This window comes from Leptolyngbya sp. AN02str (assembly GCF_050565595.1).
In the GTDB taxonomy this organism is placed as follows: Bacteria; Cyanobacteriota; Cyanobacteriia; order Elainellales; family Elainellaceae; genus Kaiparowitsia.
In genome coordinates this window covers 1-57,534 of sequence record NZ_JBNXVR010000045.1, presented here as the reverse complement: position 1 = coordinate 57,534, position 57,534 = coordinate 1, and the positions used below count along the sequence as shown (strand labels likewise).

The 57,534-nt window shown below is 51.6% G+C and carries 44 protein-coding genes, 1 pseudogene and 1 riboswitch; of the genes and pseudogenes, 20 read left to right on the top strand and 25 right to left on the bottom strand.

The genetic code is table 11. From position 1 onward, the window contains the following. Positions 1-110 (top strand): annotated as a pseudogene (locus ACQ4M4_RS24115) (IS982 family transposase); the annotation flags it as partial. Positions 111-363: 253 nt separating this feature from the next. On the opposite strand, the gene ACQ4M4_RS24110 reads toward ACQ4M4_RS24115, so the two are convergent. Further along, positions 364-1,857 carry a sodium:solute symporter family transporter gene (locus ACQ4M4_RS24110; protein WP_430687027.1) on the bottom strand — a complete coding sequence of 498 codons (1,494 nt, stop codon included), beginning with the start codon at positions 1,855-1,857 and terminating at the stop codon, positions 364-366. Between the two features lie 332 nt (positions 1,858-2,189). Next, positions 2,190-2,286: riboswitch (TPP riboswitch) on the bottom strand. Positions 2,287-2,445: 159 nt separating this feature from the next. On the opposite strand from ACQ4M4_RS24110, the gene ACQ4M4_RS24105 reads away from it, so the two are divergent. Next, positions 2,446-2,850, top strand: coding sequence for a hypothetical protein (locus ACQ4M4_RS24105; protein WP_430687026.1), 405 nt, complete (start codon positions 2,446-2,448; stop codon positions 2,848-2,850). A 534-nt stretch (positions 2,851-3,384) separates the two neighbouring features. Beyond that, positions 3,385-5,166: an ABC transporter ATP-binding protein gene (locus tag ACQ4M4_RS24100; protein WP_430687025.1), complete on the top strand. Its 1,782-nt coding sequence runs from the start codon at positions 3,385-3,387 to the stop codon at positions 5,164-5,166. Between the two features lie 276 nt (positions 5,167-5,442). Here ACQ4M4_RS24100 and ACQ4M4_RS24095 read toward each other — a convergent pair whose 3' ends face one another. The 10 genes from ACQ4M4_RS24095 to ACQ4M4_RS24050 all read right to left on the bottom strand — a co-directional run bounded on the left by ACQ4M4_RS24095 (position 5,443) and on the right by ACQ4M4_RS24050 (position 15,376). Continuing rightward, complete coding sequence (locus tag ACQ4M4_RS24095; protein ID WP_430687024.1) at positions 5,443-5,781, bottom strand: hypothetical protein; 339 nt, start codon at positions 5,779-5,781, stop codon at positions 5,443-5,445. A gap of 27 nt (positions 5,782-5,808) precedes the next feature. Next, entirely contained in the window at positions 5,809-6,486 is a 678-nt protein-coding gene (locus ACQ4M4_RS24090; protein ID WP_430687023.1) for a glutathione S-transferase family protein, read from the bottom strand. A 232-nt stretch (positions 6,487-6,718) separates the two neighbouring features. Further along, on the bottom strand, positions 6,719-6,850 hold the full coding sequence (locus tag ACQ4M4_RS24085) for a hypothetical protein (protein ID WP_430687022.1): 132 nt from the start codon (positions 6,848-6,850) through the stop codon (positions 6,719-6,721). A gap of 1,158 nt (positions 6,851-8,008) precedes the next feature. Continuing rightward, complete coding sequence (gene proB, locus ACQ4M4_RS24080; RefSeq protein ID WP_430687021.1) at positions 8,009-9,121, bottom strand: glutamate 5-kinase; 1,113 nt, start codon at positions 9,119-9,121, stop codon at positions 8,009-8,011. 344 nt (positions 9,122-9,465) lie between these two features. Continuing rightward, positions 9,466-10,011, bottom strand: coding sequence for a YqeG family HAD IIIA-type phosphatase (locus ACQ4M4_RS24075; protein ID WP_430687020.1), 546 nt, complete (start codon positions 10,009-10,011; stop codon positions 9,466-9,468). Positions 10,012-10,032: 21 nt separating this feature from the next. Continuing rightward, a complete protein-coding gene (mltG, locus tag ACQ4M4_RS24070) occupies positions 10,033-11,178 on the bottom strand; it encodes an endolytic transglycosylase MltG (protein WP_430687019.1) in 1,146 nt (381 codons plus the stop codon). Positions 11,179-11,239: 61 nt separating this feature from the next. Next, positions 11,240-11,842, bottom strand: coding sequence for a DUF3727 domain-containing protein (locus ACQ4M4_RS24065; RefSeq protein WP_430687018.1), 603 nt, complete (start codon positions 11,840-11,842; stop codon positions 11,240-11,242). A 333-nt stretch (positions 11,843-12,175) separates the two neighbouring features. Then, entirely contained in the window at positions 12,176-12,628 is a 453-nt protein-coding gene (ruvX, locus tag ACQ4M4_RS24060; protein ID WP_430687017.1) for a Holliday junction resolvase RuvX, read from the bottom strand. Positions 12,629-12,653: 25 nt separating this feature from the next. Further along, positions 12,654-13,916 carry a GNAT family N-acetyltransferase gene (locus ACQ4M4_RS24055; RefSeq protein ID WP_430687016.1) on the bottom strand — a complete coding sequence of 421 codons (1,263 nt, stop codon included), beginning with the start codon at positions 13,914-13,916 and terminating at the stop codon, positions 12,654-12,656. 245 nt (positions 13,917-14,161) lie between these two features. Then, on the bottom strand, positions 14,162-15,376 hold the full coding sequence (locus tag ACQ4M4_RS24050; RefSeq protein WP_430687015.1) for a F420-0:Gamma-glutamyl ligase: 1,215 nt from the start codon (positions 15,374-15,376) through the stop codon (positions 14,162-14,164). Between the two features lie 543 nt (positions 15,377-15,919). Here ACQ4M4_RS24050 and cruF point away from each other — a divergent pair. The 3 genes from cruF (at position 15,920) to ACQ4M4_RS24035 (ending at position 19,068) form a co-directional block, all read left to right on the top strand. After that, a complete protein-coding gene (gene cruF / locus ACQ4M4_RS24045) occupies positions 15,920-16,825 on the top strand; it encodes a gamma-carotene 1'-hydroxylase CruF (protein WP_430687014.1) in 906 nt (301 codons plus the stop codon). Between the two features lie 253 nt (positions 16,826-17,078). Next, positions 17,079-18,293: a 2'-O-glycosyltransferase CruG gene (gene cruG / locus ACQ4M4_RS24040; RefSeq protein WP_430687013.1), complete on the top strand. Its 1,215-nt coding sequence runs from the start codon at positions 17,079-17,081 to the stop codon at positions 18,291-18,293. Beyond that, complete coding sequence (locus tag ACQ4M4_RS24035) at positions 18,283-19,068, top strand: ZIP family metal transporter (RefSeq protein ID WP_430687012.1); 786 nt, start codon at positions 18,283-18,285, stop codon at positions 19,066-19,068. The genes cruG and ACQ4M4_RS24035 overlap by 11 nt, the downstream gene beginning before the upstream one ends. Here the strand turns inward: ACQ4M4_RS24035 and ACQ4M4_RS24030 are convergent. The 7 genes from ACQ4M4_RS24030 to ACQ4M4_RS24000 all read right to left on the bottom strand — a co-directional run bounded on the left by ACQ4M4_RS24030 (position 19,065) and on the right by ACQ4M4_RS24000 (position 31,094). Continuing rightward, complete coding sequence (locus tag ACQ4M4_RS24030) at positions 19,065-21,530, bottom strand: ATP-binding protein (RefSeq protein ID WP_430687011.1); 2,466 nt, start codon at positions 21,528-21,530, stop codon at positions 19,065-19,067. The two genes, ACQ4M4_RS24035 and ACQ4M4_RS24030, sit on opposite strands and share 4 nt — an antisense overlap. Positions 21,531-21,600: 70 nt before the next feature. Further along, a complete protein-coding gene (locus tag ACQ4M4_RS24025; protein ID WP_430687010.1) occupies positions 21,601-21,723 on the bottom strand; it encodes a hypothetical protein in 123 nt (40 codons plus the stop codon). Positions 21,724-22,203: 480 nt separating this feature from the next. After that, entirely contained in the window at positions 22,204-23,340 is a 1,137-nt protein-coding gene (gene gshA, locus ACQ4M4_RS24020; protein WP_430687009.1) for a glutamate--cysteine ligase, read from the bottom strand. A gap of 198 nt (positions 23,341-23,538) precedes the next feature. Further along, complete coding sequence (locus ACQ4M4_RS24015; RefSeq protein WP_430687008.1) at positions 23,539-24,423, bottom strand: LmeA family phospholipid-binding protein; 885 nt, start codon at positions 24,421-24,423, stop codon at positions 23,539-23,541. An 86-nt stretch (positions 24,424-24,509) separates the two neighbouring features. After that, positions 24,510-25,910 (bottom strand): sensor histidine kinase, encoded by a 1,401-nt coding sequence (locus ACQ4M4_RS24010; protein ID WP_430687007.1) that lies wholly within the window; start codon positions 25,908-25,910, stop codon positions 24,510-24,512. 18 nt (positions 25,911-25,928) lie between these two features. After that, complete coding sequence (locus tag ACQ4M4_RS24005; RefSeq protein ID WP_430687006.1) at positions 25,929-27,770, bottom strand: two-component system response regulator; 1,842 nt, start codon at positions 27,768-27,770, stop codon at positions 25,929-25,931. A gap of 27 nt (positions 27,771-27,797) precedes the next feature. Next, positions 27,798-31,094: an MHYT domain-containing protein gene (locus ACQ4M4_RS24000; protein ID WP_430687005.1), complete on the bottom strand. Its 3,297-nt coding sequence runs from the start codon at positions 31,092-31,094 to the stop codon at positions 27,798-27,800. A gap of 541 nt (positions 31,095-31,635) precedes the next feature. On the opposite strand from ACQ4M4_RS24000, the gene ACQ4M4_RS23995 reads away from it, so the two are divergent. Together ACQ4M4_RS23995 and ACQ4M4_RS23990 are read left to right on the top strand one after the other, a co-directional pair. After that, positions 31,636-32,526: an ABC transporter permease gene (locus ACQ4M4_RS23995; RefSeq protein ID WP_430687004.1), complete on the top strand. Its 891-nt coding sequence runs from the start codon at positions 31,636-31,638 to the stop codon at positions 32,524-32,526. A gap of 116 nt (positions 32,527-32,642) precedes the next feature. Beyond that, positions 32,643-34,391, top strand: coding sequence for an ROK family protein (locus ACQ4M4_RS23990; RefSeq protein WP_430687003.1), 1,749 nt, complete (start codon positions 32,643-32,645; stop codon positions 34,389-34,391). A 61-nt stretch (positions 34,392-34,452) separates the two neighbouring features. On the opposite strand, the gene ACQ4M4_RS23985 is transcribed toward ACQ4M4_RS23990, so the two are convergent. Next, positions 34,453-35,040, bottom strand: coding sequence for a hypothetical protein (locus tag ACQ4M4_RS23985; protein ID WP_430687002.1), 588 nt, complete (start codon positions 35,038-35,040; stop codon positions 34,453-34,455). 706 nt (positions 35,041-35,746) lie between these two features. Between ACQ4M4_RS23985 and ACQ4M4_RS23980 the strand changes: the two genes are divergently transcribed. From ACQ4M4_RS23980 to ACQ4M4_RS23965, 4 genes are read left to right on the top strand one after another with little or no spacing between them, the layout of a single operon-like run. Beyond that, complete coding sequence (locus ACQ4M4_RS23980) at positions 35,747-36,109, top strand: DUF565 domain-containing protein (protein WP_430687001.1); 363 nt, start codon at positions 35,747-35,749, stop codon at positions 36,107-36,109. Between the two features lie 8 nt (positions 36,110-36,117). Further along, positions 36,118-37,206, top strand: coding sequence for a glycerate kinase (locus tag ACQ4M4_RS23975; RefSeq protein ID WP_430687000.1), 1,089 nt, complete (start codon positions 36,118-36,120; stop codon positions 37,204-37,206). Positions 37,207-37,242: 36 nt separating this feature from the next. Then, the gene (pyrR, locus tag ACQ4M4_RS23970; protein ID WP_430686999.1) at positions 37,243-37,782 is read left to right on the top strand and encodes a bifunctional pyr operon transcriptional regulator/uracil phosphoribosyltransferase PyrR; all 540 of its coding nucleotides are present in this window, start codon (positions 37,243-37,245) and stop codon (positions 37,780-37,782) included. A gap of 7 nt (positions 37,783-37,789) precedes the next feature. Further along, a complete protein-coding gene (locus ACQ4M4_RS23965) occupies positions 37,790-39,133 on the top strand; it encodes a bifunctional folylpolyglutamate synthase/dihydrofolate synthase (RefSeq protein WP_430686998.1) in 1,344 nt (447 codons plus the stop codon). Here ACQ4M4_RS23965 and ACQ4M4_RS23960 read toward each other — a convergent pair. The 3 genes from ACQ4M4_RS23960 to ACQ4M4_RS23950 all read right to left on the bottom strand — a co-directional run bounded on the left by ACQ4M4_RS23960 (position 39,113) and on the right by ACQ4M4_RS23950 (position 43,408). Next, entirely contained in the window at positions 39,113-39,589 is a 477-nt protein-coding gene (locus ACQ4M4_RS23960) for a TspO/MBR family protein (protein ID WP_430686997.1), read from the bottom strand. The genes ACQ4M4_RS23965 and ACQ4M4_RS23960 overlap by 21 nt on opposite strands. 266 nt (positions 39,590-39,855) lie before the next feature. Then, positions 39,856-42,315: a bifunctional metallophosphatase/5'-nucleotidase gene (locus tag ACQ4M4_RS23955; RefSeq protein WP_430686996.1), complete on the bottom strand. Its 2,460-nt coding sequence runs from the start codon at positions 42,313-42,315 to the stop codon at positions 39,856-39,858. Positions 42,316-42,868: 553 nt separating this feature from the next. Then, positions 42,869-43,408 (bottom strand): Dps family protein, encoded by a 540-nt coding sequence (locus ACQ4M4_RS23950; RefSeq protein ID WP_430686995.1) that lies wholly within the window; start codon positions 43,406-43,408, stop codon positions 42,869-42,871. A gap of 394 nt (positions 43,409-43,802) precedes the next feature. On the opposite strand from ACQ4M4_RS23950, the gene radC reads away from it, so the two are divergent. From radC to ACQ4M4_RS23925, 5 genes are all read left to right on the top strand, one after another. Beyond that, positions 43,803-44,531 carry a RadC family protein gene (gene radC / locus ACQ4M4_RS23945; protein ID WP_430687028.1) on the top strand — a complete coding sequence of 243 codons (729 nt, stop codon included), beginning with the start codon at positions 43,803-43,805 and terminating at the stop codon, positions 44,529-44,531. Positions 44,532-44,753: 222 nt separating this feature from the next. Next, positions 44,754-45,128 carry an STAS domain-containing protein gene (locus ACQ4M4_RS23940; RefSeq protein ID WP_430686994.1) on the top strand — a complete coding sequence of 125 codons (375 nt, stop codon included), beginning with the start codon at positions 44,754-44,756 and terminating at the stop codon, positions 45,126-45,128. After that, positions 45,112-45,558 (top strand): Mini-ribonuclease 3, encoded by a 447-nt coding sequence (locus ACQ4M4_RS23935; protein ID WP_430686993.1) that lies wholly within the window; start codon positions 45,112-45,114, stop codon positions 45,556-45,558. The genes ACQ4M4_RS23940 and ACQ4M4_RS23935 overlap by 17 nt, the downstream gene beginning before the upstream one ends. A 301-nt stretch (positions 45,559-45,859) precedes the next feature. Next, positions 45,860-47,269, top strand: coding sequence for a 23S rRNA (guanosine(2251)-2'-O)-methyltransferase RlmB (gene rlmB, locus ACQ4M4_RS23930; protein WP_430686992.1), 1,410 nt, complete (start codon positions 45,860-45,862; stop codon positions 47,267-47,269). A 377-nt stretch (positions 47,270-47,646) separates the two neighbouring features. Further along, positions 47,647-47,925, top strand: a complete 279-nt coding sequence (locus ACQ4M4_RS23925) for a DUF1816 domain-containing protein (RefSeq protein ID WP_430686991.1) — start codon at positions 47,647-47,649, stop codon at positions 47,923-47,925. 22 nt (positions 47,926-47,947) lie between these two features. Here ACQ4M4_RS23925 and ACQ4M4_RS23920 read toward each other — a convergent pair whose 3' ends face one another. Together ACQ4M4_RS23920 and ACQ4M4_RS23915 are read right to left on the bottom strand one after the other, a co-directional pair. Continuing rightward, positions 47,948-48,793 (bottom strand): alpha/beta fold hydrolase, encoded by an 846-nt coding sequence (locus ACQ4M4_RS23920; RefSeq protein ID WP_430686990.1) that lies wholly within the window; start codon positions 48,791-48,793, stop codon positions 47,948-47,950. Between the two features lie 81 nt (positions 48,794-48,874). Next, positions 48,875-50,179: a serine hydrolase gene (locus ACQ4M4_RS23915; protein ID WP_430686989.1), complete on the bottom strand. Its 1,305-nt coding sequence runs from the start codon at positions 50,177-50,179 to the stop codon at positions 48,875-48,877. 521 nt (positions 50,180-50,700) lie between these two features. Here ACQ4M4_RS23915 and gatA point away from each other — a divergent pair. Beyond that, positions 50,701-52,167, top strand: a complete 1,467-nt coding sequence (gene gatA, locus ACQ4M4_RS23910) for an Asp-tRNA(Asn)/Glu-tRNA(Gln) amidotransferase subunit GatA (RefSeq protein WP_430686988.1) — start codon at positions 50,701-50,703, stop codon at positions 52,165-52,167. 253 nt (positions 52,168-52,420) lie between these two features. On the opposite strand, the gene ACQ4M4_RS23905 is transcribed toward gatA, so the two are convergent. Further along, positions 52,421-54,550, bottom strand: coding sequence for a GAF domain-containing protein (locus ACQ4M4_RS23905; RefSeq protein WP_430686987.1), 2,130 nt, complete (start codon positions 54,548-54,550; stop codon positions 52,421-52,423). 480 nt (positions 54,551-55,030) lie between these two features. On the opposite strand from ACQ4M4_RS23905, the gene ACQ4M4_RS23900 reads away from it, so the two are divergent. Together ACQ4M4_RS23900 and codA are read left to right on the top strand one after the other, a co-directional pair. Then, positions 55,031-55,234 carry a hypothetical protein gene (locus ACQ4M4_RS23900; protein ID WP_430686986.1) on the top strand — a complete coding sequence of 68 codons (204 nt, stop codon included), beginning with the start codon at positions 55,031-55,033 and terminating at the stop codon, positions 55,232-55,234. Between the two features lie 410 nt (positions 55,235-55,644). After that, the gene (gene codA, locus ACQ4M4_RS23895) at positions 55,645-56,961 is read left to right on the top strand and encodes a cytosine deaminase (RefSeq protein ID WP_430686985.1); all 1,317 of its coding nucleotides are present in this window, start codon (positions 55,645-55,647) and stop codon (positions 56,959-56,961) included. The last annotated feature ends 573 nt before the right edge of the window (positions 56,962-57,534 follow it).

Here is a 57,534-nt window from a genome sequence, read left to right as displayed (position 1 = left end):
GCAGTCCGGTCAATTGCTTCGCCAACATCCTGTGTGGGCTGATTGCCTATTGCCACCAGCCGAAGAAGCCTGCTCTGAGATTAGATTGGGCTTTGTCTCCTGCGGCTTAACCATAACTGAGGTTAAAAAATGGGTATGGAGATACGGAATTAATTGTCGATGGAATGAAGAGCGGGTACTCGAAAATAAGGCTTTTTTGAATAAATTGATGTTTGTGTGTAGGTGAATGACAGTTGTGGTTTTGAGCAGGCTGTGCTGTAACGGCGATCGCCAATCTGGATAGAATCGCTAGCAAAAGATTGCCTGCCCAAAACCAGTTCATTCATGTCAATTCATCAAAGAAGAGCGATCGCCCGTTGCCCGCTACTCGTCGGACAATGAATCAACGAGCGACATGTAAGGGTGAACCTGCTCTTTCATTTGCTCAAAGTTGAAGCGATCGCCTTTTGCTGTATAAGCGGCATAAACCTGCCAAGTTAGCGCAATTATCGTTGAAACAACAAGCGAGGCCACAAAGCTCACCAGCAAATCCCCTCCAAATGGAATTGGCAACCAAGGGGAATAGTCGGGTTTGGGGAAGAATAATGCCCCAGCCGCAATTCCAGCAAGGCAACTAACCAGCGCAACCGTGCCTGTGATCTGGCGAGAGTATAGCCCAAGCAAAATGGGTATGAACGCTCCAGCACAAACCAAGTCGGCTAGTAGGAAGAGATACAAAACGTTGTACCCTTGAGCGGCGATCGCCACCGCAACAGAGCCGATCACAACCGTAAGCACTCGAGTAGCGCGCAAATGCCCAGCCGTTTGCATATGCGGCCACAACCTCACCAAATCGAGCGTAAACACACTGGTGATGCCGTTGAGCAACGTATCAACACTGCTCATGACCAACGCCAACGCCAAAATAAGAATTGCGATAAAGAACCAAAATGGAAGCTGGAGTTGTTGAATCAGCGAAAAGAATGTTTGATCGCTGTTAAAACCAAAATGCATTCCCAAAATGCCCAAACTACCTGCAACAAACAGCATGGGTAGAATAATCAGCGATGAAGCCAGAAACGCAGTGCGAACAGTTTGGTTATTGCGTGCAGCATAGATGCGTTGCCAGTTGCCTTGATTAAAAATTTCAGCAACCAGAACTGCAATAAATAACGTGGCTCCAAACTTGAGTCCGGGAAGATTGCTGAATGATAAAAGCTCGGGTGCATTTTGCTGAATAGGCTGCAATGCAGGGCCCAAGCCCCCAAGCGCCAAAATCGTAACCGTCAGGCTAATCAGCAGTAACGGCACAATCACCACAAACTGCACCATATCCGTGAAGATAGTGGTTGCTAAGCCGCCATAGGTTGTGTACACAAATGTCGCTGCCATAACGAGCAGGGCTGTCCATCCCAACGGCACGTCGGCCAAAATTTGCACAGCTTTGGCAATGCCCGTTAGCTCCGCTGTTAAATACACGAACATGTAGAACACAATAATGGCCAGCGTGAGCCCGTACATTTGCTGGCCAAATCGATACAAAACGAATTCGTTCAACGAGTGGCCATTGGGCATGAGTTGGCGAATGCGAGGCCCAATTTGAATAAACAGGGCGATCGGTGCTGCGGAACCAAGACAGTAGCCCAAAATGCCGGCAACTCCGCTGGTGGCACCAACCTCGGGAGGACTAAACAAGATCCAAACGCCCATGGCCGATGCTACCAGCGTGGCAAACGTCATCCAGTTCCCAAACTGGTTTCGGCTAGAAACAAACTCCTCCAGCGTGATGATGCGCTTGCTGGCATGTAAAAAACCAATGAGCGCAAAGGCTCCAGCCGTAACCAGGGTAATTAATAGAGCAACGGCTCCAATCGGCATAGCTTCCCTTCCTCAAAGCAAAATTAGAACGAGCGCAGTATCAAGGCTGCAGCTAAGGCTGCAATTAAGGCCGCAATCAAGCCTGTAGTGAAACTGCATGTGTTCTAGAAACGTTGGCCAGAGGTGGCGAGTGGTGTGTTGATGAGAGTCAATGGAATCTGATAGGTGAGGCGATCGCGCCAACAGCAAAAAAGCCAGAGCAGCACAAACCCGTGCAATATGCATAGGTTCTCTTACCTTTTGCTGAAATGAGAAGCCGCAACCAATCGTTCACTCCTCAACGAAAGAGTGCGGTTGCTTGCTACATGATGCGGACACCATTGCTTTAGAGTTAGCTCTAATCAATGCTTCCCTCCGCTGGTACTAACCAGACTCAGGTTCCAAGGGTATAATCTCAGCCCGATCGCTCAGGCACCCCTAGCTTGATGAATAGAATATCACTTTCGGTACAAGATTTTTGGCGATCGCCCTCAATCCACAATTCAAGTAAAAATTCGTAGCAACTCGTCGTATTTGTAACACCAAAACACGCTTCAAAAGACTTAACATAAAGGTTAATGAATGTAAAAGACACACCCAGCAAGATTTATGGCAGGATTTTTTGGCTTTCTCGGAAAGAAAAATGACCAGGCAGCTCCCACTGCCAAAGGTGAAAAAGTCCGCGCCTATTTCTTAGACGCAGACGATGCAAAAACCTACGGCAACATCGATTACATGAGAACGGCAAAAGCCGTCCGCCGCACATTTCCCAAAACCATTGGTAACGGCGGAGAGTTTGAGCAAACTGTTCAAGTCTCTTCTATGGGGGTTGTGAAGCCGGGCACCCCATCTATGAATGGATCTGCTCCTAGTGCGCCCACTTTCATCAATAGCACCACCAGCCAGCCGAGTGCTCCTGCCACTCAGTCTCAAGATCAAACCGCTGAGCGCCGTCGTACCGATACCAGCATGGACATGTTCCGCAACATGGCAAAAGATATTCGGAAGCGATAAATCGGCGTTTTAGCCAACAAATAACTGGTCTTAGGCCATCTAGCCAGCTCAAATTTGCAAAACTGGACCTCGTGGGCCTTTTCATCATGTGAAAAATCATGTGGGAAGGCTCACGAGGTCCCATTTATTGAGGAGAGCTTTTAGAGATCGAGCATAGAGATCAAACTCGGTTTATCAAGATGAAGCACAGGCCTGTTCCAATCTCTTCTGGGTGTGGGGTTGGGTTGTGAAATGATTGGTCGTGGTCTACCTGCAACCTACGTCCAAACCCGTTAAATGCTGTCCAGACTGACCAATCCTGGCTGGGAGGTTAAAGAGGCTGAGGCTTGATTCATTGCAACCTAAGACCTCCTGTATGAATCATTGCGTGGCGGAGGTGCGCAATGCTCCCTGCTTCAAACAGCCATTCGTGCAGGATGCCTCGGTGAACTGGGCGAGCGGCATAACTTTTTGGTGCTCAGGGATACATACGCCGATATGCATAAGTTTTGACTTAGTTGCAGAATAGTGAAAGTCCTTTTTTCGAAACAAGCCTTGAAATCTCAGCATCCTCTTCTTCGACTTCTGCACTATGGTCAGGTGTATCGCGTGCAAATGTGGCAGGCAATTACCTGCTCTATTTTGAATAAGATTTTTGACCTGGCTCCACCTTTGTTGATTGGTGCGGCTGTGGATGTAGTTGTGCAGCAGGAAAACTCTTGGCTAGCACAATTTGGTATTGAAGGTGTGACGCAGCAGCTTGGGGTCATCATCGCCGCGAGCATGGTGATTTGGAGTTTAGAGTCTTTGTTTGAATATGCCTATGCGCGGTTGTGGCGCAGCTTGGCGCAGCGTGTGCAGCACGACCTCCGGCTTGATGCCTACAGCCATATTCAAGAGCTGGAAATGGAATATTTTGAGAGCCAAAGCACGGGGCGGTTGATGTCGATTTTGAATGATGACATTAACCAACTGGAGCGCTTTTTAGACTTTGGCGCGAATGAGGTGCTGCAAGTTGCTGCTACGGTTGTGCTCATTGGTGGCATTTTCTTCTATCTAGCACCTGGTGTGGCGTGGTTGGCCATGTTGCCCATGCCGTTTATTTTGTGGGGATCGGTGGCATTTCAAAAACTGTTGGCTCCGCGTTATGCCGATGTGCGAGAAAAGGCCAGTTTGCTGAATGGCCGCTTGTCGAATAACTTTGGCGGCATTATGACGATTAAAAGCTTTGCCACCGAAGCTTATGAGATTGAGAGAATTCGGCATGAAAGTCAGGCCTATAGCCGCAGCAATGAACGGGCGATCGCGCTAAGTGCTGCGTTTGTGCCGCTTATCCGCATTTTGATTTTGTTGGGATTTGTTGCGACGCTATTTCTGGGTGGGTTGGCGGTAGTCAACGGCACTCTATCCGTGGGTAACTACAGTGTGCTGGTGTATTTGATTCAGCGATTGCTATGGCCGTTGACTCGGTTGGGCGAAACATTGGATCAGTATCAGCGGGCGATGGCTTCTACCAACCGTGTGCTGGATGTGTTGAATACGCCGCTCACGATTCACTCTGGTCGCGCTCCGTTGCCTGCGAATCGGGTAAGTGGCGAAATCGATCTTCAGAATATTCGCTTTGCTTACCGCGATCGCCAATCGGTAATTCATGACTTGTCGCTGCATATTCCTGCCGGAAAAACAATTGCGATTGTTGGCTCCACCGGATCTGGCAAAAGTACATTGGTGAAACTGCTGCTGCGACTGTATGAGGTTTCTGAAGGGCGCATCACGCTGGATGGGCAAGATATTCGCGAGATTCAGCTGCGGGATTTGCGGCGAGCAATTGGCTTGGTGAGCCAGGATGTGTTTCTGTTCCACGGTACGGTGTGGGAAAACATTACCTACGGCACCCCCGATGCCACGTTTAAGGAAGTGGTGGAAGCCGCAAAAATTGCTGAGGCTCATGAGTTTATTGAGCAGCTGCCCGATGGATACGATACGGTGGTGGGCGAGCGAGGCCAAAAACTATCAGGTGGGCAACGGCAGCGCCTGGCGATCGCCCGTGCTGTCCTCAAAAATCCACCGATCCTCATTCTGGATGAGGCTACTTCTGCCGTGGACAACGAGACGGAAGCGGCGATTCAGCGATCGCTGGAGCGCATTACCCAAAACCGCACTACCATTGCGATCGCCCATCGACTATCCACGATTCGTAATGCCGATCGCATTTACGTCATGGAGTACGGCAGGCTGATTGAGCAGGGTCGCCACGAAGACTTGCTTGCTGCAGACGGGGTATATGCTGGCCTATGGAAGGTGCAAATGGGGTTGAGAACTAAGCCCCATCCGTAGATAGTTGAGATGATTGGCCCTAGAGGTATTGCGGGCAGCCAACAACCTCAAACCTCTAGGACTCTGCCAAAGATGGCTAAGAGGATGTCTAGGAAGTCAAAAAATAGTCACCCTTTGGGAAGCGCAAAGCGCTACATCCCCTATCCCCTGCTCCCAGTTTTGGGAGCAGGGGAGATGCAAACCCTTTCCCTTCGCAAGTTTGGGAGGGGAGAATAACCAATGGTGGGACAATACCCGAAGCTTGAGGCACTTTTCAGACGTTCTCTAAGCCTGAACTTAAGGGATAAAGGGAAAGAAAATGCGTAAACCCTTGCGCAAAGACAACAGAAAAATGACCTCACGCACCTCAGGTGAGAGTTCTCCTGGGGCATTGAGGACGACCTGAATGGCTGCCTGCTGCTCAGCATACTCCTGAGCGGTAAGAGCCTCCCCATCAATTGGCGATCGCCCTTCCAAAATAATTTGAGTTCGCAGAACCTCTTCGGGGATGTCTTCTGGAGGGGGCAATGCGTGGCTGGGGGCGATCGCACCTAGGGCCGCCAAGCTGCTCAATCCCGCTAGCGCTGCTTGCTGCCACAACAGCCATCGGCTCTGAGTGAAAAGCCAGTCGTTCACTGCAATTTCTCCTGCGTGCTGCTTCTATCATGCCTTGTCAGCAAGCCCAGGGGGTAACGGTTCGCCACATAGATGATGAATATCGCGAATACGCTCAAACAACCAGGGGTGCTCGGTGCGGTAGTGGGGCAACAGGGCAAGTGGGCTAAGTAATGCAGCCGCAGTCAGATCAGCTACCGAAGGGCGATCGCCGACTAAATACCGATCAGACCAACGTTCCTGCAAAAATACCAAGGCATCGGCTAAGCGCTCTTTTGCCAAACGAACTCGCGCTTCTGTCATGCCGTATTGTCGGCGCACAACTTGAATAATGACTTGGCTGGTGAAGGAGGGATCGATCGCTTTGCCCTCTTTGGCTCGGTAGTCGTAATACACAAATCGGGTTGCGACACCGATGCTTTCATCTAGCCAATCTTCTAGCATTTTGACTTCATGCTTGAGCAAGTCGGTTGCTGGAAATAAAGGTGGATCTGGAAAGGTTTGTTCCAAATACTCAAAGATGTGGGTCGAGTCTGCGATCGCCTTGGAAGACTTTGAATGATTCAATAACAAAACAGGCACCGTAGTTGTGCCCGCTAGTGCTTTGATCTTTGGAATATGTAGTCCAGGAGTTAAATTTTCAATCTGAAATTCAGCGTTTTTATAATTCAGCGCTAGCCTAACTTTTCGACAGTAATGCGAGGTGCTGAACTGCAGTAATAACATGAATAGAGATGAAATGGAAAAAAAGTGAGTAGGCTAATTTCCCAAGCACAAAATTCAATCGTGTCTCAGGCGATCGCTCAAGATCAAATGCTTTAATAGCAAACGTCAACACGATAGCAATCGCTTGTAGAAACTAGCCTACAGATGAATGAATGCTAGGAAGCCATCAAAGAAAATGGACCCCAGACTCTAAATTCATGAGCAGAATCTATATTCTGGAGAATCATCAAAATTAAGGCGAAGGAGAAGCAGCGGGAGACTCAGCAGGAGCTTCAGCCGGAGGTGCTTCACCGCCACCACCTGCACAAGCACCCAACACGGTAACCAAACCCAAAGCCAACAACAAACCGATGGTTTTCTTCATAAGAGGTCTCCTTGTACAAATTGAAGCAAACTTTGAACGCAAGCTTCATCGTAAATTGCTTACTGAGTCTATAACAAAGACCCAATAGACTAACAAATATAATCTTCTTTTCATGAGAAGATTGTCAACTGTTTTATGTTTTTATGCAAAAACTCGGAGAATGATAAAAATATCCTTTGATTTAATTCCAAAGCAAGAAAAACGATCTCAATTTTAAGCTTGAGATAGTCTGGAATTTGAGTAAATTATGGATTTTATAGATTGAATCTAACTTGCTTCTCTGGGAAAAATGATTGAAAGGCGCTGTTAAAAATTTGCCGAAGCTCTATCTATTCAAGCACATACCTGGAATTATAAACGCGTAAAGTAAGAACTCTGTAAGTTATCTAGTTTTAAACCCTACTATTTCTACTTCAATAGTGCTCTCAAAATCATCTATTCTCGTATCCGATTGGTATGTGCCGCCTAGTCAGGAAAGACTTGTGTGGTTAAACGATGGCAGTCGCTTGAACTGTGAGAAATATAAAATTTGAAATAGCGTTCTTCTGTGTCGTTTTTGTGTCGTTTTTGTGTCAACTATCCTTTGGCAGGAGTTGAGAAGCGTAGAATTTCGGTCTGAGATGGGAGTTGGTAAGGTGTTCGCTTCCCTGCCATAGGTTCGCCAGTATGCTTTTGGAAAATACACTTTTGAGAGATATGAGTAGCGTGTGTCCCCATATCTCTCAAAAGTGTATGTAGCAGATGGGTTGTAGCGGGAGTAGCTCTACTGTGCGGGGGGCTACTCTGCAGGGGCTTCTGCGGGTGGTGGAGCATCAGTAGGCTGGGGGCCGCAGGCGCCTAAGAGTGCTGTGACGCTGAGCAGAACACATAGACTCATGAACTTGCGCATTTTTTTCCTCGTGATGAGGTGAAGGGATGGAGAACAGATGAGTCGCCGACGGGCTAAGTACAGTCGAGTGCGAGTGCGAGGTGAACTCTCGTTCAACCACAGTTCGTCGATCTGTGACTTCTTTGAGAAGAATACCGCTCTCTTTTTTCAGAAACCTCTGAAAAAAGAGAGGGATCCGAGGACCAATTTGCTCGTGAAGCTTGAATAAAATCTTCCTTTTGTTAGAGATTGGGGTATGCGATCGCCCATTTGTGCCCAAAAGTGATGCGCTATACCAACACTAGATTATCTCGATGTACAACGGTGGCCTCGCCTTCGTAGCCCAAAATTTGGGGAATTGCCTCGGAATGGTGTCCCCGAATTTGTTGCAGTTCGGTGCTGTTGTAGTTCACAATGCCTCGGGCAATTTCATTGCCATGCTGGTCGCAAATTTGCACGGCATCGCGACTTTGAAATTCACCCTCAACCTCTTTAATTCCTGCGGCTAAGAGCGACTTTCCGGCATCTCGAATGGCGGCCACGGCTCCTGAGTCAAGATAGAGTTTGCCAGCGGGAAGTAGACCGTGGGCAATCCATCGTTTACGTGCATTTTGAGGTTCGACCTCGGGAGCAAATTGAGTGCCAATCGGTTCGCCCATCAGGGCTTTTTCAATATTTTGGGGCGATCGCCCTTCGGTAATTACTGTGCGAACTCCAGCGACGGTGGCAATGCGAGCCGCTGCAATTTTGGTGACCATGCCCCCCGTGCCCCAACTGGTTCCGCGATCGCCCACATCCACATTCAGCGCCGTTAGCTTATCAATATCATCTACCAAGTTAATGGGTTGGGCGGTGGGATCGTAGCGCGGGTCGGCAGAATAGAGGCGATCCACATCCGTCAGCAAAAACAGCCAATCGGCCTCTACTAAACTGGCAACCTGGGCGGATAGGGTATCGTTATCGCCAAACTTCAGCTCTTCCACAGCCAGCGTGTCATTTTCGTTGACGATGGGAACCACGCCCAGCTTTAACAGTTGGCGAAATGTGCGATAGGCATTGACATAGCGACTGCGCTGCACCAAGTCGCTGCGCGTAATCAATACCTGGGCAATTGGCTGGTTCAGCGACGTAAAAAAGTCGTCGTAAACGCGCATGAGCCGACCTTGCCCCACCGCTGCTACGGCTTGTTTCATCGCGATTGTCCGAGGCCGCTCCTTAATGCCTAAGCGGGCACAGCCAATGCCGACCGCTCCAGATGACACCAAAACCACATCATGCCCCTGGCGGCGTAGCCCACACAGAGCTTCGACTAAGGCTGCAATCGTCGATAGGGCGAGGTACCCCGTTTGGGGATTGGTCAGACTCGATGTTCCAATTTTGACAACAATAGTTTGCGGCTTCATGCGCGACTTTAGCAAAGATGTAGCAGAACAGAAACGTGCCACACTCCAACATACCTCAATGCGAAAGCGCCAACCCTATATAAGTAAAGGTTGACGCTTCGCGAGTAATTCACCGGGATTTATGAGCTAGGGTCTTTATATTGGGTGACCCCATCTAACACTTACAAGGATGCCAGGAAATTTACGGATGCCAAATGTTTTTAATTTTTTCTTTAGATTTCGAAAGAGCAAGGAATATAACGGCTTTGTTGCATTTCGATACATTCATTTTTAGATACAGGATGCAGTGGGGGCGATCGCCCCCACTGCATCCTTGGCATACTCGTCAGCTAATCTCGCGACGTTTAAGAGAGTGAGTCTGTATCCACGCTTTGAAAGGGAGCGAGTGAGGCCCCCAAAGCTTTGGAGATGCGCACTTCGAGCGATCGCACGGGATATTTACGGTTGAGTTGGTTAGGATTGACCATCGGCTCTACCAAAATGGTAAACATGCCCAGTCGATTGCCTGCCAACACATCGGTAAACAGGCGATCGCCCACCATCGCAATGTGTTCAATCGGCAAATTCATGGAACTGGCGGCTTCCCGCAGTTTCTTGCGAGACGGTTTGCGAGCCCCTAGTAAATACGGCAACTGTAGGGCATTGGCAATTGAGCTAATGCGCGTACGACTGAGATTGTTGCTAACCAACCAAATCGAGGCGATCGGGCGAATCTCCTCCACCCATCCCTTCAATTCTTCCGACGCTTGGCTGATCGACATCGGAACTAACGTCTCATCAACATCCAAAATCAACCCTGCGAGACCATGTTGTTGAACGAGCTCCGGAGATAGGCTCAGAATCGGGCCACCCAAGACTAAATCCGGCTGTAACAATTTTCCCCAGGACATAATTTGCTGATGTGTATGTGTTTAGTTTTGCGAGTTTGCCGCTCCCTGCTGATTCGAGAGGTCAGCATCAACACGTCGCTTGGCCGATTCGTGCTCGGCTAGCGTGCGGCTAAAGATGTGAGTACCGTCGTAGCGTGCCATAAAGTAAAGGTAATCCGTATCGTCGGGATTGATAGATACCTCTAGGCTGGCAATTCCCGGTGCGGCAATTGGCGTTGGCGTCAAACCCGGGTTGATGTAGGTATTGTAAGGGGTTGGGGTTTCCACCTGGGCATAGGTTAGAGGTTTATCTACCGTTTGGCGCACGCCTAAACCGTACTCAACGGTTGGGTCTGCTCCCAAGGGCATACCCATTTCTAGCCGCTTAGCAAATACTGAAGCAATGGTGGGGCGCTCTTCATCGACAACAGCCTCTTTTTCCACAATGCTGGCCAATGTTACCCATTCCAGTAGGGAGTAGGGAGACTGATCCTGATTTTGCTGGTAGACCGGCAAAGCCACTTGCTCAAACTGAAGCAGCATTTGATCAACGATCGCCTGTGGAGAGATTTCACCCGATACTTGATACGTATCGGGAAATAGAAACCCCTCTAGCATCGGAATATTTTCTGGAAGCCAGGGAAAGCGATCGCGCGGAACGGTATTCGCCGCTGCCAAAAACTCCTCCGCTGTAAAGAACCCTTCTTCCTCGAAATAATCTCCCATTTGCTTGAGCGTCCATCCTTCGGGGATGGTAAAGCTCATTTCCACCACATCGCCCGACCAAATGCGATTGGCAATTTCTGGAAGAGATTCGCTGGGCGAAATTTCGTAAGTACCAGCTTGGTAGCTGCCGTTCCGCTGTTGCAAAGACTGCCAGCGAGTCCACACATCCCATGCGCGGTCAGAGCGAATTAACCCTGCAGATTCCAGGATTGCTCCAATTTCATCGGCTGTGCTGCCCTCAGGAATTGCAACCTGAATGGTTGAGTCGGAAGCAGAGGAGTCAGTCCCGATCGCACCCGGCGGTTCGGTTTCTGTAGGGGTGTTACTTGGAGCCGGAGCCGCCGCAACGGGGGCACTAGCCCAACTCCACCACCGCCAGCCCTGCCAACCAAACACCCCAATCACGAGGGGCAGCAACAACAGGTAGAAGAACCATTTTGAGAGTCTTTGTTTTGCAGTCATAGTTGATGGGGGAGATCTCGTAATGATGCGCGACAGCTACTCAAGTATCGTTGCAAGCCGCCTATTCGTCCAATGCGTCGAATAATTGCTCCTCAAGCTGCGATCGCACAGCCATAAATTCCTCAGGAGAGAGCAAATCGGCTCCACCCTGAGCATTGCGACGAGCAAAGAACAGTAGCGGGTCGAGCGGGGTGCAAATATCGTAAGCTTGCTCTTCGTGATAGAAGAACGTGATCCGCTGGAATTGTTCCGACTCAGCGCCATCTTCTTCTTCAGAAAGGTCAAGTGTGATCACCTCTTCTTCATCAATTTCGGGCAGGTCTCCTGCTGCGGTGAGGGTGAACGCAGTGCGCTTGAGGGTTAGGTCTTGCTCAGCTAGTACGGCCTTTGCTGTTTCAAACACCGAGTCAACCTCATCGTCGGCCAGGTCAACCAAGGTTTCCACTTCTTCGTCTTCGTCATCTACTGCCCAAGCAAAAATCTCAATGGGAGAATCCACTGGCAACAGCAGCATATATTCAGTGCCGTCCACTTCGAGGGCATGCTCAACATAGCAGAGCAGCGATCGCCCCTGTTCATCGGTTAGGGTTACTGTTGGGGCTTCCTCACCCATTCCCATATCGTTCATGTCTGAAAAATCTCTTCCTTTTCCTGCTTTGGTCATGCGCTTAACCTAATGAACAGCACTGCCGATGCCAGTACATCTTATGCAAATACAACAGGGGCAGATCGAGCCGAATGGCTACAAACCTATGAGTATAACTAAGACTAGTCATACTAGACAAAGTCTGTATCGTCTTTTAGAAATAAAAGCGAACGACTCACCCCAGAAGCGAAGCACCCTTGGATGGAGGTAAGGGCTTCAAGGCTGGATGACTCATCCGGTAGAAACCCAGCATTTAGACCTTTGACTACCTTGCAACGCAGAGGGCACGAAACAGAAGGCCAAGGCCGCATACAAAAATTTACAGCATTCCTGCCCCGTTCGGGAGCTTTGTCAGCTGTGCGATCGCTCTAACTGACAAGATTTTTCTTGCTGGCGTCGAGTATCTAGCCACTCTTGCAAAATCAGAGCAGCAGCCTTGCGATCAATCACGGCCTTTTGCCGAGAGGGCGATTGTCCTTCCTCAATCATCATTTGCTCCGCTTGAAAGGAGGTCAGCCGCTCATCCAAATATTCCACAGGCAGATCCAGCGCAGTCGATAGGCGCTTGGCCAGCTTTTGGGTTTGTTTGGCCTGGGCTCCAAGTCCCCCATCCGCGTTGTAGGGCATGCCAATTACCAGCAATTGCACCTGCCTCGCCGCTACCAGCTTCCGCAGCTGAGCCACATCCTGCTCAAACGAGCCGCGCTCAATTGTCATTAGCCCGGTTGCAATCAGGCCCGTGCCATCGCAGCCCGCAACCCCAATCCGCTTTCTGCCTATATCCAACCCCAAAACCGAAACCATGCCTAACTCGTGCTGATCGCTGATATTAGACCGTTGGTTCTGCATCGGGAGGCGAGCCCGCTGGCTTTTGGCGGGCTTCGTCAGCGTTCAGCCGCGGACCTGGGCGCGATCCAGAACTTCCTTCGCCTGGCTGAGCGTCGGTTTTACTCTGGAATGGCGACATGCGCAGTGGATCAATCATGGAAAAGCGGCTGGGCACAGGCTTGCGGTTGGTTTGCAAGCCTTGCAGCATTTCGGTAAGTTGTAACCCTTCGAGCGGACGAGTTTCCCGTACCTTGTGCCAGACTGAGCGAGAGAGCAACAGGCTGTGCTCGATGGGTTCTGCCCCCATGCTGTTGAGGTATTCTTCACGCTCTGGCTGATAATCTGTCGAGGTCACATGCAGAGCTTGGTCAGGATAGGCTTGCGCGGCGCGAGCCATCTGGCACACCAGCTCAGGATATAGCCAGGTGTACTCTGGATGCACGGTCAGATCCGCTGTATGGGGCTCGGAGCCGTTGCGGCAGAGCTGAAGGTGAAAGTGGCCAATGGCTGCTTTGCGCTGAGGCTCGAAGATATAGCCTCGCACCACTTCGGTACGCTCAAACCAGTGCTTGACACCCTTGGCAAATGAGGTGGTCATGCCAACCCGAAAATCGGGAACCGAGCGATCGAAGACCTGACGCACCGTTGGAGGCATGGAGAAGGTATCCAACTGGTGTAGCAGCACTGCATCTGAGTTACGCACAGGCAGTAGATTCGGCAGGTCGGGCTCATCGCTGGCTAAATGCTTTAAGGCTTCTGCCGAAATTGACCAGTAGGTCATTTGGGCGAGTGGCTGAAACCCATTTTGCCGGGATAGGCTAATGAGTTTGCTGTCGTTGACGTTAAGCTCAATGAGCCACGTGCGCGCTTCCAAAACATGCTGCAGACAGTAGCGAATGAGGTGAGAGCCTAAATCGACTGGCAACGCTTGCCCATTGGCGGCAGATTCGGGCGACCCCAGCACAATGCGATCGATGCGCCATGTACTGCCCGTACGGTTGAATGGCGAAACCTGAATGGCTCCACGGATGCGATCGCCTTTTTCGGCGACATAGGTGCAAAACATGTGCTGGAGCGGGTTGGGAAACCAGCTTAAACCCTTTACCAGGCCATACCAACGGCGGACATGGCGAAGGGGATGGGCCTGTCCATCGGATTCTTCTGCTCTTGCCGCTTGCAACAGCAGTTGCTCAATTTGCTCCAAATCACGACGTAGATAAGGGCGAATGTGGAGCTCTGACGTGTCGGGAGAAGTAGAAGTCATGATGGTTTGGCTACGGGGTAGCCAGCTAGGCTCAGTATCGTCTGCGCAGTACCAGACATATCCTACCAATCTAGCCCAATCTCTGCCATGATTCTGTCGTTCTATTGGTTAAAACTATGAAGATATTGGGAGACAGCTAGAACAGCGATAGAGTCCATGCTGGCTAGCTACCAACCCTAGGGAAGTTGAGTTGGTAGTGTTTCACCCATCATCCACAGGTCTAGACATTACCGCTGAGTTGGAGGCTAGGGAGACGGAATGGGCTGAGCCGTGCTTTGTGGCGATCGCGCCGTTGTGGCCGTTGGACGAATTAACACCACGGGGGTTTGCTCGTCAGCATTGCCCGCAGGGTTAGAAATCAGAGCCTGTTGCAGCAAATCTGGAGAGACATCGGCTGTAGCCGCCAATACCTTGACGGCTCGCAAATCGTTCACATCCACAATCGCCGCCGAAATACCCGTCTCACGTTTGATCTCATCCACCACCCGTTGCGGATCGTCTGGCCCCAGCACAATGAACTGATCGTAGGGAGGTAAAGTTCCGGTCACATCATCAATCAGTCGAGCTTGTTCTCCCGCCAGCTGATAGAACATGCCAGGTTGTCCCAAAAACTTTTTGGCAAATGCCCCAGCCACAAATGCTCCCAACACGCGCCATGGACCAACTAAGTCCACCAACGTTTGCATGCCGCAGGCGGTAGCCAAGCTAGAGGTGGGCAAAAAGTAGTAGCAAATGCGCTTGGCCAGCCAGCCTGGTTTCACCTCCGATGGGTGGCGGAACCGCTCTTGCATAATGGCGACTGGGGTTTCAGCGATCGCCACAATATCTCCTGGTTGAGCATGGGGGGCCACGTAGCGCTTGACCACCCCAGCGGGGGTATCCAAATGGGTGAGCAAGTGAGTCTTTACCGGCAAGAGATCCGCATTTGGAGTCGGTCTCCAACGGTTAGAATCCTCCGCCGAGGGAAACCGCAGAGGCACAACGACATGCCGGGTCTTTGGAACTCGGCCTTCGGGGCCGTAGGTCATGTAGGTAATTCGCACCCATGCAGCTTGCAACCCAGCTAATTCTCTGCCATAGATGTCGAGTGCAAGCTCCAAATTGGTCTTTTTGCCCACCTTGACAATGTAGCCAAACCAATATCCATCAGGGCGAGCGGGTGCATCGGCATGGCGAGGCGTAATTTGAATGTGGTGCGTAATGTCTTCCAAACTATCCTTCGACAGCAGCGTGACCTCTGCGGAAATCTCAGGCACCATAATTTCTAGCCGCTGCGTCTTGTTTTGCAGCTCAAGCTCGCCCACCAACCGATAGTGCTGTGGTTCGTAAGTTTCTAAATTCCAAGTTCCGGCGGTTAGCTGTAGTGCATTTCCGGGGCGACGACGATATTGATACTCAACAGCGCCGAGGCCTGCCAGGATCAGCACGCTCAGCCCTGTGACAAGTGTTCCAACAACCACGGCAACTCCAGCATAAATGAGATAATTCGGTGCTCAACATCGCAACCAGGCTCGTCAGATGTGGCCAGCCTTTCAGTTCTATGCGACCCCATCGGAATTGATCGCTCCGATTGCAAGGGGTAAGCAACTTAATAGAAACAGGGGATGGCGTTCTCTGCAACCCTGAAAGGAGATCTAAATCGGCAACGTACCCTCAATTTACAAACCTTATCAGTCTGAGATAGGATGCAGACACGATTGGTTGAAGTTTTATTAAGCGAACCTATCTGTCTTTCGGATGATTGAAGGATGTTCCAAGCTGTTTTGTTGAGAGTCCAGTTGTAGGAAGAGCAGTGTGTCGGCTTAGGAAGCGTTTCTCTAGGAGACAGCCGTATCCACCGTTAGACTCCAAATAGACTTGAGAGTTGGCTTCGCAGAGGAGATTTCCTGGCAGGCAGGCGGTATGGTTGGCACAATGACCAATCATCTCCGGTTAGGAGATTGCGATTTAGGTCGCAAGGATAGGTAGATAGATAGTCCTAAATTTTGAGTGGCGGGCTGGTTATGAGTCGATTGGCAAAAATTGAACAGGCGTGTGTGATTGGGCATTTAGTCGCTATGGCCTTTGGGTTGGCAGGGCTATTGTTGGTCATGCCCCATCCAGAATTTTTGGCGCATGTGCCTGGTGGGCAAACAATGTTCGCCTGGAGTATGGCGGGCGGCGGTGTTGTCTATATCCTGTTTGGGGCGATCGCTGTGGCGATGTATGCCTATCGCACCTTGGGCCTGGCCGGATTGATCAGCTTTGCGGTTGCGGCGATCGCCATCTCACTCACGAGTGAGCTGTTGGGTACCAGCACGGGCTTTCCCTTTGGAAATTATTCTTACCTCAGCGGGTTAGGCTACAAAATTGCGGGATTGGTGCCCTTCACAATTCCCCTGTCGTGGTTTTACTTGGGGTTGTGCTCCTTTGTGCTAGCCCGTGAGGGATTGCGCCGAGGTGGCCAAGCGCTCACGTTGGGGCAAAATTTGGGGGCGATCGCCCTGGGTGCGGTGCTGCTCACCTCGTGGGACTTTGTGCTAGACCCGGCCATGAGCCAAACTGCCATGCCCTTTTGGTACTGGCACGAGCCGGGTGCTTTCTTTGGGATGCCGTATCAAAACTTTGCCGGATGGTTTGGAACAGGGGTTGTATTTATGGCGATCGCCGCTGGGTTTTGGCGTCGTCGGGTGCCTGTGGTGCGCGGATCTCAGCTGAACTTGCCCATTGTGGTTTACCTCGGCAATATCGTATTTGCTACGGTGATGAGCTTGGGGGCTGGGTTTTGGGTGCCCGTTCTGCTGGGTATGGTGACGGGAGTATTTCCGGCAGTGGTGTGCTGGTGGGCCGCTCAAACCCCTGTCGCGCCGCCTCAAATCTCGTCCGAGACGGTTCTTGAGGCACCATTGCCGACTTCTGCTTCGATGTAGGCCCTCATGCAGCGTCACCACGATGGTTTGGGCTGAGTTCTGTAGCGATTGACCCTAAGCCGCAAAAGTGACTGCGCGCTAGGCAGCGCTTCACGCTTCTGAACTTGTGCATGTCTGAACTTGTAAATGATTGGGCGATTTTGTATGGGCGTTTCTGTACAAAATCGCCTAATCTGCCTGAAGAGGGCAGTGGTCCCTCTCCTTCAGGTTTTGATTTGCCCTATCATGCCAACTATCGCCAGGTTTGTTTACCGTGACCAGTGTTTCTGTGGAATTATGGCTGAGTGCGATCGCGCTGGTGCTTTTTGTTGGGCAGATTCCAGCGATCGCGCTTTGGCTAGCCCGACTGATGCAAGGCCCAACGCGTATGGCTCCGTTGCGGCCCAAGTATGCCAAGCCGCAGCACCTTGGCTCGGTGAGCGTGGTTGTGCCCACATTAAACGAAGCTCATCGCATTCAGCCCTGCTTGGATGGCTTAACTCGCCAGGGTAGTGAGTTGCGCGAAGTCCTGGTGGTGGATAGCAACTCGACCGATGGAACCGCAGATGTGGTGAAGGCGATGCAGCCCACAGATCCACGCTTTCGGGTGCTGACCGATGATCCCCTCCCTGCGGGCTGGGTGGGGCGGCCCTGGGCGCTACACTACGGCTTCTGCCACAGCGCCGAGGCTGGCCAATGGGTACTTGGCATTGATGCCGATACCCATCCTCAGCCGGGGCTGATTGCTAGCCTGCTGCATACGGCTGAGCAAGAGGGGTATGACCTGATTACTCTGGCTCCTCGCTTCATGCTAAAGGGCGCGGCAGAATGGTGGCTGCAACCCGCTCTGCTGATGACGCTGCTGTTTCGGTTTGGCCCTGCCGGAATTGCCTCTGACCAACCGGAGCGTGTCATGGCCAATGGGCAGTGTATGTTGATTCGGCGATCGCTGCTGGTGGATTTGGGTGGATATTCCCTAGCACGGCGCTCCTTTTGTGACGATGTCACCTTGGCGCGATGTGCCGCAAGCCAGGGGGCAAAAGTTGGCTTTTTGGATGGCTCACGTTTGTTGTCGGTGCGGATGTATGAGGGCGCAGCTGAAGTGTGGAAAGAGTGGGGGCGATCGCTCGATCTGAAGGATGCGTGCACCCCGGCGCAGACCTGGGGCGATTTTGGGTACCTGTTGGCGGTGCAAGCGTTGCCCTGGCTTATGACAATTTTGGGGGCGATCGCGCTGGGGTTGGGGTATCATAACCCGGTTGTATATGCTGCTACGGCAACCAATGGTGGGCTGATTCTGATCCGATTTGCGCTGTTGATTGCCATTCTGCCGTCCTATCATGTGGGGACAAGATCTGGCTTTTGGGCATTTTGGTTATCGCCACTGGCCGATGTTGCAGCGGTGTGGCGCATTTTTCTATCCTCGGTGCGTACCCCCACCCAATGGCGAGGACGCACCTATTCCCCCTCAATAGTGCATGGTGAGTAACATTCCGTCCGTATGGTTAGGGCTGATTGGCAGCACCATTGCTGGTTTGGGAACCGGCTTAGGCGCATTACCCATCTTCCTGGTCAATCGAATTTCGCCCAACTCACAAGGAGTGATGTTGGGGTTTGGAGCGGGAGTGATGCTGGCCGCGACGGCCTTTTCGCTCGTCATTCCAGGGCTAGATGCCGTGACAGAGCAGGGTGGTGGCAATGTAGCGGCGGCGTTTTTGGTGTCGCTCGGCATTATGTTGGGTGGCGTGTTTTTGTGGTTGAGCCATCGCTACTTTCCCCATGAGCATTTTTTCAAGGGACGCGAGGGCCAGCATACGGCAAGGCTAAAGCAGGTTTGGCTATTCATCATGGCGATCGCCATTCACAACTTTCCTGAAGGGCTGGCCGTTGGCGTTGGGTTTGGGGGGGATGATATTGGTAATGCTGTATCGTTAGCGGCAGGAATCGGCCTGCAAAATATGCCCGAAGGTCTGGTAGTGGCGCTGTCGCTGCGGGCCGAAAAGTACAGCAAACGCGATGCTTTTTTGATTAGCTTAGTAACGGGGTTGGTGGAGCCGATTGGCGGCGTGTTGGGATCGGTTGCTGTATCGCTGTTTCGCCCGATTTTGCCGATTGCCATGGGGTTTGCCGCTGGAGCAATGTTGTTTGTGATCAGCGATGAAATTATTCCTGAATCGCATCGCCTGGGTTACGAAAAAGCGGCTACTGCGGGGGTGATGGTGGGCTTTGTGCTCATGATGATTTTGGACGTGACAATTGGTTAGGAGGAGGGGTGCGGTGGGCGATCGCCCTCGGTGGGGCTAGCCTGTTGGGGCAACTGTACGACAAACGTAGTTTCTCCGGGGCTACTTTCCACCCAAATGCGACCCTGAAGTTGCTCTACCATTTTTTTCACCAGAGCCAACCCCAGGCCAGTGCCCTCATGTTTCCAGGGATCGCTGCTGGGAATGCGGTAGAACTTTTCAAAAATGCGATCGCGCTCGGTGGCAGGCACTTCGCTGCCGGTATTGCTAATCCGAATTTCGATGCCTGAGGGTAACGCATGAGCCGCAATAGTAATATCGCCCTGGCTAGGAGTGTATTTGCTGGCATTGGTCAGCAGTTCGCTCAGGATGCGTTCCAAATAGGAGAGATCGGTGGTGAGCAGGGGGAGAACCGGGGGCACCACCAAATGAAGCTGCTGTTGGCGGCTTTGTAGGCGATCGCCAAAGACTTCGGCGATCGCTGGAATCCAATCGCTGAGCTGAAGCGAGGTTAGCCATAGCGGCTCCACATCCGCATCCAGCCGCGAGAGATCCAGCAGATCGTTAATCAGCGTAATTTCGCGCTGGCCCTCATCTCGCAAAATTCGTAGATACCGCTTGATATCGAGGCGAATGGCTGGCAACTGGGTACTGGTTTGCAGTTGTTCGAAGGCCATTTCCAGCATTTGAGTTGCAATTTTAATATTGGACATGGGGGTGCGTAGCTCGTGCGACACCGTACTCAAAAAGTCGTCTTTGAGCTGGTTGAGGCGCGCGAGTTCCTGCACTTGGGCTTGGGCTGCCTCGTAGAGACGAGCCTGCCGTAGCGCGATCGCACATTGGTTGGCCACTTGTTGCACTAACCGAATATCTTGATGGTTGAATGCATGGAAGCTGGGGCTAATGAGCCACAAATCGCCCATCACCCCCTGGTCATCGCGAATAGGACAGACCAGCATGGCGACGCGATCGCGCTGGGGATGGTACAGCGTAGAGCAAAACTGAAAATACTCTCCTCGCATCAGCGGCGCGTAAATTTCGGGAAAGGCCGACATAGACGAGACCCGCCCCTTTGACGGAGCCAGCTCTGTGGTGTACTCGTAGCAAATGGTAGAAATGTCTCGTTCTAGATCAAACAGGGCCGCATTGCAGCACAGTACGCCCATTCCTAACGCCAGTTCCTGCACCGCCGTTTGCAAAATTTGGTGCTCATCCAGGCTGTCGCGCACTCGATCGGTAATGCGCTTGAGAGTTGCTTCAAAGTCGTAGGCAAGCTGTAGTTCGGCGGTTCTGGCTCGCACTTGGCGCTCCAGGTTGATGTTGAGATGCTGTACCTGGGCATATAGCTCCGATCGCTGGATGGCGATCGCCAGCTGGTTTGCCAAAATGGAACCTAGTTCTATCTCGGTCGATTGCCAAAGATAGGGCCGCCCGGCATGGCGCAGTCCTAAAATACCCCACAGCCCATCATCCACCCATAGGGGAATCATCAGCCATGCCCCAGAATAGCGCTTTAAGAAGGCACAAATTTCATTATGGTCTACGGCGTCTACATCGGTAAGGGCATAGGTATTGCCTTGTTGCAACTGCTCAGCCATGGGACTGTGGCAATCACGGATTTCGACCCCCAAAATGCTGCGCAGCCCTGGCTTGCGGCGATAGTCGGCCATGCCTTGCCAGCGCTCTTGTAAGGGCAACCGCTGAAAGATCATGACTTGATCAACTTGCAGCAGGGATGAAATTTCCTGCGTCGCACGGGAAAAGATGGTGTTCAGTTCCAGTGGCTCTCGAATCATTTGAATCACGCGGTTGAGCGCTTGTTCGCGCTTGGCCCACTGGCGTAATCGATCTTCAAGATGCTTGCGCCCAGTGGTATCGCTAACAATGACAAGCATGCCAACGATGGTGTTGGCGGCGTCGCGCAGCGGATTGAACTGAAGGCCCAACCAGCCAGCCTTTTGAGTTTCGGGCAGGTGAAAAGCGCGATCGGCGGCGTGAATGGTTTCGCCTGCAAGAACGCGATTGAGGATTTCTTCGCCGGTTTCGTCGTACAAAAAGGGGAATCGATCTTGCAGCGTTTTGCCCAGCACTTCGTTTGCAGGAATGCCCAGCATCTGCTCCATAAAGCTGTTCCACAGGCGGCAGCAAAACTGGCGATCGTATACGATGATGCCCTGAGTAATGCTGGACAGGATGGTTTGTCCGAGCTGGGTGCGATCGCTCAACAAATCAGGGAAGGGTGGATGTCGCTCGGTTGCCTCTGAAATGTGAGTGCTTTCGCAGTTGTGAGGAGATGGGGAACCGTCGAGGGAGCTGAGGCGACTGAGTTGTAGCGTTGCCTCCGCCAGTGCCTGGTATAAAGCCGAGGTTTGGTTGGAGTAGGGAACGATCGCTTCGGCATGTCGCACAAGCGCGTGCAGCTGCTGTTGCAGAGCGTCAATTCTGCACGCCAGCACCTGATGTTCCGCTAACTGCTCATCCATACCCATATCTTCTACCCATTTGCGCTGCAATGGAGTTCATTGCGCAGAAAGGTAATGCGTTCAGTTTGCCCTAACCAGAGAGTGAAGCGCGATCGCTTAACATTCCTGTTGCAAATGGGCCTAACCGAGGATTGGCTGTATCAATCTCATGCGATCTCATGCGATCGCGACGGTCACTCGGGTTTTGCATCATCTTAGAAGCTCCTCAAATGTATCGAATAGCGCTAGGCTTGCTGATTTGGGATGGGATTTTGAGAGAACCCCGGCTCAGCAAGAATCCTCAAAAAATACGTGTCCCTACGAACTTGGCAATTGCGATATCTCCAGAATGCCCCGAATGTCAAGCGAGCAATGACCTGAACGAGTCAAGCTTCCTTCAGAACCTCTTACCATGCCGCAACAGAGGCATCAGGGCGATTGTGACCTGTTGTGATGAAGGCGGGCTGCACCCTGAAGTGAGGGCCAACCAACGACTGCTGGTTCGCATAACCCAAAAACGGTGCGCAAAAGAACGGTTTCCGCCACCCTTCTACCCCATCTACAGGTCTAAATCAGCCAGGACTTACGCAGTTGAATGATGTTTGGGGCGCTCTTTTTGCAGGATCTCTTGGCAGGACATCACACCCGCTTTGGGCTGCGGTACTGTCAACAGGTCAGCTAAGGTCAGGCTTCACTACGCTACTTGAGGCTCACAAATGTCACCAGCCAGGGCAAGTTCTTGAGCTTCTGTTTCGCGAATGGCTTGCATTATCACAGCTTGACTGTCGAGACCCTGCTCATAGAGCTTAAGCCATCGTTGTGCTTCGTTGCCTTCCCTCAAGATTTTTTTAACTGGTTGCAAAAAGCAGCCAAACCCAGCCTGTTTTACCGTAGGGCTCACTTCCTGCAAAAGCGATTCTATCCAGGTGCGAGCGGTTATTGATTCGCCAGTTTGCCAGTGGGTTAGCTCGGCATCGAGGCTATGGTGGGCGGCGGCGGCTTCGTTGCGATCGGTCAGTTCCACCAAGGCATCGGCAGCAATCTTGCTGGTGAGGAGAGGATCGAGGGTTGGATCCTGCAAGATTTGCAGGACTCGGGCTTCTAGCAATGCGCAAATGGCTAGTAGGGCAATGGGATCAGACACTAAATCACAAATGCGAAGCTCTAGCCGATTCAAATTATAGGGACGGCGATCGCCATTGGGACGGACGGAACTCCATAAATGGCGAACATTTTGCATCGTGCCCTTGACGAGTTGCTCTTCGGTCCACGCAATGTAGTGGGCATGGCTGGTAAACAGGGGCACATGGGCCGGAGTTTTGGGAAAAACGCTCCAACGGGTAGAATGTTTGCCTGTTGGCTGACCATCCAAAAAGGGAGAAGCTGCACTTAAGGCGAGGTAAAGCGGGGCTTCGAGCCGAACCAGCCGACAGGCCCGCATCAAGGCTTCGGGCTCTTCAATCCCAATGTTGATGTGAACGCTGGCCGTGACGACTGTAGTGCCATAGGTGCGCTCAATGTAGCTGTGGTAGGGATTTTCGGGATCGGAGCGATAGAAGCGATCGCTTCCACTCAGGGCCAGCGTACTGCCCGGAATCAAGGTGTAATCCCCCAGTTGTTTCAGGTATTGGCGGAGCCGAGTTCGTGGGCGGACTAGCTCACACAACAGACGCTCATACCGATAGAGCGGAGGCGTCGTGTATTCTACGTTGCGTGTGTCAGGCTCCCGCACAAAGCCATCCAGGTTTTTCACAATCTGATCCGAAAAGCCAACAATCTCCCCCTGGGAGGTGCCGGTGTAGATCTCGATTTCAAACCCTTTCGACAGCATTGCCTACGTCCTCAATAATCGTGAGCGATGGGGGATAAAACTGCGGATGAAGCAGCGATCGCCACTTCTATTCAACTCAATTCACCCAAGCGGTTGATCACAGCTCTGTAAGCGGCTGTGAGTCGGGTAAGCGATCGCCATGAAAGCCCATTGAGTTTGCGATCGAGCTAATCGATCACGCTGCAATTCAAACAGCAATTAGCGATCGGGATCGGGCTCTTCAGGCACAATTCGAATTTGGCCACGGCAGGTAAGCCCGCCATCATGAAGCACCAGCTCTCGAATATCGACATCGGTGCCCAACTCCAGCGGAAACCCATCCAGGTCATCCAGCGAAAAGCCACGTTTTGCCGTGGGTGTAGGCAGCCATTCGGGCTTATCGAGGCGCAACTCCTGTCCGTTATAGACCCGCAGCCCGGTGCGAATGGCAAAGGGAGTTGCGGTTCCCTGAGTGGCCGAAATGATATCTGCAACGAGCGTGATGCGGCCTGCATCAATCCGAGCTTGAAAGTTGTCGAGAATGATGGGCTTTTTCGCCGTGGGGTCCACTAGCTCGGGAGCAGCCCCTTCACGCAACAAGCTCACCAAAAAATCGCTAATGGCATTGGCCAACAGAGGAGACTGAAGTGAATCGTTGAGATCATCTTCCGTGAGTGCAACGTCGCCCTGTACGGTCACGGCTTGCGCCAACCGCAGCGGTTTGCCCCGCAAAATTTGTCGAAAGTTTACCTGAATGCCTCGTCCTACCAATCGCACTTGATTTAGGTAGAGACCTTGATACACGACGTTGCGAGCGGCGATGGTGACCCGAGGCACTAACCCAGCCAACAGTTGGCGATCGCCCCCCTCAATCAACACATCCAGGGTTTCTACATGCTCTGTCTGCGATCGCAGCCACAACCGCACCGCTGGCGACAGAATGCTGCTAATAATATGGCTCTGGCGAGGAACGGGCAAATTGCGATCGGGATCGGGCAGCACCGTACCCATTTGCGGTTCGGCAACAGGCGACTGATACTCCGGATATTCTGAGTAGTCGGAGTCAGATGGTTGAGGTGAAAATTGCGAAGGCTGATGGGTCATGAAAACGTCAGCACGGAAGGGCAGTCAGTATACAAGTGATTGCAATACCAATGGTTGCAAAAAAAGGTTGTGAATCTAACGTTACTCTAGCAGCGATCGTCCCGGTTCTGCCGAAGCATAGCCCGTGGCTCTGGTCGAATCGGCAGTTCCACCGTAAATGTGGTTCCTTCTCCCAAGGTTGAACTGCAGGTCAGTTGTCCCTGGTGTTTTTCTACCACCGTTTGGTAGCTCTGGGTTAACCCTAAGCCTTTGCCCTGCCCAACGGGCTTGGTGGTGTAAAACGGGTCAAACATTTTTGCCTGCACGGTGGGTTCTATGCCGTGCCCGTTGTCGCGAATGTGTACGCGGGCAACGGTGCGATCGCCCTCTCTGCAGCACTCTGTCACCACCCAAATCGTCGGAACCCAATCGATGGGTTTCGCGGCCCCTGGAACTAGCGCATGGGCATCGGAGCTTGAAGCTGCGAGCTGAGGCGTAGAGGCAGAAGGGGGCTCACAGGCCGAAATGGCCTCCACCGCATTTGTCAGCAAATTCAAAAAAGCCTGGTTGAGTTCGCGCGAATGGCAAATAATGGGTGGCAAGTCGCAGTACTGCTTTTCCACCTGAATGTGAAAGGCCGAGTCTTCGGGCTCAAGCTGATGCTGTAGCAGCAGAAGTGCACTCTCAATGCCAGCGTGCAGATCGACGGGTTTTACATCCGATTCATCCAGCCGAGAAAACACACGCAGCGCCAAAATGATGGACTGCACGCGCTCTACGCCGATACGCATAGAGCGCAGCATTTTGTCCAAATCCGATTTCAAAAAATCAAGATCCAATTCACTCAACATCTCTTGAATGAGCGGCGTTGGTGTTGGATATTCCTGCTGATAGAGCCGAATCACGCTCAACAAATCTTGCAAATAGCGCTCTGTTGGATTGATATTGCCAGAAATAAAATTGATTGGATTATTGATTTCATGACAGAAGCCAGCTGCAAGTTGTGCTAAGCCAACCATTTTCTCTTTTTGAACCAAGCTGGCTTGAGCCAGCTTCAAGTCGTTCAAAGCAGATTGGAGCTGGTCATTTTTGAGCTGAAGTTCTACTCGCAAATTCCGCAGGGAAAGTTGAGTTTGGATGCGAGCTAAAATTTCTTCGAATTGGAATGGTTTGGTAATGTAGTCAACCCCACCTTCCCGAAAGGCTTTGACTTTGCCATCCACATCATCAACCGCACTCAAAAAGATGACTGGAATTTGAGCGGTTGTCGGATTTTCTTTTAAGCGACGGCAGACATCGTAGCCATTTAGTCCTGGCATGTTGATATCTAACAAAATGAGGTCGGGGGGCATTGCATGAATTGCCTGCAATGCCATTTCTCCATTGACAGCTTTCCGTACGTTGAAGTGATGCTCGGCCAGTAAGGTGGCTAAAAAACGGATATTTTCTAACCGATCATCCACGATGAGAATGTCATGTTCTTCGGTCAAGATAGACGGTAAAGCCATAGAAAATTATCGTTGGTTTTAAAGTGAAACGGAAGCATGAAGTTCTTGAATCAATAGGCCAGCTTGTCCAGCATCAACTGGTCTAGAAAATAGATATCCCTGTACAAGTTCGCAGTTTAAATGGCGCAGTTTATTGAGTTGTTCTTGGGTTTCAACTCCTTCGGCAACAACGTCCATACCCATCGTATGAGCGAGCTGGATCATGATTGAAACCATTTCTTTTTGGTCTCCATGGGAGTACATGGATTGAATAAATGAACGCTCAATCTTTAAGGTGTTAATTGGCAAAGAATGCAAGTAGCTTAGAGATGAATATCCGGTGCCAAAATCATCAATGCAAATGCAGATATGGCGCTTTTGCAGCTGTAGCAAAATGTCGGCTGCGGCTTGCGCGCTTTCAATAATGACGCTCTCCGTAATTTCTAATTTAAGGTGCTGCGGATCGAGTTGAGTTTCGGTCAGGATGAGATCGACTTGTTCAATAAAGTTGGGTTGGGCTAGCTGCCGAGCTGATAAGTTGACGCTAATGCTGATGGGGCGATCGCCTCTGGTTCGATTCCATAAGCTGGCCTGCTGGCAGGCTTCGCGCAGAACCCACTGGCCAATTGGCGTAATCAACCCGGTTTCTTCCGCGATCGCTACAAATTCGCCGGGGAAAACGATACCCCGCTCTGGATGTTGCCACCGCAGCAGCGCTTCGAACCCCGTGATTTGGTTATCGCGCAGATCGACAATTGGCTGGTAGTGAAGGATGAACTCCTGTTGCTGAACTGCCCGACGTAAATCGGTTTCAAGCCGCAAAATTTGCATCACACTTTGGTGCATTGCCGGATCAAAGACTTTGGATTGTCCCCGGCCTGAAGCTTTGGCGCGGTACATGGCTGTGTCGGCATCTCGCAAAATATGATCGGGTGCGTTGTAGTGGCGATCGCCAAGCACAATGCCGATGCTAGCGTTGATAAAGACTTCGTAGCGATTGAGGTGAAACGGAGTGGTGAGAGCTTCGAGAATGCGATCGGCTAGCTGTGTGATATGGGCCAGAGTGGTAGAGCGGTTGACCAGGATGGCAAACTCATCGCCGCCAAACCGCGCTAACAAATCTTCGGGTTCCAGCAAATTATGCAGGCAGCGTGCGATCGCCATGAGCAGCTCATCCCCCACTAGATGCCCCAACGAATCGTTGACTAACTTGAAGCGATCGCAATCTAAAAACAGCACCGCAAAAGTTTCGTGAACGTGGGTATGAACCCGATCCAAAGCCTGCTGAAGGCGTTCCAAAAACAAGCGCCGATTGGGCAAGCCCGTCAGCCCATCATGCAGAGCCATGCGCAGCAGTTGTGTTTCGAGCTGTCGTCGCTCTTGAATTTCGTTTTGTAATTCCACGTTGGCCGCTTCTAGCTGCTGGGTACGCACCCGCACCCGCTCTTCTAGCTGATTTTGCAGCTCTAGGTTTCGTAGCTCAGCATGGCGCAATGCTAGCTGGTTATGTACCCGTGCCAGCACTTCTTCCAAGTAAAACGGCTTGGTAATATAGTCGGCTCCGCCCACATGAAAGGCTCTTGCCTTATTGATGCCTTCATCGAGAGCGCTAAGAAAGATGATGGGAATGTCGGCCGTTTGGGGATTTTGCTTGAGAATTTGGCAGACTTCGTACCCATCCATGTCTGGCATCATAATGTCTAGCAGAATGAGATTGGGCAGCATGGCAGCGACGGCATTGAGAGCAACGGTGCCACTAATGGCTTGCCGTACACTGTAGCCCTCCTTTTGTAGGAGGCTGGACAAAATCCGCAAATTGGCGGGCGTGTCGTCCACAATCAAAATGTCGATCGATTTAGATTCGGTCAAATGCGGTGTCACACAAAGTCTCGCAGGTAGAACAAGCGGTCAAGAAAGCGTTGAGGATTGGCGCGACTGTGGCAGAGACAAGGAGGCAATGACATCGAAGCGAAAATTGTGGGTCAGCGTTTTTAGGCTGGTGGCTAGCTCAACATGCTCGGATGGAACTTGTTGAATTAAGTGCAAAATTTGGCGATCGCTGCATTGAGTAGCGGCAAGATGGAGATTGGCGATCCAATCCGGAGGCATGGCCAGCAGATGTTCAGGATTTAGGTCTGCAGGTTTGGACATGGAGCTAGGGGCCTCAAAGATAGTTTCGTATTGGTAGCGCACGCCTAGATAGTGGCTGAGTTTAGCCAGTAGCTCGTCTTTTTGAAATGGTTTATGAATCAGATCATCGCATCCACTGAGAAGAATTGCCTGACGCTGCTCTTCAAAGGCGGTGGCCGTAAGGGCAATGACGACGGTAGATTGTCCTTGTGGGGTTGACTTAATTGCTCGGGTGGCCGCATATCCATCCATAACTGGCATTTGCATATCCATCCAAATGAGGTGCGGTTGCCAGTCTTGCCAAAGCGCGATCGCCTGCTGTCCATTTTCGGCAGTTTGCACGTCAAACCCCAAAGACTGCATCATCTTCAGCATGAGTGTGCGATTGGTTGAGCTATCCTCAACCACCAAAATGCGATACGTTGGCTGATTAGGTTCCAGTCCCACAACACGACCAGATGTGCTAGCTGTGCGATCTAGAATTGGCTGCTCGGATAGAACCGCCTGAATGGAAAAGGTAAAGCAACTGCCTTGGTTGAGTTCGCTTTCCACAGCAATATTGCCGCCCAACAGTTCCACAAACTTCCGGCTGATGGCCAACCCTAGGCCCGTACCCTCAACCTGTAACCCATTTTGCGCTCGCTCAAAGGGTTGGAAGATGGTTTCTAGCTCTGTTGCAGAAATGCCTGACCCCGTATCTTGTATTTCAAAGTACAGGATGCAAGTTTGGGGATCTTCCGCTGAATGACTGATTTTGCCGTTGGGTGCGGCTAAGCTCACCGACAGCGTAACAGAACCCGCCTCGGTAAACTTGATGGCATTACCCGTCAGGTTAATCAAAATTTGGCGGAGTTTGCCCAAATCGGTTCGGATGAAGCGGGGCATATCCGACGCATATCGCACGCTGAGCTTTAATCCTTTGGACTGTGCTCGAAGCCGGAACATTTCCTCCAGTTCGTCCAGCAATGCAATTAAATCGCACTCGCTGACGTTGGCCTGAATGCGGCCTGCCTCAATTTTGGACATTTCCAACACGCCGTTAATCAGATCTAGAAGATGCTCACCGCTACGGCTAATAATGTTGATGTAGTCCTGAAATTCGGGCTTGATACTGGGGTCACGGTGCATGAGCTGGGTGAATCCCAAAATGGCATTGAGCGGGGTGCGAAGTTCGTGGCTCATGCTGGCCAAAAATTCGCTCTTGGCCCGGTTGGCTGCATCGGCTGCGCGCTTGGCCTGCTGTAGCTCGGTGGCCTGTCGTTGGGTTTGGGCTAAAAGCTCAGCCTGCTGAATGGCCACTCCCAGCTGAGCTCCAATTTGCGTGGCGAGTTTAATTTCGGAGCTGGTCCACTGTCGTGCGGCTGTGTTTTGATAGCTGGCTAATAGGCCCCACAGTTGGGTGCCGCAGTAAATGGGAACAATGAGGTAGGCTTTTACCTGAAATGATTCCAACAGGTTGACATAGCATGGCTCAAAGTTGGGAGTATAAATATCGGTAACGGCTAGGTAGCGTAACCCCTGGCTATAGGCTCCTCCCTGGGTTTCTTGTAGGTAGGTGTCTTGAACGAGGGATTCCGTTTCATTAAAGGTTTTGACAATGCAGCGATCGCTTTCCAGGGTAGTAGAGGTTTCGATTTCTCCTGCGTTTTGCTGAATGAGCGATCGCCAACCGGCTGCCACCGCCTCAGCAACAAAGGCACCGCTCCAGTCAGGATTAAAACGATATATTGCCACGCGATCGCACCCTAGGGTCAGTCGCAACTCTTCAGTTGTGGCTCTAAAAATGGTATCCAGGTCAAGACTTTGGCGCATGCGCTGAATAATGCGAGCGATCGCAATCTCGCGATTGGCCGTTTGCTGTAGGGTAGAAGCCAGATTCTCTTGATCGGTAATATCGCTCAGCGTACAAACAACTCGCTCCACCTGAGCATCGGCATCTAACTGGGGCTCAGCATTGACCAGCAGCCAACGGTAGGTTGCATCCGAATCTTGGTTGGCGGGTATTTGAAGTCCTAAAACAGCTCCCCGAATGGGTTGCCGTAGGGCGATCGCCTGCTGTACCGGCAAATCTTGGGTGGGAATCGGTTGTAGCGTCTTATCAACTAAGTTCCATCCATCGCCAAACGTTTGATACGACACCGTGCTGGGAGACCATTTCAACAAGCATAGAGCTGCTTGATTGTAGGTGAGTACCTCGGCTTGGGCATTGAGTAACAACACACCGACCTGCATCTCACGAATCAGCATGCGAAATCGTTTTTCGCTTTCAAGCAGTGTTTGCTGGCGAATTTGCTGATTTAGCAGGCGTTGATCAAATAGTGACGCGACCAAAAGGGCAATTAAAAGCAATAGCGTGTAAATTCCCACAGCAATGGCTAACCACGCGTGGGAAATATTGGGGCTGGCAGTCGTGCTGGAGGGGGCTGGTAGATTGGTTAGCCTCGTAAACCGAACGGCTGCCATGCCCGTGTAGTGCATGCTGCTAATGGCAACCCCCATCACGATGGCACTGGCCGTGCGCAGAACAATGGCTCGATAGGTATTGTCAGTTGGTTGATGCGCGGCTAGCCACAAAGCCCCAAATGCAGCCACCATGGCAATGAACACAGACAAGATAACCAGGGGCGGCTCGTAAACCAGGCTCATGTGGGGTTCGATCGCCATCATGCCAATGTAGTGCATACTGGCGATCGCCAATCCCATGGCGCCTCCCCCCAACAGCAAAAAACTTTGCCGTTGCCGAGATTGTGACAAGAGCCAAAAGGCAATTCCTGAAGCGGCAAATGCACAGACCCACGACATCACGGTAAGCGCGATGTCGTAGCTTACGGCAATTGGCAATTGCACCGCCAACATCGCCACAAAGTGCATCGACCAAATGCCGGTTGCCATGGCGGTTGCCCCTGCCCAAAACCAAAATCGCCGTTGAGGTGCCGATGTTGCCGTTGGGGAGGGGTGAGAGGTGCCTAAAAATTGGATGCGTCGCACTAAATCTAGAGCGGTATACGAACCTAAAATTGCGATCGCAAACGAGAGCGCAACAAGCCACAAGTTATAAGAGCCGCTGCTCATCATTTCGGTTGTGAAGGTAGGTTATGCAGGTCTATCGGGAGAGGCCCGCTTTAAGTTTCAAAGTTCCCAAGTCTCAGGCGAATGCATCGCATATTGCAGAGAAGAAGGAAGATTTTTGGCGAGTACCAAGCTGCAATGAAATAATTAAAAATTGTTGTAAGAGAATAGTAAGAAGGGTAAAAGCAACCCAATAGTTAAAAACAATCAAACCTATGGAGATGGAAATCGCGGAGGAATCGCAAAATTTATCCGTAATCACTTGTTACATCTCTAACATCAACGATACATCACTACTTAGGCTGATTTTTTGGCAAAATCAGAATCTTTGTAGCCAAGGAGACGAATTTTTATTGCCAGTATTTGAACGTTTTATTGAGTTTTTAGGACTGATACTCCATTTTTTCTCGATGGCTATCTCCGTAAATCTCCCTTGGTTGAGCCACAGGCTATGTCACAATAAGTGAGGCTCAACCCCCATACGGGTTGGCTATGGCGGATAGATGCTCCAAATGCTCATTTGACGCTTTAGGCAAGCTTGCTCTTCATGACCTTTGCAAAGTTCCGGATACCCTGGTTTAAGCAATCGCAGCGGCGCAGCCTCTCAGTGCAAATGATGTGGGCCGGCTTGGGAATTACGCTGGGTTTTGTTGCGATCGCCCTATTGGCTCCGACTTTGCAATCGTGGGGATGGCTGCAAGATCCCATGCAGTCTCTCACAAACCCACTCCATCAGCCCCCGTCAGCCGAGCATTGGTTTGGAACGAGTCGGCAGGGGTACGACGTGTTTTCGCGAACCTTGTTTGGCGCTCAGGCTGCCCTCAAAGTCGTGTTTTTGGCTACGGTGTTGAGTGTGCTGGTGGGGGTACCGCTGGGCATGGTGAGCGGCTACATTGGCGGACGCATAGATCGCATCTTGCTATTTCTCATGGATGCTATCTACACGTTGCCAGGACTGTTGCTGTCGGTCACGCTGGCCTTTATTGTGGGGCGCGGTGTGGTGAATGCGGCGATCGCCCTCAGCATTGCCTATGTGCCGCAGTACTATCGGGTTGTGCGCAACCACACTGTAAGCGTAAAAACCGAGCTGTTTATCGAAGCGGCCCAGGCAACAGGGGCGTCAACTTGGCGAGTATTATCGCGCTACCTGTTTGCCAATGTCATTCAAAGCGTGCCAGTACTATTTACGCTCAACGCGGCGGATGCAGCGCTAACGCTGGGCAGCTTGGGCTTTTTGGGATTGGGCTTGCCTGACCAAACCCCGGAATGGGGTCTCGATTTGCGACAGGCCCTCGATGCGTTGCCAACCGGAATTTGGTGGACTGCTTTTTTTCCAGGCTTGGCGCTGACGCTGCTGGTGGTTGGGCTATCGCTGCTGGGCGAAGGGTTGAATGAGTTGATTAACCCATTGTTGCGACGAGAAAACTGGACCCGGTAGTGAAGAGCTGGTGTCATAGTCGTGAAAAAATTGCTGCAGAGAGCTGTTGGGTTGGCGATCCACTCAATCGGATGACTTGTCTGATGACTAATTTAGTAAAGTAGACTGGGGTCAGTATGGGAACGGAACCCAATGCAGGGCAAGTACTTGGGGTAGATTTAGGTGGCACTGCCATCAAGCTGGGACGGTTTGATTCAATCGGAACTTGCCTACAGTCATTGACGGTGCCTACGCCTCAGCCTGCTGAACCCAGGACAGTCCTTGAGGCGATAGTGAATGCGATTGCCCAGGTCGATCCCCACCATGATGCGATCGCCATTGGCATTGGCACCCCTGGCCCAACCGATGGGGAGGGGCGCGTTGCGCGGGTCGCCATCAACCTGGGGTGGGAAAATGTGCCCCTGGCCGATTGGATGGAGGCAACGCTGGGCAAGCCAACGATTTTGGCCAATGATGCAAACTGTGCTGGCCTCGGCGAAGCATGGCTGGGGGCTGGCCGCCGCTTTACCGATGTCATTTTGTTGACGTTGGGTACGGGGGTTGGAGGGGCAGTCATCTTAGATGGCAAGCTGTTTGTGGGCCGCAACGGTACGGCTGGCGAACTGGGTTTGATGACGATCGATCGGGAAGGAATTGCTTGCAACAGTGGCAACTGTGGTTCGCTAGAGCAGCATGTTTCGGTGCAGGCGATTCGCCGCATGACTGGCATGGAACCCGCTCAAATGAGCGATCGCGCCAAAGCTGGAGATCTGGAAGCGATCGCCTTTTGGCAAAACTATGGGCGAGATCTGGGCGCTGGATTAGCCAATTTGATTTACATTTTTACACCCGAGGCCGTCATTCTCAGCGGGGGCATTAGCGCCAGCAGCGAGCTGTTTTTTCCGACCATGTGGGACGAAATCAAGCTGCGAGTGCTGCCCACCTCGCGGGAAGATCTGCAAATTTTGACCGCCGACCTGGGGAACCAGGCTGGCATGGTGGGTGCGGCAAAACTGGCTTGGCAACTGGTAGAGCAGCGAGCAGCGCAATTGCAGGCCAATGCCGCAACCCGGCAGCCCCCAAGCGCCCCATCCGCTTTAGCTTTATCAGATCCAGCTTTATCAGAATTGGAACTGGTGAATCGCATGGTCGTAGAGCTGGCCAAATTTAAAGCTGGCTTTTTGGCGAGAACATCCCATGAGCTGCGATCGCCCTTGAACGGTATTTTGGGCATGCACCAGCTCATCCTGTCTGATCTGTGCGATAGCCCTGATGAAGAGCGCGAATTTATTCAACAGGCTTACCATTCCACCCACAAACTGTTGGGGCTGTTGGATGAAGTGATTCACGTTTCAAAAGTCGATCACGGCTCTACCCAACTCCAAATTCAGCCAGTTCAGGTTGCCAGCCTACTGGATGATTTGCAAATGCTGACCCATCTACAAGCCCAAAACCGAAGCATTCAGCTTGAGATTGCAACTGTTGACCCCGAACTCTATGTGCTGGCCGATCCCCACTGGCTCAAGCAGGGGCTGCTTTATGTAATCGACTCGGCGATCGCCCTCATGCAAGAAGGAACGGTAAGGCTGACCGCACAAGTTGAGCCAAGTAGCCGACAATTTCATTTCGAGATTGAAGATTCCCGATCCCCATCTGCTTGGCACGAGGCCGTGAATTACATCCATACTCCCGTTCCTATGCCTGCGCTGGCAAAAGAACACCTGAAAAACTTACCCGAACCCAGCTTTTTACCGGGAATGACGCTGCTAATTGCCCAACAGTTGTTTGAGTGTATGCAGGGTTCTCTTCGGCTGGTTGAAGCTCCGTCGGCCGATCGCCCTGGCCTCCTGCGCTGCACGCTGCCCCTTGCCAACGATGAGCTATAGCGATCGCCCTTCCTCAAAACGTTGCTCACAATCTCCAACCAGGTTGGCGGTTCATGCTGAATTAGCGAATCACAAGCTGCCATTCGCCATCGACCCAGCGGGGCGACACCGTTTGCCCTAATACGTATGGCCCCCAATAGCGGCGTGAGCCGTCTTGGGCAAAGGCAACCACCACATCCCCTGTTTCCAGGTTTAACTCGCTCACTGGTAAGGCCAAAATTAACCCGTCCACGCTGCCTTCCTGCGGGGCAAAGTCCCAATGAACTGGCTCACCAAAGGATGTAGAGTCTGCCAATGCAGAAGCCTGTTGGGCAAGCAGGGCAACTCGAATGGGGTAATTGGTTTGGTTGCTAACGCGCAATTTGCCAACGGTCCTTAGTCCGACGACGGGTTGAGTCGCCGAGGGCTGAGCCTCTGGCGCATTTGGGCTGGCAGGAGTGGGCGTGCTGCCAACCGAAGCCGTTGGCGCAGCAACGGAGGGGGTAGCGGTAGGCGTAGCAGCAGCCTCTAGTTCGGGCGATGGAACCTGAGAGGGCTCACCCGTCTCGATACTGACCTCGAATCGGCTGAGAGCCCAAATTCCTAAACCCGCTAGCACGAAGAGACCAAGCACGACGGGATAGATGACACGCTGTGAAAGCTTTTTCATGACCTCGCTATCTTCTGCAGATTGCTTATTCTTAATGTAGTCAGTGGAGATGGCTTTCAACAGGGAGCGTTATCGAAAAGCGATAAACGTTTCACAAAGATCAGTGAATCACGCGCTGAATTGAAATGAGAACGATTGCGCACATTCCAGCTGGAATTGGAGGGGCTAATTCCTGTGGGATGAAAGATAAAAGTGGTTGAAGGATTCAGGTCTCACTTTTAATTGATACTGAGATGACATCGGAAAGAACGGTGGGTGGGAAGGTTGTGGCGATCGCATCATACCTCACCACAGGCAGGATTCATGCTGAGTTGAGTCGGGTTGGGGATGGGGCTCTCTTGGCTTAATTGTGACATGATCAGCATAAATTCCTAATGCATACTCTGGGGCAGAAAGCAGAGTAATTGTCTATTCAATTTCTGATGTTGAGTATAGATTAAAGCTGGACTTGAGCCCGATCACCCTGCGATGCTGGGGAGCGGGATTGGGTTGAAATTAGCTCAGCGTTTGACTAAGCAAAAAACGATATTAGCAACCTTAAAATTCTTTGATTTACAGATATATATTTTGCAACTTTCTATTCGCATCGGTGTAGTGGTTTTTTAGCCTTTTGGCGATCGCTGGTTCTCTTTTCTAGGCTTGATTGAACAGAAGGAGCTTTGGGGATTCAAAAAGGATGGCGCTATGATAATTGGCGTGACCCGTGGTGGGAAAGCTAACTGTGCAAAATACGCGCCTCAATGGCTTAATCGAAAGCTCACTCAATCGATCAATTGGCTGGCTACAAAATCCCTGGCGGCGCATTTCGCTGGTGATTTTGAGTTTGCTACTTGGCTTCTTTTTGGCAACAGCGATCGCCACCACAGCTGGCCAAAATGCCAGTTGGGACATTGTGGCTGGGGTGATGCTGGGGATCATTACCGAAAGTATTAGCTGGGCCTACTATCGCTTTCGTCGTCGTCGCAGCGATCCGCAAACAGGGCGATCGCTCATTTTAGAAATGCTGAACGGCATTAAAGTTGGGCTGATCTACGGCATGTTTATTGAAGCCTTTAAGCTGGGCAGTTAGCGATCGCTGTGAGTCACCACTGGAACCAAACCCTTGCATCTGTATTAGCAGACGTTGCCGTACTGGGATCGCCTACGGTAGAGCAGCGATCGCACCTCCAACAACACTGGATGACGCACATTGCCCAACCATTGTGCCTACCCACCGATCAGGCAGAAGCCTGGATCACTCAGCAGGTTGAGTTATGGCCAGCGGTCTTTCCAGAACTGCAACGCTACTGTGTGGAGGAGTTGGGCTGGGAGCAGGTGCCGATGCTCACCGCGTGGGACCTCTGGCTACCGCTGGCCTTGTCGATTGCGGAGCGGCAGCGATCGCGACACCGTCCGATAGTTCAGGGCTTTTTGGGTGGACAGGGAACGGGAAAAACAACGCTAACTTGTCTGCTGTCCGTAATTTTGCAGCAGTTGGGGTTTCGGGTGTGCAGCTTATCTATTGATGACCTGTACAAAACCTATGCTGAGCGGCAAGCCCTGCTGTTGCACGATCCCCGATTGCGCTGGCGTGGCCCACCCGGCACTCACGATGTGGAGTTGGGGGTGCAGCTTTTGCAACAGTTTAAGGCGACCTCTGTGGATTGTGTGATGGTGCCTCGGTTTGATAAGTCGGCTCACAATGGAGCAGGCGATCGCACCCAACCAGAACCCATGCAGGCTGTGGACATTGTGCTATTTGAAGGGTGGTTTGTTGGTATGCAGCCAATCGATCCCCAGCAGTTTGATCAGGCGCCTGAGCCGATTGTGACCGAGAGCGATCGCGCCTTTGCTCGCGACTGCAACACTCGTTTGGCGACCTATTTGCCTCTGTGGGATCAGTTGGATTCGCTGCTGGTACTGCGCCCCCAAGACTATCGCCTAAGCCAACGTTGGCGCACCGAAGCCGAACATGACCTCAAGCGATCGGGGCGATCGGGCATGAGCGATGACGACATTCGTGCCTTTGTCGAGTACTTCTGGAAGGCGCTGCATCCAGAGCTATTTTTGCCGCCGCTGTTGCGTGATTCCAATCGGGTTGATCTGGTGGTGGATATTGGAGCCGACCATCAGCCCGTAACCCTCTGGAGGCCAGTAGACACAGCCCCAACTCAGGGTACAGAATAGTTCTGCTATCCAGCGCCATGCACGAGGGAGTCTGCTGTGCCATCTGAAATTGTCGAAATTTTGTCTGCCGACGAACTGCGCCGCACCCTCACCCGTTTGGCCTCGCAAGTTGTGGAGCGAGCGGGCGACGGGTTGGATAACTTAGTGCTGATGGGCGTGTTTACCCGTGGGGTGCCGTTGGCCGAATTGCTGGCAAATCAAATTGAAATGCTGGAGGGGCACCGCATTCCCGTGGGGCATTTGGATATCACCTTTTACCGCGATGACTTGGATCAGATCGATCTGCGCACTCCCGAAAAAACTGAGGTTCCGTTTGATCTATCGGGAAAGGTGGTGGTGCTGGTTGATGATGTGATTTATAAGGGGCGCACCGTTCGCGCGGCGCTCAATGCGGTGAATGATTACGGCAGACCTGCGGCAATTTGGCTGGCGGTGTTGGTGGATCGAGGTCATCGTGATGTGCCCATTCATCCCGACTTTGTGGGTAAAAAGTTGCCCACCGCCAAGGATGAAATAGTAAAGGTGTATCTTCAGTCCCTTGATGGGCGGGATGCCGTTGAATTGATTAAGCCTTGAACGCGTTATGACAGCTTTTGATGCGGATATTCCGCTGCCCATTGTGGACTCTGACTCTCCGATTGATGCGTTGCTCAATCGCTTTACTCACTTTGGGGTAGAGCTAGGGCTAGAGCGGATTCAGCGCCTGCTGGCGGCGTTGGGCAATCCCCAAACGCAGGTGCCGATTTTGCATGTGGCTGGCAGCAATGGCAAGGGATCGGTGTGTGCTTATTTATCTGCTGTGCTTACCCATGCGGGCTGTCGGGTGGGGCGCTATACCTCGCCCCATTTGGTGAGCTGGTGCGAGCGCATTTGCATCAATGGGGAAGCGATCGCCCCTTCCACCCTGCACGACCTACTGAAAACGGTAGTGGATGCCATCGATCCCAACCAATCGTCGCCTACCCAGTTCGAGGTGATTACTGCGGCGGCGTGGCTGTATTTTGCCCAGCAACAGGTTGATATTGCGGTGATTGAAGTGGGCTTGGGTGGACGACTGGATGCCACCAATGTGTGCGATCGCCCCCTGGTGAGCGTGATTACGTCCCTGAGCTTGGAGCATTGGCAACGGCTGGGGCCAACCCTAACCCACATCGCCACCGAAAAGGCTGGCATTCTCAAGCTCAATTGTCCGGCTGTGATCGCGCCCCAACCAGAAGAAGCAGCTAACATTCTGCGCGATCGCCTCGGCCAACTGCATTGTCCCGCTCTCTGGGTGTCTCCTGCTCGCGATCTCGGCAATGGCCGCGCGCTGGAGCAATCGGCCCGCTATGATTCCCTGCCGACTCCCTACTCCCCACTCTCTATTCCCTATTCCCTCCCACTCCCCGGCGAACATCAGCTCACCAACTCTGCCCTGGCGATCGCCACACTTCGCATTCTTCAGCAGCAAGGCTGGAATATTTCTGACACGGAGATTGCCGAAGGCTTGGCCAACACGCACTGGCCCGCTCGCATGCAGTGGCTCACCTGGCGCGATCGCCCCTTGCTAATCGACGGTGCACATAATTCCGCTGGAGCGACCATGCTGCGGCAGTACGTAGACTCCAGCCCCAAAGTCACGCACCCGATTTCCTGGGTAATGGGCATGATCTCCAACAAAGACCATGCTGAGGTGTTTCGTGCGCTGCTTCGACCGGGCGATCGCCTCTTCATCGTGCCAGTACCCGATCACATTACCGCTGAACCCAAAGAACTATTGGCGATCGCCCAATCCACCTGCCCCGACCTTGCCACCGCCAAAACCAGCCCCGATATTTTTGCTGGCCTAGAAGCCGCCTATGAAGGTGCCGAACATTCGACCGTCGTCTTTTGCGGGTCTTTGTACCTGATTGGCCACTTCTTTAAACTAAGCTTCGGTGGGGTTTAGTTTGATCATTTCCCAGGTGACATAGGTGCCGATGGGGCTCCAAATCAGGTAGGGCAGTAAGAGTAGGCTCGCCGTTTGAGAAATGGGGAACACGGTAACTGCCAAAATGAGCCCCAACACCACGCCCGTTGCCCCCAGCACCAGCCCAACCTTGATGCGGCGCAGCCACAGCATTGCTGGAGAATAAGCAAGAGTGACTAATTCCAGGACGAGGTAAAAGGCCATCAAGCCCCAGCGCTGGCCGGGATCTGCCGCCTCCCAGGTGAGCGTGGCCGAGGCCGCCCCTAGCGTAAAGACGACCGTCCAAATGATGGGAATTGCCCACTCAAAGGTGAGCCAGTTGGGACGCTGCAATCGCCGAAACCATTCCACTCCACGCTTGTTGACCATGGCTCCAATGATCAGCGCTAGGCCAAAGGTTACTGCCCCAATTACCATCCACGGTCGAATCATCATATCCTCATCCATTCTGCTAAAAGCCAACAAAAGGCCAATGTCTGCAAGGGTTGCAGCGATCGCCCATGGGCCATAATTTCTGCACTATTTCGTTAGAGATAATTGTGGCAAACCTGGGGATAGCGAGCATCGTGCTGCGGGCTGAACATGATTTTTTCCGGTAGTTTTCCCAGCAATGCCAAACGCAAAAAAACGGTCGATGATTAAAGTCCGGCACCATCGACCGCAGAAAATTTGTACAAACTAGGAAATTGACCGCGTGGGAATTACGCAGGCAGCACGGTTGGAGGTGCGATCGCGGCCATGGGTTCTGGCACTAACAAATCCACCTGAGTGACTGCTCCACTGCCAACGAGGTTGATATCCATCCGGGCAACCCCCTCAACATTCAGGGCGATCGTTTGCAGACTGTTGTCACCCATTCCTGGAATTGCGATGGATTGGATGATGGCATCTGTTTGGTCGTAGAAGATGAGCGAGCCGCCAGCTTCCTCAATATCCAACAAGCCAACGCCCGCAACGCCAACCAGTGAATCCCACTCAAACCGGAGCGTGCCGCCGCTGACATTGTCATCGGGATCGGACGAGTCACCATCTTCCGAAATGATCAGCACATTGCCCTCGGTGCTGGTCACCAAGTCGCAGTCGCCGCCTGTGGGGTTGGCAGAGTCAAAGATCATGGCTCCAAATGCCGTTTTGGGTGCGGAAATGGTTAACCCGCCCAAGGCTGCAAACTGGCTGGTGATGACGGTGCCTGCGGTCAGACCGTCGGTGTCAAAGTCGAGGGTATAGATCGGGGTGGAACCGCTGCCATCGCCCAGAACGGTATCACTGCGGAAGGCCAAGTTTTGGATGCGGGTGTCTAGCTCTGGCCCCACATCTGCTTGATTGAACGGGCTGTCGCTAAAGGTGGTGATCAGATACTCAGCCAAGGCATCTTGCTCGGAACCATCGGGGGCAAAGGTCGCAAATCCGGTGCGGCTGTCAGGGGCGGGTATGAGGGAATCTTCGGTGACTAAATCGAGGCGATCGCGATCGGGAAAGGGATACCCATCGCCACCGCTTGCCAAAAAGTTGAGCGTGACGGTGCGGAACGTGCGACTGGGATCGCCCACCAGCTCACCATTCTCGACTACCACATCCACCACCGTGCCATCCTCGTTGGTAATCGCCAGGGATTGCACCCGGTTTCCGGCGGGCAAAGCGGCATCAAAGCTAAAGGCAAAGCCACCAATTTGCGGGAAGCTCCCTGGAGTTGCCCCTGGAGCTGCGCCCGATACCCCATGCTCAACCACTGCAACGAGTTCTGCTGCGGTCAACGTAAGCAAGGTGAGGCCGTTGTTGAACCGCAGTGCATTGGAAATGTCGAGCTGGGAAATATCGCCTTCGGCTTTTCCGGCAACCTCGCTGGCCTGGGGCGGTAGCTTGAGCACATCTTCGGGATTGGTAGAACCTGCAGGGAAGGTGAGCACCCCAATGTTGTCGCGTACTCCACCGCCATTTTTGATGGAGATGACCGTGGTGGGATCGTAGGTTTGGGCGATCGCCAAGTTGGCATCAGCCGTTAAGTTGCCAAGGTTGGTTTCCTGCGATCGCACATCGCCCCGAGTGCCATTCAAGAACACATTGGTTTTGCCAAAAATATTGCCTTCCAGGTCAACAATCACCGCCCGTAGCGCATCGGTAATCGCCACAATTTCGGGATCAGGGGTTCCATTGACGGCGGCCACGCCCGCATCATCAGTTGCGTAGGCACCGCTCACCGTGGGATCGATGCTGCTGGGAATGATGACGCCATTCTCATCAAACTCCACCACGAGCCGCCCCACATACTGATAGTTGCCGTCCGTATTTACCAGTGCAATCGGGTTCCCATCCGCTGCCGTGCTGAGAATGGGATACGGCCCCTCGACTTCGTCACCAGCACGTAACGCATCTGTCGCATCGGCCAGTAGCGTGTTCGAGCCGCCCGCCACAATCACATCCACATTCGTCAACAGTTGGGCTAACTGCTGCTCAATGGCAATTTGCTGCATATGTGCCAGCAAAACCACCTTATTAATGTCGGGATTGTTGGTCAGCAGCGTATCAACTGATGTTTGAATTTCCGCTGCCAGCGCGGCCACATCTGCTGGATTTGTGCCATCAAACCCATTGGGCAATACCGTGACCCCACCCGGCGAAGAGATCGTGGGCAATGTGGGTGTGGTGGCTCCTACAATGCCAATGCGCTCGCCATTGACGGTAATGACCGTGTTGCCAGCAATCCCGTTGGGAATGCTGCTGGCTTCTTGCCCATCGGCAACGACCAAACCCGCCAGGGCCGAGTCGGTACTAAAGTCCAGGTTGGAGCTGAGGTAGGGAAACAGGGCTCCAGCATAGCCGCTGGCAGCATCCGGTTGAATGAGGGACGCAACGACCCCTGTTCCTAGATCAAACTCGTGGTTACCAAAGGCGATCGCCTGAAATCCCAATGCGTTTTGAATCAAAATATCGGCGCGACCTTGAGCCCCAAATACCGTTTCACTGGCAAAAAAGAAGGGGCTGGGAATGTAGGCATCGCCCGACGAGAGAACGAGGGTGTTTTCATAGTCGGCAATGCCATCACCATTACTATCCTCATTTTTCAGCGCGTTCAGCACTGCCGAGAATCGGGGGGCATCGTCTAGCGCAGGGACGCCAGCTTCTTGATCAGCTGCGTGTAAGAGCTGAAGTGTGAAAGCCATGAGTATGTTCCGTGGTGAATTTCTGAGACAGCAAAGTGACGAATGCTCGCCATCCCACACCTTTTCACGGCAACGTTAAATGCCTTCTAAGACAGAATTAAATTTGAAAATTATCTTTTTATGTCAAAGATGATTCAAAAGTTAGTTAAACGGAAGAATTGAGCTTGGCCTAGAGCATGGATGCTGCAATATTGTGGCGATCGCTCAGGTCTATAGCCACCACAAATCGTAGGAAAATAACTATCGCAAACGTTCTGTTCTACTGAATAAACAATTAAAAAATGCTATGTAAAAATAAATAGATAATCACATGGTTAATAAGCGCGATCGGGCTTTAGATTTTATACAGATTAATTACAGATTGAGAACTTCGATACACAATTAGTGCCTAAAGCTAATTGCAGTAAAAATAGAAAAATTAAAAATCCCAAACACACCAACCCCCTGTGTCGATGTTCAGAAATACAGGGGGTTGAATTTGTCAATAGCAACTGCTGAATTGATTAGGAGTTAACTTAGCTCAAGCATTGCTCCCATCCAAGTCTCAGCACACCTATGCTTTAGCAGGAGTCTTGGCTTGGGTCTTTGCAGGTTCGCTATCGGGTTGCAAGTCCATTCCTTCCAAGAAGGAGCGAAGCATCCAGGCCATTTCTTCGTGCTGCTCCATCAATCCTGTCAGGAAGTCGGCTGTTCCTTCATCATGAAAGCTTTCGCTAGCCTGATCAACGTGATCACGCAGATTGCGAATAATGGTTTCATGATCTTCCACCAATCGGCTCACCATTTCGGTAGCGTTGGGGATATCTCCAGCATGTTCCTTAATCGAAGCTAACTGTAAAAAGCCTTCAGCAGTACCAACGGGATATCCGCCCAATGCTCGAATTCGCTCGGCCATGCTGTCAATATTTTGGGTTAAGGCTTCGTACTGCTCTTCCCACAATTGGTGCAGCGTACGAAACTGAGGGCCAATTACATCCCAGTGGTATTTTTTGGTCTTAATCAACAGCAAATAGGCATCCGACAAGTCGCGATTCAACAGGTCAATTACACCCTGGCGTTGTTCTTCAGAGAGACCAATATTCATCTTGCGCATAAATTTATTCGCTCCTTTCTTCGAGTCAATATTTCGTGCAGTTCGAAAAGAAATTTTTCAGGACAAAACTTTCTCTTGAAGCTTAGTGAAGCCATTCCGAGGTACGCTCCTTTTCTATCTAACGAGAAATAACTGAATCCAACATCAAACGAGAGGAGTAAATTGCGAAATTGGAACTCATGCATTGGGAACAAATTGTGGAGGCAGGCTTGACCACGTGCTTACTGGAGCTACAGGGTCTCAATGGTGTGTTGGTGTTACTGAGCGGCTAGGCGATCGTGGTGGGTCAAAACGGGAGAATGTGCGATCGCCCCCATTTTTATTCCCTGATGAGAAGAATCCATTCCTGGGATTACTGAAAGCAGTTGTGGATTGAGTTGGGGGTGTGGCTACTATGTACAACCTGCGAGTTGCTGATTTGCCATTGAGCGAGCGGCCAAGGGAGCGCCTAATAAGCGGCGGCGCAAATCGTCTGGCAACTGCAGAGCTATTGGCAATATTGCTGGGTACGGGGCAGGGGTCAGGCAAATTGTCGGCTGTAGGGTTGGGGCAGTATATCTTGCAACAGCTTGGTCAACACCAGCGCGATGCCCTCACGATGCTGAAGGATGTGAGCATTCACGAGCTCACCAAGATCCCTGGAGTTGGCGAAGCAAAAGCGTGCACCATCCTGGCTGCGATTGAACTGGGTAAACGGGTGTATCAAGCACGACCAAGCGATCGCCCTATTATTGATGATCCGGATGTGGCTGCCGCCCTACTCAGCAACGACTTAATGTGGCAACCCCAAGAGCGCTTTGCCGTGCTGCTATTGGATATCAAACATCGCCACTTAGGAACCCAGGTGATCAGCATTGGCACCGCTACCGAAACCCTGGCCCATCCGCGAGATATTTTTCGCGAAGTCATTCGGCAAGGTGCTACCCGGGTCATCATTGCTCACAACCATCCCTCGGGCAACCTTGATCCCAGCCCTGAAGATATTTCTCTCACTCGACAATTGCTTCAGGCTGCCCTAATTTTGGGAATTCCCTTGCTTGATCATTTAATTTTGGGCAACGGTAACTACACCAGCCTGCGGCAGCGCACCCAGCTCTGGCAGGAACATCCGCAAGGGGACTAAAACTCAAGGGGCTCAAAGCGGGCTCAACCCCTTATGGCTCTGGAATACAACCTGTGGTTTGCTGTTCTAGAACCCATAAGATAAAGATTTTGTTCTGAACAACACAATTTCGAGTTCATGCTTAACAATAAAAGAAATCGGTTGGGCGTTGCAGAGCCCTACATCCTGACGTATACTTAAGCCTCGAATTCTTGACAGATCTGCTGACACAGCAACTAGGAGGTGCCTATTCTTGAGACATTAAACCTGACGGTTAGTCTAAGAGGAACTCGCGAAATCAAGGACACTTGCCAGGTCTATCGTTTGGCGGGTTTGCTTGATGCGTTTTCTGAGCCAACCTTCCGCAAGGTTCTGGACAAATTTGTTGAGGAAGGTCCTTCCAATTTCATCTTGGATCTCTCTCAAATTGATTTTATTGATAGTTCGGGCCTTGGGGCTCTCGTTCAGGTTGCCAAAAAGGTACAAACTGCTGGCGGCTCGCTGCAAATTGTATCCAACCCGCGAGTCACTCAAACAGTGAAGCTAGTTCGGTTGGAGCAATTTCTATCCCTACAGCCTTCTGTGGAAGCGGCTCTAGCGAATGTTAAGCGCTCCTGAAGAGTTGATTGCTCCTCTCTCATCCGCCGAGCTTCAACGGCTCTCTCCGACTGCGCTTGCCTATTTGGGGGATGCAGTTTATGAGCTGCATGTTCGGCTCTGCTATTTAATGCCACCCAAGCGCACCCAAGCCTATCATCAGCAGGTGGTTGCTCAGGTTCGTGCCGAAAGCCAGGCGCGGCACTTGCGATCGCTACAGCCTCATCTCTCTCCTGCCGAAGTTGACATTCTGAAGCGAGGAAGAAATGCTACATCCAGGTGTCCTAAGCGAATCGACCTGGCTACCTATCAGGCCGCAACCAGTTTGGAAACGTTGCTGGGATATCTGTATTTGACCGATCCGTCTCGTTTGGCTGAGCTGCTGGCTCAGTTGACAGTTATTTTGTCTACTGAGGTTGGTCAATCTGGTGTAGAGCTAGAAAGCTCATAATTGTGGGGGATTGGGGATTTTCTAGGGTCGTTTGAAAAATAGCGATCGCACCCCAATCTCCATTTTCATAATTCCCCATTGAAATGGCCTATTGATATGGCTACATGGCTCTAGCCATCAAAAAGAGTTTGCATAGGGCGGCCTAGCGGCTATCGCTGCATCGCTAAACTTGGCTCAGCTCTTGAGGAGACCATGCCGCGTGCATGTGTCCAAATTTGGGTGCCTTGCATGTTGGTGGCACCCATGTTTTATCGCTCATATTTTTTGTTCTCACACACGTCATTCTGCACAACACAACACTATGGCTCCTCAAAATTCACGCCCTGGGCGCAAACGTTTTTCCGATTCCTCTGCCAAGGGAGGGAAGCCCCGCCCATCTGGCCGCAAGTCCGCTCCAAAGCTTCGAGGTGGCACGTCGTCTGATCGGCCTGCTGGGTCTGGATATTCTGCCAAGGGCAAGCCCGCACCCCGCGCTGGCTTTAAGGAGGGTGGCTACAAAGAGGGTGGCTACAAAGAGGGTGGGCGCGATCGCCGACCTCCTCGTGAGGGTGGCCCATCGCGCGATCGCAACTTCAACGATGATCGGGGCGATCGCAACTGGGATCGGGGCGATCGCCCAATAGGGCGCGATCGAGGGCCTGAGCGTGAGCGGCAAGGACGAGATTGGGATTCGCGTTCTCGCGGTGGCGGTGGTCGTGATTTTCGAGATCGGGAACCGCGCGAATTTCGCGACAGAGAAACTCGTGAGTTTCGAGGTAAAGAACCGGGTCGAGATCGGGGTTCTGCCCCAGAGCGCGATCGCCAACCCAGTTGGAATCGGGAGAGTGGCCATGCTCGCGATCGCCAGCAATCTTGGAACCGGGGGCCGCGCGATCGCGAGCAGGAGCAAACGACCCATTGGGATCGCCCCTCCGCTGCCGATGCCGCAGAATTTTCCCCAACCTCCTCTGTGGAAGAGAACGATCTCATCTACGGAAAGCATCCTGTGCTAGCCGCACTAGAAGGTCAGCGACAAATCAACCGAATTTGGATTCTGAATCGGCTACGCTACGATCCCCGTTTTCATACCTTGTTGACCGAGGCCAAGGCCAACGGTGCCATCATTGACGAGGTTGAGCCCAAACGCTTGAGCCAGATGACCCAAGGTGCAAACCATCAGGGCATTGTGGCGCAGGTTGCTCCGTACAGCTATTTGGAATTGGCCGATCTGATTCAGCAAGCCAAGCAAACAACTGAACAACCCGTCATCATCGTTGCGGATGGCATTACCGATCCCCATAATCTCGGGGCCATTGTTCGAACTGCTGAAGCCTTGGGAGCTAGCGGCTTGGTCATCCCTCAGCGGCGATCGGCTGGTATCACCTCAACGGTAATCAAGGTGGCCGCAGGCGCTTTAGAAACGTTTCCCGTGGCCCGAGTTGTCAACCTGAGTCGTGCGTTAGAAGAGTTGAAAGAAGCAGGTTTTTGGATTTATGGAACGGCTGCTGAAGCGGCTCAACCCGTTAACACCGTTACCTTTCAGGGGCCGGTCGTGCTGGTGGTTGGTTCCGAAGGAGATGGCTTGAATCTGCTCACTCAGCGCAATTGTGATGTGCTAGTCTCCATTCCCCTTAAAGGAAAGGTTGAGAGCCTAAACGCATCCGTTGCAACGGGGATGGTGCTGTATGAGGTGTTTCGTCAGCGGTGGTCAACTATTCGTGCCCTAAGCTAGGATGACTTTTGTTGTCTTACCTTTTGTAACGCCCAAGCGTTCAAAGGTTGGGTGCTGGGTAGAACGGTTGGAATGCATGGTTACTTGGTGTCCAAGTCTTTTGTGATTGTCAGGTGTGAATTGTCAGGTGTGATGCCTGGCTGTCCTGCGACACGGTACTGGGTCATACGAGGGTTTTCGGGTAAGTCTCTACGGGTAAGTCTCTACGGGATTTACCCGAAGCCGCAGAGTGAACCGTGCATGAGACCGCATCAGCCAGCAAAATCGGACAACGGTATCCAAAGAATCTTGAAATTTCTTGTTGATGTCTGTAGCTTAGTCGTATCTGTAGATGGCTAAGCGCATCTACAGTTTTGTTGCGTAGTAGAACGGCACTCATGAAAGAGCTTTTAACGAATTTTCTTAACTCGATAGGTTTTGCTTGGTGGGTTGAGGTTGTAACTGATGCGCCTCGCTGCACCTATTACTTCGGCCCATTCTTGAACTCTGCAGAAGCCGAATACGCGAAACCTGGCTACATTGAAGATCTGGAACGCGAAGGGGCTCAAAATATTCGGGTGGTGGTGAAGCGCTGCAAACCTGGTGAGCTGACCCTGTACGATGAAAAGTTGGATGTTATTGGTCGAGGAGCTTCGTTAGCCAGCCCTTTTGCGTAAAGCCGCCAAGCGATACTGAGTCTTAGGAAGCGTTGGCGGTGGGGCGTGTAGCTTCAGGATGGGCGGCTAGCCAGTGGTCGATATCCTGTAGTAGTTGTTGGGTAATTTCCCATGGCAACAGGTGCGCGACGTTGGCGTAACAGTGGGACTCGCAGTTTGCGATCGCGCTAGCAGTTTCCAGGCTAGATGCTGCGGTAATGTGCACATCTTCTGCCCCCGCCAATACTAAACATGGGCTTTGAATTTGGCTTAATTCGGCAAGTCGATTGTAGCGTTGCCGTAGGGCTGTATTAAGGGCTTTGTTTGCATAGGATGAGGTTTGTAAATAAGCCTTGACTGCATGCTGGGAAATGTAGCGATAGGTTTGAGGCGTGTGCTGTTGAATGAGGTAGCGAAATAGCGATCGCCGTCCAAACCAGTCAATATTCCACTGTAAACCAGGATATGCCCAATTGATGAGGGCCGCGACTCCGGTCAAGAGGTAGGTTTGCCACCCAACTGATGGATGATTTCCACGTGGGTAGGCGGCGGTAGCTACTAAAATAAGTCCAGATATGCGCTCAGGAAACTTGAGCGCCAGCTCCATTGCCAGAATGCCGCCCAAGGACCATCCCAGCACTAGGCACCGCTCAATCGTCAGCCGATCCAACAGGGCTTCTAAATCGGCAAGATGATCGGCCATCTCAAAGGGCTGAGTGGTTTGGCTTTGGCCATAGCCGCGCAGATCAGGTGCGATCGCCTGAAATCGCGTTGCCAAATGCTGAGTGAACACCATCATGCTGTCACTAGAGCCCGGATGCCCGTGGAGACATAGCACGGGATATCCAGCCCCCTGAACTTGGGTATGCAGCAAAAACGGGCTTGGCATGAAACCGCCTGCGCAACAGCAAACCGAGGAATCTTCTGTTGCTAGGGTACAGTGTTTTTGGGCTACTAGGCGGCAATTTTCTTAGAACCCATCATTGGCAAGAAGGTGATCGACAATCCCTTTTACGACCTTTTTAACGGCGGGTTCGCTGGCGGTGTAGTTAATGGCAACGGTGATCACGTAGCGATCGCCTTTAATGTTGACTCCGGCGGTTGTTCCCAGCACTTTGGAGTTTTGCCCAGTCTTTTCCCCGATCCATACCGCTGGCCGCTTAATCGCTTCGTAGGCCAGATCCCAGTCGTATTGATTGACCAACCCTTCCAAAATCACATCATCACCGGGATGCTCGTTGTTATAAATGCCCACCATCATATCGGTGAGCTCGTCGGTGGTGATTTGATTGGGAATGCCACTTAAGCCTGCGGGGGCAATATTATCGCCAATGAGTTTGGTATTAACCCGAGTGGTGCGGTAACCGCGATCGCGCAGGACTTGATTGATATAGTCCGTACCCATGTAGTCAATCAGCTGATTGGTGGCAATGTTGCTGCTATGGGTAATCATTTGCAGCAGCACCTTGCGTGTGGGATATTCTGCCCCAACCCAAATCTTGGCCGCATCTTCGGTAAAGTTGCGTGGGCTGACTAACATCGGCGTGTCGATGTCGATGTTTTCCTCCTCCAGCTTTTGGGTCAGGGCGATCGCCACCGGAACTTTAATCAAACTGGCTGGGCTGGCGGGTGGTTCATTCCCTCGTAGGCGACGGCATTCTCGCTGCAAGTTGCACACGGTAACATGCACATCCGATGCTCGACCCGTACTTTCGGCGATCGCATCCAAAAAGCCAGATCGCGCCGAATCGTAACGGTAGGCAGCAACCCCAAGCTTGTCCTTGTACTCATCTAACTTAGCTGCCGCCTGGGCACCCAAAAATGAATCTTCGGGTATTTCGCGCAAAGCCCGCACAGCATCCGACCACAGCTGATAAATTTCGCCAGCCTCAGCTTCTTCCAATTCGGTCGAGGTGCCCAACTGGCTAGCTTTTTCGGCATTTCGAACCGCAGTGCTCCAATTTTCTTGAGCGGTTTCCTCAATTTGAATACGAATTTCGGTGGCCTGTAGAATTTGCAGCAGCAGGGCTGGGTTGGTGATTGGGACACCTTCGGTTGCAGAGGAGGACTTTTGCTGCGACTGCTCTATCAGGCGATCGCGAATCTCACGCAGCTCTGCAATCGAATCTGCCGCCTCAATGTTATATGCTCTGTTGCCGCCAGTTAGCTCCAGCACTGGCGTTAGGGCTGGATAAGAATGAACCAGTACCCCACCTGCTAGTACGCCTAACGTGCTAATGGGAGCGATCAACAAGTACCAAAACAGGCGACGCATTCGCTAAACCTCACACAACAAAGGGGCACGACCCTAATTGCAAAACAATCTACAGCAAGGATTAATCAAAGTTAACTATAGACGATTCCAGCAAAAGTGAATCAGGCGATACAATGCAACCGTTTTATTGCCCAACTCTTTTGTGATTCCACACTCTTGGGAAAATATGCCAAGCCTGAGCTACCAGCATATACACTCAATCAGCCTCAAGGCTAGTTCAAAATAGGGTCGTGAGCAAAATTGGACTTTATCTACTTGGACTTTATCTATCAAGTGCATCAAGCACATTCAAGGTTCTGAAGAAGGAAGCTTTAAACCGTGAGATATTGCGATTGGCTCTGCGGAGATACATAGCTCTTTGCTGGCAGCCATCCCTCGCGTTGAGATGTTGACTTTGTTCTTTGGCTGTTCAACCGCATCTAGCAGGATTAACCTGAAAGACAATGCATTAAATGGAAGGAAAATCGACTAGAGTGAAGGATGGACTTACGCCAGCCAGCGAGGAATAAAAGGGGTAATCGATGGCATCCATCCGCGAGTTACATTACCAACTCATCAACAAAGAACGCACTGCTGTTGAGATTGCAGAAGAAGCGCTTGCACGCATCCAAGCTCTAGAGCCTCACGTCAAAAGCTTTTTGACGATCACAGCTGATCAAGCGTTACAGCAGGCGCAGCAAGTCGATGCCAAGATTGCGGCAGGCGAAGAGATTGAGATGCTGGCCGGAATCCCAATTGGGATTAAAGACAACATGTGCACCCGTGGAATTCGCACCACCTGCGGTTCGCGCATTTTAGAAAACTTTGTTCCTCCCTACGAATCGACCGTGACCCAGCGGTTGTTTGAAGCGGGGGCTGTCATGGTGGGTAAGACCAACATGGATGAATTTGCCATGGGTAGTTCAACCGAGTCGTCGGCTTATCAAGTGACGGCCAATCCGTGGGATGTTTCGCGGGTGCCAGGTGGGTCGTCGGGTGGTTCGGCGGCGGCAGTGGCGGCGGAGGAGTGTGTAGTTGCGTTGGGATCAGATACTGGTGGCTCAATTCGCCAGCCTGCTTCGCTGTGCGGCGTTGTGGGCATGAAGCCCACTTATGGCTTGGTATCGCGCTACGGCTTGGTTGCTTATGCCTCATCCCTTGACCAAATTGGTCCCTTTGGGCGATCGGTCGAAGATACTGCCATCTTGTTAGGGGCGATCGCAGGTCATGATCCAAAGGATGCAACCAGCCTCAGCGTCCCAGTACCAGACTATTTATCAGCCTTTAAGCCCGACTTCAAACCTCGGGGCAAGCTGCGCATTGGCATCATTAAAGAAACCTTTGGAGATGGCCTAGAGGCAACCGTAGAAGCTGCAGTCACCAAAGCGGTGGAACAGCTACAAGAACTTGGGGCTGAAATTCAGGTCATTTCCTGCCCTCAGTTTCGTTATGGACTGCCAACCTATTACATCATTGCCCCCTCCGAAGCCTCTGCGAACCTGGCTCGTTACGACGGAGTGAAGTTTGGCTACCGAATTGAAGAACCCGATAATTTGCTAGATATGTATGCCAAAACCCGTGCCGAGGGTTTTGGGGCTGAGGTGAAACGCAGGATTATGATTGGCACCTATGCGCTGTCAGCCGGTTACTACGATGCGTACTACCTGAAAGCACAAAAGGTTCGCACCCTGATCAAACAGGATTTTGAGAAAGCTTTTCAGCAGGTAGATGTATTGATTTGCCCGACTGCGCCGACAACCGCCTTCAAGGCGGGCGAAAAAACGGATGATCCCCTTAGTATGTATCTTTCGGACTTGATGACCATTCCCGTAAATTTGGCGGGCTTGCCAGCCATCAGCTTGCCGTGTGGATTTGATGAGCAAGGCTTGCCAATTGGGATGCAGCTCATTGGCAACGTGTTGCGTGAGGATTTGCTGTTGAATGTTGCTTATGCTTACGAGCAGGCAACTTCTTGGAACAAGCGTAAGCCCAGTTTGCCGACCGCCTAGACCTTATAAAGGTTTTGGTTGAACTAGCTGAACAGTTGAAAGCTGAATGACGAGAGTCAGAGATGCTCAGCATCTCTGACTCTTGATGACTTTTAACCGCCTTGGAGAATCGATCTCCTATTTGAAGCATGAATCGTTGTACGGCTCTACTGTGCAAGTTTATGCAGGAGATCTTTGGTTTGATGCATAAGTGATTGCGTAGCAGTGCTGCGCAATCACTTATGCAGAAGATGTTTATGAGTAAGGGATTGTTTTATCGGGGCAAAGCTCGCTCTGGATTGGACTGCTGCATTTGTCCTGCGTTGGGGATGGGGCGATCGCCCTGAGGAACAACCGCCTGCTCGACGGGAATCTCGATACAAAACTCAGTTCCCCGGTTTGGAGCCGAACGAAACGTGAGCCGACCTCCGTGCTGGTGCACGATGGTTTGGTAGCTAATCGCCAACCCTAGTCCACAGCCTTGCCCTACGGCCTTGGTGGTAAAGAATGGATCAAACACCTTGGGCTGTACTGCACGAGGAATGCCGCAGCCATTGTCAGCAAAACGAATGCGAACCCAAGGCTGCTCAGATTCGTCAGGGTAAATGGTTTCGGTTGAGATGATGATGGTTTTTGGGGCTGCCGTGCCGTGCTCTACAGCCTCTAATGCGTTGGTGAGTAAGTTAATAAATACCTGATTGAGCAATGCTGGAAAACACTCCACCATGGGCAATTGGCCGTACTCTCGGGCGATCGCCACATCCGCCTGAATCCGGTTCTTTAACATGGCTAGTGTGCTTTCTATGCCATCGTGAATGTCTACCACTTTGCAGCTAGCTTCATCCAACCGAGCAAAGGCCCGCAACGAGAGAATGATCTCTCGAATGCGCCCAGCCCCCGATTTCATCGATTTGAGCACACGCGGCAAATCTTGCACTAAGAAGTCGTATTCTATATCAGCTTCTAGCGCTTTTAGAGCCGAAGATTGAGAAGACATGCACTGCTGGTAGCCCTCAACGAGGTGCAGCAGATCCCGCACATATCGCTCGACATAGGGAATGTTGCCGTAAATAAAGCTGATGGGATTGTTAATTTCGTGGGCAACACCTGCCACCATCTGTCCCAAGCTCGACATTTTTTCGCTTTGAATAAGTTGAGCTTGGGTCTGCTGGAGTTCTTGAAGCGCTGCAGCGAGCTGTTTGGCTTGCTCGGCGCTGGCTTGGGCTTGTTGTCGGGTTTGATGGTAGAGATGGGCTTGCTGAATTGAAATGGCAAGCTGATCGGCGACTGCTTGGGCTAGCTTCTGATCGTCCTTGCTCCAATAACGAATATGAGAGCATTGATTGAGGTACAAAATTGCCTGTAATTTACCATCGGCCTGAGCAGGAATGACCAACGAGGACTTGATTTTGGCGAGTTGATATTCCTGGTTGTTTGGCCCGATCCGCTCATCTTGGTTGACATCAGAAATAACAACTTGGCGACGGGTTTGGATGACCCAACGGGTAATTGGGCCATCGGTGTCAAAATCATGAATGGATGGAGGAAGTGGTTCTCGGCATACTTCAAACAGGTGCTTGCGCCGAAACACAGTGTGGGATTGCTCAGCTTGAGCCCCAACCGTTAATTCGGCGCTGGGCTCATCATCCTGATCTGGATCCTCGACGAGGTGAACCAAGCATCGATCAACAGCTAATGCCTCAAGGAGTTGGGCGATCGCGGCTTTCAAAATGCTTTTTAGGTTGAGGCTTTGGCGGGTTTGGCTTGTAATCTGGTTTACCAAGCGTTCGCGTTGGGCCTGCCGTTGAGTGCGCTCATAGAGCTGGGCTTGGCAGATGGCAATTCCCAACTGTTGGGCGATCGCCTGCATAAACTCTACCTCGGCCCCAGACCAGTGACGTGGTCGATTTGACAGGCAAGCGATAAACCCCGTAGAGCGCTCTTGTCCTTCAACAGGGATCAACAGTGAAGCGTGTTTGCCTAGCAGAGTTGTTTCTGGTGCAGGCATTTTTGTCGATCGCCCCGCCAGCAAACGAGTAATTAGATGAAGCCCAAACGGTTGAGAGAGATGGCCTGTACCTAGCACAAGCTCCCCCCGCTGAATCAACGAGGCGATCGCTCCCAACTGCGACAACGAATAATTCCCAATGTAGGAGGGCGCTAACTCTGCTCTGTGTTCGCATACAACCTGAATGCGATCAAGCTCATCAAAATGCCAAAAAAATAGACAGTGATCGATATTTAGCAGTTCGGCAATTTCATCAACTGCTGTCTGCAAAACAACATGCAGCTCTAAGGAGTTGCGGATGCGATCGACAATTCTGCGCAGTAAGGCAGCCTGACTAGCTGCGTGCTGCTTTCCATGAAACAAGGACCAGTTGACGCAAAAGGGAAACGAGTACACAGGGATAACTTAGCGAAAACTTTACTGGAAACCCGAAAATTATGCAGCGTGGCATCCAGAGCTGAACCTGTAAACCAAACGCTCGAACCATCATGCTAGTGACAAGCCGTACGTTCACTACGCTGACTCAACAATATGTATTCATGAAGCACCCAGAATAAAGACAATGCCGGGTTTGGCGCAACAAATTTGTATCCTAGGTTACTATCACTGATATAAATTTATACGTTAGTTATACTGAAGTGCTGGCCTGGGGTATCACACTTGTGTAGAACCTTTATCAGGGTTTTGTTCAAAAATAAACTTGTCATGAAGTGGAAACTGATATCAACAGCCGATCGTCTGCAAAGACTCCCAGGCTTGAATTGTGACCTGGATCACCTTTTAAGCCGATAAGGATCGCCTTTACGTAATTATGCGGTCACTTCGTAAAGTTAAGGTAAACGCGATAGTAATAGTGTTGATGTTCCCCCAAATGCTATGACCCCCTCAGCATATTCCCCCAATGACAATCTTCAGCAAGTTGCCAATCACATCTTAGAGTCTCGCCAAATTAGCCGTGCCGATCAGCGCTGTTTTATGAGTGCTGCTCTTTCGGATCAATCTTTAACTCGCGATGATCAGCAAATGGTTGAGCGGGTTTTTGACGCGCTGCACCGTGGCATGCTCAAAATTATCGATTAGCGCATGTTCCGGTTTTGATAGGCTAAAAATGCGCTCCATCTTTAGCCATTGTCAGCACAAGGTATCTGGCTTCACGGCAAGTCAGCGATAAATCCTGGTTGATAACGAGAAGGCATCATGCTGTGAAGCACACTTTGTCTATGGTTAAAGTCTGCTTCCTAGATGCTAGAAGTCCGGATAGATCTATCTTCTTGGCGCTTCTGTATATTCTGGCTTTTCGGCGTTTGAATTGAACAGGATTTATCCCTTCATATGAATCCTGATGTTTTTGAATGGTGAGCCGTGGGCTTTGTCTGCGGCTCATGGTTTTGGCATGTCCTCTATTTCTTCACAACTGTTTAAAGGAAGCAGCCCGCTGCAATCTAGATTCGGTAGATTTAGAGTGACGTCGTTGCCCTAAACCACTCCTCATGGCTGAACCGTCTCCTAGTATTTTGCTGCGAAATTGCTGTTTGATTTCACCTGATCAATTGGATCAATTGGCACGGCCTGTTGATATTGCCATTGAAGATGGAAAAATTGCGGCGATCGCTCCCCACTTAAACTACACCGCCAAAGTGGAACTCAACATGCAGGGCCAGTTGGTTAGCCCTCCATTTGTCGAGTCGCATATTCATCTTGATTCTTCGATGACGGTCGGCGATCCCCGATGGAATGCTAGCGGTACTCTGTTTGAAGGCATTGAGATTTGGCGCGATCGCAAACAGTCGCTGACCCTTGCAGATGTGAAAGAACGGGCGATCGCCACCCTCAAGCAACAGGCCATGCAGGGGGTACTCTACGTGCGCACCCATGCCGATGTCAGCGAGCAAACGCTAACAGCGCTGCAAGGCCTGCTAGAAGTCCGAGAAGCGGTGAAAGACTGGATAACGGTTCAGGTTGTTGCGTTTCCGCAAGATGGGGTGTACGGAGGCCCTCAAAACGAAGCCTTGCTGGAAGAAGCGCTAAAGCTGGGGGCAGATGCGGTCGGTGGTATTCCCCATTACGAGCTGACCCGAGAAGATGGCGTGCGATCGGTTCATCGCATTTTTGAACTGGCCGAGCGATACGATCGCTTAATTGATATTCACTGTGATGAAATTGATGACGATCAAGCGCGCTTTTTGGAAGTCATGGTTGCCTGTGCCATTCGTAGCGGTATGGGATCTCGGGTGAGTGCTAGCCACACCACCGCCTTCCATTCCTACAACAATGCCTATGCCTTCAAGCTCATGGGCTTTTTACAGCGCACGTCGATTAATTTCATCGCCAACCCGCTGATTAACATCACGTTGCAGGGTCGTGCTGATACCTATCCCAAGCGACGAGGTGTCACCCGAGTGAAAGAGCTGTGGCAGCAGGGCCATAACGTTAGCCTGGGCCATGACTGTGTGCAAGATCCCTGGTACTCGTTGGGAACAGGTAATATGCTGGATGTTGCAAGCATGGCGGTTCATGTTTGCCAAATGACCGGCACGACTGAAATCGATGCTTGCTATAACATGGTGACTTGGAACGGTGCAAAAACACTGCATGTTCAGGATGAATACGGCGTTGAAGTGGGTAAACCCGCCAATTTAGTGGTGCTGGATGCCGAGAGCCGATATGATGCGATTCGCCGCCGTGCAACGGTTCGCTATGTTATTTCCCAAGGCCGCCTCATTGCCCAAACACAGCCACCCAACCCACAGTGGATGGTGGATGAAGTGACATCCCCTTCAGCGCAGCTGCCTGGGGTTCCTGTGTAATTTTTGAGACCCTATAGCCTAACAGTGGTGAGCTGACACCATCTGGGTTAAGCGAAATTACGTAGGTATTTGGGCCTGCTTGAAGAGACTTTCTGCATGAGTCATTGCATGGTTCTGCCGCACAATGATTCATGCTTCAGCCAGCCATTCGTGCAGGAGGTCTAGGGGTGGATTTAAGGGTGGGCTCATGATTTGGCCGATTCCTGGATGTACGATGCCAAGGGCTCCACTGCCGCAATGGTGAACTGCCGCAATTGGATGAATGTTTCGAAAGCAAGGCCATAAAAAATCGCTTGCAGCTTTTAAGCATTCTGTACAGAGCATCCGCCTGAATTGTTTGGTCCAGCTAAGGTGCGGTGATTGCGATCGCTGGTGAGACTCGATCCCCGATTTTCCTCTGAGAGCGATCGCCCAGTTGGTTTGAACCTGTTTTTAAAAACCGTTGCTTAGAGCTGATTTATAAAGAGAAGCTAAAAGCCTGTTATGTTGAGCTTGTGCAGATTTTAGGCTGGATGTAGCCGAATGGGTGCTCATCATGACTCGTCTGCCAAAGATTGCCAATCCTATCCGTAA

Coding starts and splice junctions, on each gene's coding strand:
- ACQ4M4_RS24110 (WP_430687027.1), bottom strand. CDS start 1,857: ATGCCGATTGGAGCCGTTGCTCTATTAATTACCCTGGTTACGGCTGGA.
- ACQ4M4_RS24105 (WP_430687026.1), top strand. CDS start 2,446: ATGGCAGGATTTTTTGGCTTTCTCGGAAAGAAAAATGACCAGGCAGCT.
- ACQ4M4_RS24090 (WP_430687023.1), bottom strand. CDS start 6,486: ATGTTATTACTGCAGTTCAGCACCTCGCATTACTGTCGAAAAGTTAGG.
- ACQ4M4_RS24085 (WP_430687022.1), bottom strand. CDS start 6,850: ATGAAGAAAACCATCGGTTTGTTGTTGGCTTTGGGTTTGGTTACCGTG.
- proB (WP_430687021.1), bottom strand. CDS start 9,121: ATGAAGCCGCAAACTATTGTTGTCAAAATTGGAACATCGAGTCTGACC.
- ACQ4M4_RS24075 (WP_430687020.1), bottom strand. CDS start 10,011: ATGTCCTGGGGAAAATTGTTACAGCCGGATTTAGTCTTGGGTGGCCCG.
- mltG (WP_430687019.1), bottom strand. CDS start 11,178: ATGACTGCAAAACAAAGACTCTCAAAATGGTTCTTCTACCTGTTGTTG.
- ACQ4M4_RS24065 (WP_430687018.1), bottom strand. CDS start 11,842: ATGACCAAAGCAGGAAAAGGAAGAGATTTTTCAGACATGAACGATATG.
- ruvX (WP_430687017.1), bottom strand. CDS start 12,628: ATGGTTTCGGTTTTGGGGTTGGATATAGGCAGAAAGCGGATTGGGGTT.
- ACQ4M4_RS24055 (WP_430687016.1), bottom strand. CDS start 13,916: ATGACTTCTACTTCTCCCGACACGTCAGAGCTCCACATTCGCCCTTAT.
- cruF (WP_430687014.1), top strand. CDS start 15,920: ATGAGTCGATTGGCAAAAATTGAACAGGCGTGTGTGATTGGGCATTTA.
- ACQ4M4_RS24035 (WP_430687012.1), top strand. CDS start 18,283: ATGGTGAGTAACATTCCGTCCGTATGGTTAGGGCTGATTGGCAGCACC.
- ACQ4M4_RS24030 (WP_430687011.1), bottom strand. CDS start 21,530: ATGGATGAGCAGTTAGCGGAACATCAGGTGCTGGCGTGCAGAATTGAC.
- ACQ4M4_RS24025 (WP_430687010.1), bottom strand. CDS start 21,723: ATGATGCAAAACCCGAGTGACCGTCGCGATCGCATGAGATCGCATGAG.
- gshA (WP_430687009.1), bottom strand. CDS start 23,340: ATGCTGTCGAAAGGGTTTGAAATCGAGATCTACACCGGCACCTCCCAG.
- ACQ4M4_RS24015 (WP_430687008.1), bottom strand. CDS start 24,423: ATGACCCATCAGCCTTCGCAATTTTCACCTCAACCATCTGACTCCGAC.
- ACQ4M4_RS24010 (WP_430687007.1), bottom strand. CDS start 25,910: ATGGCTTTACCGTCTATCTTGACCGAAGAACATGACATTCTCATCGTG.
- ACQ4M4_RS24000 (WP_430687005.1), bottom strand. CDS start 31,094: ATGATGAGCAGCGGCTCTTATAACTTGTGGCTTGTTGCGCTCTCGTTT.
- ACQ4M4_RS23995 (WP_430687004.1), top strand. CDS start 31,636: ATGACCTTTGCAAAGTTCCGGATACCCTGGTTTAAGCAATCGCAGCGG.
- ACQ4M4_RS23990 (WP_430687003.1), top strand. CDS start 32,643: ATGGGAACGGAACCCAATGCAGGGCAAGTACTTGGGGTAGATTTAGGT.
- ACQ4M4_RS23985 (WP_430687002.1), bottom strand. CDS start 35,040: ATGAAAAAGCTTTCACAGCGTGTCATCTATCCCGTCGTGCTTGGTCTC.
- ACQ4M4_RS23965 (WP_430686998.1), top strand. CDS start 37,790: ATGACAGCTTTTGATGCGGATATTCCGCTGCCCATTGTGGACTCTGAC.
- ACQ4M4_RS23960 (WP_430686997.1), bottom strand. CDS start 39,589: ATGATGATTCGACCGTGGATGGTAATTGGGGCAGTAACCTTTGGCCTA.
- ACQ4M4_RS23955 (WP_430686996.1), bottom strand. CDS start 42,315: ATGGCTTTCACACTTCAGCTCTTACACGCAGCTGATCAAGAAGCTGGC.
- ACQ4M4_RS23950 (WP_430686995.1), bottom strand. CDS start 43,408: ATGCGCAAGATGAATATTGGTCTCTCTGAAGAACAACGCCAGGGTGTA.
- radC (WP_430687028.1), top strand. CDS start 43,803: ATGTACAACCTGCGAGTTGCTGATTTGCCATTGAGCGAGCGGCCAAGG.
- ACQ4M4_RS23935 (WP_430686993.1), top strand. CDS start 45,112: ATGTTAAGCGCTCCTGAAGAGTTGATTGCTCCTCTCTCATCCGCCGAG.
- rlmB (WP_430686992.1), top strand. CDS start 45,860: ATGGCTCCTCAAAATTCACGCCCTGGGCGCAAACGTTTTTCCGATTCC.
- ACQ4M4_RS23925 (WP_430686991.1), top strand. CDS start 47,647: ATGAAAGAGCTTTTAACGAATTTTCTTAACTCGATAGGTTTTGCTTGG.
- ACQ4M4_RS23920 (WP_430686990.1), bottom strand. CDS start 48,793: ATGCCAAGCCCGTTTTTGCTGCATACCCAAGTTCAGGGGGCTGGATAT.
- ACQ4M4_RS23915 (WP_430686989.1), bottom strand. CDS start 50,179: ATGCGTCGCCTGTTTTGGTACTTGTTGATCGCTCCCATTAGCACGTTA.
- gatA (WP_430686988.1), top strand. CDS start 50,701: ATGGCATCCATCCGCGAGTTACATTACCAACTCATCAACAAAGAACGC.
- ACQ4M4_RS23900 (WP_430686986.1), top strand. CDS start 55,031: ATGACCCCCTCAGCATATTCCCCCAATGACAATCTTCAGCAAGTTGCC.
- codA (WP_430686985.1), top strand. CDS start 55,645: ATGGCTGAACCGTCTCCTAGTATTTTGCTGCGAAATTGCTGTTTGATT.